47 protein-coding genes and 1 tRNA gene (1 of these 48 running past the window's edge) are annotated in these 57,671 nt (G+C 44.2%); 17 read left to right on the top strand and 31 right to left on the bottom strand.

Annotated features, from left to right (window positions below; genetic code table 11):
* The 4 genes from QUA90_RS19815 to QUA90_RS19800 all read right to left on the bottom strand — a co-directional run.
* Window positions 1-2,410, bottom strand: the 5' portion of a protein-coding gene (locus QUA90_RS19815) for a PAS domain S-box protein (protein WP_333388388.1). 197 nt of this gene lie to the left of the window's left edge; only the first 2,410 of its 2,607 coding nucleotides appear in the window; its start codon is at window positions 2,408-2,410; the stop codon falls past the left edge of the window.
* Entirely contained in the window at window positions 2,407-2,802 is a 396-nt protein-coding gene (locus tag QUA90_RS19810; RefSeq protein ID WP_333084338.1) for a response regulator, read from the bottom strand. The genes QUA90_RS19815 and QUA90_RS19810 overlap by 4 nt, the downstream gene beginning before the upstream one ends.
* Before the next feature lie 125 nt (window positions 2,803-2,927).
* Complete coding sequence (locus QUA90_RS19805; RefSeq protein WP_333388385.1) at window positions 2,928-4,364, bottom strand: response regulator; 1,437 nt, start codon at window positions 4,362-4,364, stop codon at window positions 2,928-2,930.
* The gene (locus tag QUA90_RS19800; RefSeq protein WP_333447276.1) at window positions 4,357-7,224 is read right to left on the bottom strand and encodes an ATP-binding protein; all 2,868 of its coding nucleotides are present in this window, start codon (window positions 7,222-7,224) and stop codon (window positions 4,357-4,359) included. The genes QUA90_RS19805 and QUA90_RS19800 overlap by 8 nt, the downstream gene beginning before the upstream one ends.
* 368 nt (window positions 7,225-7,592) lie before the next feature.
* Here QUA90_RS19800 and QUA90_RS19795 point away from each other — a divergent pair.
* Window positions 7,593-7,665, top strand: a tRNA-Arg gene (locus QUA90_RS19795).
* Window positions 7,666-7,731: 66 nt separating this feature from the next.
* Here the strand turns inward: QUA90_RS19795 and QUA90_RS19790 are convergent.
* The 8 genes from QUA90_RS19790 to QUA90_RS19755 all read right to left on the bottom strand — a co-directional run bounded on the left by QUA90_RS19790 (window position 7,732) and on the right by QUA90_RS19755 (window position 14,793).
* Window positions 7,732-7,896: a hypothetical protein gene (locus tag QUA90_RS19790; protein ID WP_333331518.1), complete on the bottom strand. Its 165-nt coding sequence runs from the start codon at window positions 7,894-7,896 to the stop codon at window positions 7,732-7,734.
* Between the two features lie 71 nt (window positions 7,897-7,967).
* Window positions 7,968-9,584 (bottom strand): diguanylate cyclase domain-containing protein, encoded by a 1,617-nt coding sequence (locus QUA90_RS19785; protein WP_333447274.1) that lies wholly within the window; start codon window positions 9,582-9,584, stop codon window positions 7,968-7,970.
* Between the two features lie 5 nt (window positions 9,585-9,589).
* Window positions 9,590-10,405 carry an alpha/beta hydrolase gene (locus QUA90_RS19780; RefSeq protein WP_333447273.1) on the bottom strand — a complete coding sequence of 272 codons (816 nt, stop codon included), beginning with the start codon at window positions 10,403-10,405 and terminating at the stop codon, window positions 9,590-9,592.
* A 139-nt stretch (window positions 10,406-10,544) separates the two neighbouring features.
* Window positions 10,545-10,994 (bottom strand): EAL domain-containing protein, encoded by a 450-nt coding sequence (locus QUA90_RS19775; protein WP_333388449.1) that lies wholly within the window; start codon window positions 10,992-10,994, stop codon window positions 10,545-10,547.
* Window positions 10,987-11,208 carry a hypothetical protein gene (locus QUA90_RS19770; protein WP_333331526.1) on the bottom strand — a complete coding sequence of 74 codons (222 nt, stop codon included), beginning with the start codon at window positions 11,206-11,208 and terminating at the stop codon, window positions 10,987-10,989. Before QUA90_RS19770 ends, QUA90_RS19775 begins: the two co-directional genes overlap by 8 nt.
* A 253-nt stretch (window positions 11,209-11,461) precedes the next feature.
* On the bottom strand, window positions 11,462-13,024 hold the full coding sequence (gene kaiC / locus QUA90_RS19765) for a circadian clock protein KaiC (protein WP_333056794.1): 1,563 nt from the start codon (window positions 13,022-13,024) through the stop codon (window positions 11,462-11,464).
* A gap of 333 nt (window positions 13,025-13,357) precedes the next feature.
* Window positions 13,358-13,672, bottom strand: a complete 315-nt coding sequence (gene kaiB / locus QUA90_RS19760; protein ID WP_333447271.1) for a circadian clock protein KaiB — start codon at window positions 13,670-13,672, stop codon at window positions 13,358-13,360.
* Window positions 13,673-13,860: 188 nt separating this feature from the next.
* Window positions 13,861-14,793, bottom strand: a complete 933-nt coding sequence (locus QUA90_RS19755) for a circadian clock protein KaiA (RefSeq protein WP_333447269.1) — start codon at window positions 14,791-14,793, stop codon at window positions 13,861-13,863.
* 396 nt (window positions 14,794-15,189) lie between these two features.
* Between QUA90_RS19755 and QUA90_RS19750 the strand changes: the two genes are divergently transcribed.
* From QUA90_RS19750 to QUA90_RS19740, 3 genes are all read left to right on the top strand, one after another.
* Window positions 15,190-18,447 carry an ATP-binding protein gene (locus tag QUA90_RS19750; protein ID WP_333447267.1) on the top strand — a complete coding sequence of 1,086 codons (3,258 nt, stop codon included), beginning with the start codon at window positions 15,190-15,192 and terminating at the stop codon, window positions 18,445-18,447.
* Between the two features lie 358 nt (window positions 18,448-18,805).
* A complete protein-coding gene (locus QUA90_RS19745; protein ID WP_445300126.1) occupies window positions 18,806-19,687 on the top strand; it encodes a tetratricopeptide repeat protein in 882 nt (293 codons plus the stop codon).
* A gap of 235 nt (window positions 19,688-19,922) precedes the next feature.
* Entirely contained in the window at window positions 19,923-21,116 is a 1,194-nt protein-coding gene (locus QUA90_RS19740) for a glutathione S-transferase family protein (RefSeq protein WP_333447263.1), read from the top strand.
* Window positions 21,117-21,354: 238 nt separating this feature from the next.
* On the opposite strand, the gene QUA90_RS19735 is transcribed toward QUA90_RS19740, so the two are convergent.
* Together QUA90_RS19735 and QUA90_RS19730 are read right to left on the bottom strand one after the other, a co-directional pair.
* Entirely contained in the window at window positions 21,355-22,005 is a 651-nt protein-coding gene (locus tag QUA90_RS19735) for an RNA ligase family protein (RefSeq protein ID WP_333447261.1), read from the bottom strand.
* A gap of 234 nt (window positions 22,006-22,239) precedes the next feature.
* A complete protein-coding gene (locus QUA90_RS19730; RefSeq protein WP_333447259.1) occupies window positions 22,240-23,481 on the bottom strand; it encodes an HhoA/HhoB/HtrA family serine endopeptidase in 1,242 nt (413 codons plus the stop codon).
* Between the two features lie 179 nt (window positions 23,482-23,660).
* On the opposite strand from QUA90_RS19730, the gene QUA90_RS19725 reads away from it, so the two are divergent.
* Window positions 23,661-24,017 carry a metal-sensitive transcriptional regulator gene (locus QUA90_RS19725; protein ID WP_333084317.1) on the top strand — a complete coding sequence of 119 codons (357 nt, stop codon included), beginning with the start codon at window positions 23,661-23,663 and terminating at the stop codon, window positions 24,015-24,017.
* A gap of 296 nt (window positions 24,018-24,313) precedes the next feature.
* On the opposite strand, the gene QUA90_RS19720 is transcribed toward QUA90_RS19725, so the two are convergent.
* Window positions 24,314-24,751 carry a helix-turn-helix domain-containing protein gene (locus QUA90_RS19720; protein ID WP_333084315.1) on the bottom strand — a complete coding sequence of 146 codons (438 nt, stop codon included), beginning with the start codon at window positions 24,749-24,751 and terminating at the stop codon, window positions 24,314-24,316.
* A gap of 1,082 nt (window positions 24,752-25,833) precedes the next feature.
* Here QUA90_RS19720 and QUA90_RS19715 point away from each other — a divergent pair.
* Window positions 25,834-26,478, top strand: a complete 645-nt coding sequence (locus QUA90_RS19715) for a pentapeptide repeat-containing protein (protein WP_333084313.1) — start codon at window positions 25,834-25,836, stop codon at window positions 26,476-26,478.
* A gap of 260 nt (window positions 26,479-26,738) precedes the next feature.
* Window positions 26,739-27,515 (top strand): pentapeptide repeat-containing protein, encoded by a 777-nt coding sequence (locus QUA90_RS19710; protein WP_333330886.1) that lies wholly within the window; start codon window positions 26,739-26,741, stop codon window positions 27,513-27,515.
* A gap of 7 nt (window positions 27,516-27,522) precedes the next feature.
* Here the strand turns inward: QUA90_RS19710 and QUA90_RS19705 are convergent, their stop codons facing one another.
* The 10 genes from QUA90_RS19705 to speB all read right to left on the bottom strand — a co-directional run bounded on the left by QUA90_RS19705 (window position 27,523) and on the right by speB (window position 38,411).
* Entirely contained in the window at window positions 27,523-30,528 is a 3,006-nt protein-coding gene (locus tag QUA90_RS19705) for a GAF domain-containing protein (protein ID WP_333447256.1), read from the bottom strand.
* A gap of 374 nt (window positions 30,529-30,902) precedes the next feature.
* Window positions 30,903-31,355, bottom strand: a complete 453-nt coding sequence (locus tag QUA90_RS19700; RefSeq protein ID WP_333084307.1) for an NADAR family protein — start codon at window positions 31,353-31,355, stop codon at window positions 30,903-30,905.
* 184 nt (window positions 31,356-31,539) lie between these two features.
* Window positions 31,540-31,845 carry a hypothetical protein gene (locus QUA90_RS19695; RefSeq protein WP_333447254.1) on the bottom strand — a complete coding sequence of 102 codons (306 nt, stop codon included), beginning with the start codon at window positions 31,843-31,845 and terminating at the stop codon, window positions 31,540-31,542.
* A 171-nt stretch (window positions 31,846-32,016) separates the two neighbouring features.
* On the bottom strand, window positions 32,017-32,565 hold the full coding sequence (gene frr / locus QUA90_RS19690) for a ribosome recycling factor (RefSeq protein ID WP_333161226.1): 549 nt from the start codon (window positions 32,563-32,565) through the stop codon (window positions 32,017-32,019).
* Window positions 32,552-33,280 (bottom strand): UMP kinase, encoded by a 729-nt coding sequence (gene pyrH, locus QUA90_RS19685; protein ID WP_333076369.1) that lies wholly within the window; start codon window positions 33,278-33,280, stop codon window positions 32,552-32,554. The genes frr and pyrH overlap by 14 nt, the downstream gene beginning before the upstream one ends.
* 131 nt (window positions 33,281-33,411) lie before the next feature.
* Window positions 33,412-33,810: a peptide-methionine (R)-S-oxide reductase MsrB gene (msrB, locus tag QUA90_RS19680; protein WP_333084305.1), complete on the bottom strand. Its 399-nt coding sequence runs from the start codon at window positions 33,808-33,810 to the stop codon at window positions 33,412-33,414.
* Between the two features lie 97 nt (window positions 33,811-33,907).
* On the bottom strand, window positions 33,908-35,728 hold the full coding sequence (gene modB / locus QUA90_RS19675; RefSeq protein ID WP_333447252.1) for a molybdate ABC transporter permease subunit: 1,821 nt from the start codon (window positions 35,726-35,728) through the stop codon (window positions 33,908-33,910).
* A 127-nt stretch (window positions 35,729-35,855) separates the two neighbouring features.
* Complete coding sequence (gene modA / locus QUA90_RS19670; protein WP_333388326.1) at window positions 35,856-36,656, bottom strand: molybdate ABC transporter substrate-binding protein; 801 nt, start codon at window positions 36,654-36,656, stop codon at window positions 35,856-35,858.
* A gap of 134 nt (window positions 36,657-36,790) precedes the next feature.
* Window positions 36,791-37,348: a thioredoxin family protein gene (locus tag QUA90_RS19665; RefSeq protein ID WP_333388323.1), complete on the bottom strand. Its 558-nt coding sequence runs from the start codon at window positions 37,346-37,348 to the stop codon at window positions 36,791-36,793.
* A gap of 133 nt (window positions 37,349-37,481) precedes the next feature.
* Window positions 37,482-38,411, bottom strand: coding sequence for an agmatinase (gene speB / locus QUA90_RS19660; protein WP_333388320.1), 930 nt, complete (start codon window positions 38,409-38,411; stop codon window positions 37,482-37,484).
* Window positions 38,412-38,586: 175 nt separating this feature from the next.
* On the opposite strand from speB, the gene QUA90_RS19655 reads away from it, so the two are divergent.
* From QUA90_RS19655 to QUA90_RS19640, 4 genes are all read left to right on the top strand, one after another.
* Window positions 38,587-39,501 carry an alpha/beta fold hydrolase gene (locus tag QUA90_RS19655; RefSeq protein ID WP_333447250.1) on the top strand — a complete coding sequence of 305 codons (915 nt, stop codon included), beginning with the start codon at window positions 38,587-38,589 and terminating at the stop codon, window positions 39,499-39,501.
* Window positions 39,502-39,942: 441 nt separating this feature from the next.
* Entirely contained in the window at window positions 39,943-40,278 is a 336-nt protein-coding gene (locus QUA90_RS19650; RefSeq protein WP_333447248.1) for a DUF4277 domain-containing protein, read from the top strand.
* 18 nt (window positions 40,279-40,296) lie between these two features.
* On the top strand, window positions 40,297-40,935 hold the full coding sequence (locus QUA90_RS19645) for an IS1634 family transposase (protein ID WP_333388446.1): 639 nt from the start codon (window positions 40,297-40,299) through the stop codon (window positions 40,933-40,935).
* Window positions 40,932-41,063: a hypothetical protein gene (locus QUA90_RS19640; protein WP_333330914.1), complete on the top strand. Its 132-nt coding sequence runs from the start codon at window positions 40,932-40,934 to the stop codon at window positions 41,061-41,063. Before QUA90_RS19645 ends, QUA90_RS19640 begins: the two co-directional genes overlap by 4 nt.
* Window positions 41,064-42,171: 1,108 nt before the next feature.
* On the opposite strand, the gene QUA90_RS19635 is transcribed toward QUA90_RS19640, so the two are convergent.
* A complete protein-coding gene (locus tag QUA90_RS19635) occupies window positions 42,172-43,716 on the bottom strand; it encodes a response regulator (protein WP_333330921.1) in 1,545 nt (514 codons plus the stop codon).
* Window positions 43,709-49,639: an AAA family ATPase gene (locus QUA90_RS19630; protein WP_333447246.1), complete on the bottom strand. Its 5,931-nt coding sequence runs from the start codon at window positions 49,637-49,639 to the stop codon at window positions 43,709-43,711. The genes QUA90_RS19635 and QUA90_RS19630 overlap by 8 nt, the downstream gene beginning before the upstream one ends.
* 487 nt (window positions 49,640-50,126) lie before the next feature.
* On the opposite strand from QUA90_RS19630, the gene QUA90_RS19625 reads away from it, so the two are divergent.
* A complete protein-coding gene (locus QUA90_RS19625; RefSeq protein WP_333327889.1) occupies window positions 50,127-50,711 on the top strand; it encodes a DUF1802 family protein in 585 nt (194 codons plus the stop codon).
* A gap of 37 nt (window positions 50,712-50,748) precedes the next feature.
* Here the strand turns inward: QUA90_RS19625 and QUA90_RS19620 are convergent, their stop codons facing one another.
* The 3 genes from QUA90_RS19620 to QUA90_RS19610 form a co-directional block, all read right to left on the bottom strand.
* Window positions 50,749-51,399, bottom strand: coding sequence for an ABC transporter permease (locus QUA90_RS19620; RefSeq protein WP_333447244.1), 651 nt, complete (start codon window positions 51,397-51,399; stop codon window positions 50,749-50,751).
* A gap of 153 nt (window positions 51,400-51,552) precedes the next feature.
* Complete coding sequence (locus tag QUA90_RS19615) at window positions 51,553-52,308, bottom strand: ATP-binding cassette domain-containing protein (RefSeq protein WP_333447242.1); 756 nt, start codon at window positions 52,306-52,308, stop codon at window positions 51,553-51,555.
* Between the two features lie 176 nt (window positions 52,309-52,484).
* On the bottom strand, window positions 52,485-53,042 hold the full coding sequence (locus tag QUA90_RS19610) for an NUDIX hydrolase (protein ID WP_333447240.1): 558 nt from the start codon (window positions 53,040-53,042) through the stop codon (window positions 52,485-52,487).
* 250 nt (window positions 53,043-53,292) lie between these two features.
* Between QUA90_RS19610 and QUA90_RS19605 the strand changes: the two genes are divergently transcribed.
* Window positions 53,293-53,565 carry a hypothetical protein gene (locus QUA90_RS19605; protein WP_333447238.1) on the top strand — a complete coding sequence of 91 codons (273 nt, stop codon included), beginning with the start codon at window positions 53,293-53,295 and terminating at the stop codon, window positions 53,563-53,565.
* Window positions 53,566-54,019: 454 nt separating this feature from the next.
* Here the strand turns inward: QUA90_RS19605 and QUA90_RS19600 are convergent, their stop codons facing one another.
* Window positions 54,020-54,451, bottom strand: a complete 432-nt coding sequence (locus QUA90_RS19600) for a hypothetical protein (RefSeq protein WP_333447236.1) — start codon at window positions 54,449-54,451, stop codon at window positions 54,020-54,022.
* Window positions 54,452-54,718: 267 nt separating this feature from the next.
* Between QUA90_RS19600 and QUA90_RS19595 the strand changes: the two genes are divergently transcribed.
* The 4 genes from QUA90_RS19595 (at window position 54,719) to QUA90_RS19580 (ending at window position 57,608) form a co-directional block, all read left to right on the top strand.
* Window positions 54,719-54,892, top strand: coding sequence for a hypothetical protein (locus QUA90_RS19595; protein WP_333447235.1), 174 nt, complete (start codon window positions 54,719-54,721; stop codon window positions 54,890-54,892).
* Window positions 54,893-54,960: 68 nt separating this feature from the next.
* A complete protein-coding gene (gene era / locus QUA90_RS19590) occupies window positions 54,961-55,872 on the top strand; it encodes a GTPase Era (RefSeq protein WP_333040924.1) in 912 nt (303 codons plus the stop codon).
* Window positions 55,873-56,092: 220 nt separating this feature from the next.
* The gene (locus QUA90_RS19585; RefSeq protein ID WP_333447233.1) at window positions 56,093-57,124 is read left to right on the top strand and encodes a CHAT domain-containing protein; all 1,032 of its coding nucleotides are present in this window, start codon (window positions 56,093-56,095) and stop codon (window positions 57,122-57,124) included.
* Window positions 57,084-57,608, top strand: a complete 525-nt coding sequence (locus QUA90_RS19580; RefSeq protein WP_333447231.1) for a DUF6414 family protein — start codon at window positions 57,084-57,086, stop codon at window positions 57,606-57,608. The genes QUA90_RS19585 and QUA90_RS19580 overlap by 41 nt, the downstream gene beginning before the upstream one ends.
* Window positions 57,609-57,671: the final 63 nt, after the last annotated feature.

Here is a 57,671-nt window from a genome sequence, read left to right as displayed (position 1 = left end):
CAAATACTTCATAAACTGTTACCATTCGCGATTTGCCTTTAACTGCTACGCGATCGATCAACCTAAAATCATAAATATCGTTCAACTGTATAAAAGTATGGTGAGTAATTAACATGGAAACTCCATACTCTTTTGTCAAATTTTCCACACGAGAGGCTAAGTTTACCGCATCGCTAATCACGGTGCTATCCATCCGACTTTGGCCGCCAACCGTGCCTAACATCAAAGAACCCGTATTGATTCCTATGCCAATTTTCAGCGGCGGGCGATCGGGTCGATTGCGACTAATATTATACTCATTAAGCTCTTCTAGCATAGCAATTCCAGCTTTCACAGCATCATCCGCACTGCCATCAAACAGCGCCATAATCGCATCGCCCATGTATTTATCAATAAAACCAAAATTATTAGTAATTGCCGGTTCCATTCGCGACAAATAACCATTGATAAATTGAAAATTCTCTTCGGGATTCATCCTCTCTGAAAGAGAAGTGAAATCGCGGATATCTGAAAACAGCACCGACATTTCTTTCTGTACCTGATCGCCTAATTTGACTTCCAGAATACTTTCATATCCCAGAAAGTGGAGAAATTCGTGCGGCACAAACCGCCCGTAAGCATCTGTTAAATTTTCTTCTGCTGCTAAAGCTTTTTGTAACTCGTCTGTGAATTGGCGGCGTTCGGTTTCTACCTCTAGACGTTCCGTGATGTCTTGAAAAGCGGCGATCGCGTAAACTATGTTTTTCCGTTCGTCGTAGATTGGAGTCGCCCAAACCTCGATCGGCACAATCCGATCCGACCCATGAACTTCTAGATCGTCCATACGCACAAATTCTCCCCGCAACGCCCGAACAATCGGTTGGCTATCCCTCGGATACAATTGATTAGTTGCAGCGTCGTAAAAATGATAAGCTTCAGGAAATTGGTCAGTACCCCCATCAAAAATTAAACCTTGGGCTAGTATCCTTTCCCCCCAAGAATTCATGTAAAAAGGTTTCCCCTTACCATCGACAACAAATATTCCCACTGGCATCGCTTCCAGGAATTGAGTCAATCGACTTTCGTTTTCTGACAGTGCCTCATTTAACTTTTCTTCGGCTGCCAAAGCTTTTTCTAAATCATTAGTAAACCTGATTCGTTCTACTTCTACCTGTCTTTGCAAACTAATATCCTTAGCAAAACCCTGATAGTAAAGCACTTCACCGTTAGCATCATAAACGGTGCGCGCATACTCAGAAATCCAGATGATGCTGCCATCTCGACAGTAAACCTGAGACTCAAACTCACACAGAGTACCATGCTGTTTCATCAGCGCCAGAAACTCTTGACGGCGGTTCGGTTCCACGTACAATTGCTGCTGAATATCATTAATACTTTCTATCAATTCTGATGCGGAATCGTAGCCGTAAATTTCCGCCAGAGCAGGATTCGCACTGATAAAATGTCCGTCCGGAGTCGTCTGAAAAATACCTTCTAGAGCATTTTCAAATATCCCGCGATACTTCTCTTCAGCTTGAATTAACGCCGCTTCAGCTTCCTTGCGTTCAGTTATGTCACTAAAAGCAATAATCGCATAGGAAATGTCGCCTGTAGAATCATAAATTGGAGTTGCCCAACTCTCTACAGGAGTAATCTTATTAGCTGTACGAATTTCTACACCCTCAGTCCGCACATTTTCGCCCCTAAGTGCCCGCATAATTGGCAATTCTTCCACGGGGCATCTCTGATTAGTCCCTGTTTTATAGAATTGATAAATTGCTGCTTTTTGCTCTGAATTAATATGCGGCACAGTGCCTTTGCCAAATACATCCCGCGCTTTCTGATTAGCGTAGAAAGATTGCCCGTTTGCATCAAGTACACACACGCCCAATGGCATAGCTTCTAGATATTGCGTCAAGCGACTTTCGTTTTCATGGAGTTTGGCAATCAGCATTGCCTGCTTGCGGTTTAATTTTACCAACTCCTGATTCATTTCCTGAAGTTCTCTTTGTTTTTCCGCTAATTGTTTCTCTTGAAAATATTTATATATGGCCTCAGTAACAGTTAATTTTAAGTCATCACATTGCCAAGGTTTAGGTATATACCGGTACAATTTAGCATAGTTAATAGCATTGGCTACCGCATCCAAATCTGCCTGCCCCGTCAGCATGATCTTAAGACAGTTCGGCGAGATAGCATGAACGCTCCTTAATAGTTCGTCTCCTTTCATACTAGGCATAATATGATCCGAAATAACCAAAGGAACTTCATACTGTTCTGCTAAAAGTTCTGACAGTAGCTCTAAAGCTTCTTCCCCACTTTGAGCCGTTTCAATTAAATATTTATCTTCAAAGGCTTTTAGCAGGTCTATTTCCAGACTATCGAGTATAGTCTGCTCATCATCGACACAAATAATCACTGGTTTTTTCATAAATTTGCTAGACCAGACTTAATCGCTTCAATTAATTCTTGATTTTGCCAAGGTTTTTCTATGAAAGCATGAAGATTTGCTTGAGTTTTTGTGCGCTCTATTGCTTCTTGGTCTGCTTGTCCTGTCAGCATCACTGTCACAATTTGCGGATATTTTTGATGAATTTTAATCAGCAACTCATCTCCTTTCATTCCGGGCATCAACCAATCAGAGACAATTACTAAAATGTTAACCTCAGCTTCACATAGCTCTTCAATAATTTCCAGGGCTTCGGCAGCACTTTCAGCAAATTCGCAAAGATATTTACCGTTAAATGCCTGTTGCAGTTCAATTTCCAGACTTTCCAACACTCCTACTTCATCGTCCACACACAAAATTGCTGATTTAGACATCGCTAGTTTCCTTCTTTAGTGTGGCAGGGTGAACCCCCATGGGCAGTACACCATTTTCCAAATTCTACATTCTGCGCGGGTAGACTGCAAATTTTCGCCCCCGACTTCAGTCTCCGGCGCTTTACCTACTCAGTTAAATTAATCGGCAAAGACACGGTAAATGCTGTTTTACCGGGCATCGACTCCACATCAATTTTACCCTGATGTTTTTCCATTATTTTTTTGACAATATCCAGCCCCAACCCGCTGCCTTCTCCCGCAGGTTTGGTAGTAAAAAAAGGCTCAAAAATTTTCGGAATAATCTCTGGTTGCATCCCTTTACCGCTGTCACTAATTTTTACCAAGACGCTGGTATCTTGTTGTACCGCGTCAATTGTTAAAGTTCCTTGATTGTCCATCGCTTGTAAGGCATTGTGAATTAAATTTGTCCAAACTTGATTGAGTTCGTCGGGATAACACAGTACCACAGGCAATTGATCTTGATAGTTTCTGACAACTTCCACACCCTGCTTGATTTGGTTTTGATAAAGAGTTAATACAGTTTCAAGTCCATCCGTAATATTCACTTGTATTTTTTCCCCATTTACATCGTAACGCGCATAATTTTTCAGGGCAAAGACGACTTTTGCAGCGCGTTCAGTAGCGGTAGCGATGGTTCGGGCGCTTCTGTGAATGCTAGCAAAGTCGTAGGCTGTTTTGATAATATTTTCGCTGTCAGGATCTTTGAGCAACGACAAGAATTCTTGCAGATTTCCTTGCAATCCGATATTGACTAAAATGCTAGCAAGGCTGTCATAATTGTCAATGCCTTCCGACTCTAGTTGCTGCTTCACGTCTTTTTTCAATACCCGTTTTTCTCTAGTAGATAAAGAGTAATTTTGTTGACTAGAACTGTACATCAAACGCAAGAAATCTTGCTGGCGTTCTGCTGACAGTTCTTTAAAAAAAACTGGCAACCTTTCTAGATTGTTATCCAAAAAGCTGGTAATATTTCCAATAGACGACCGAATCGCCCCCAACGGCGTATTAATTTCGTGAGCAATGCCCGCAATCAGTTGCCCTAATGCCGCCATTTTTTCCGATTGCACTAATTGATTCTGAGTAGCTTGCAGTTGGTCTAAAGTAACTGTAAGTTCATTGTTTTTCTGTTGAAGTTTTTTTCGCAATTGGCATATTGCTAAATGGGTTTCTACCCTCACTAGAACCTCTTCCACCTGAAAGGGCTTGGTAATATAATCTACCCCGCCCACAGCAAAGGCTTTGACCTTATCAAGTACGTCATTAATCGCGCTAATAAAAATCACCGGGATGTCGCAAGTTCGTTCATCAGCTTTGATTTTTTCGCACACTTCATATCCATTCATTTCGGGCATCATAATATCCAGCAAAATCAAATCGGGAGGCATACCTTTTGCCGCCGAAAGCGCTAACTCGCCGCTAGGTACTGGGCGCACTTTATAGCCCTTGCTGTTCAAAATTCCGGCTAGCAGCCGCAAATTAGCTGGGGTGTCATCAACTACTAAAATATTACCGCGATCGGTGCTAGGAATGTCGTTATTCATGTGATATTGCTTGAGATATTAACTTTAAAACTTTGTCGTACTCAAAATTTTCCATACAATTTGCGATCGCACCTGCCGTTACTGCATCCTTTAATCGAATTTGCTCTATCAAGGTATCAATTAAATCCATATCTGCATTCAGTATTGCTAGCTTTAAATCAGCTACCAGTGAATCAGGCAATTTTACGAAATCAGCCACACTCATTGCGAGATCGCCTTCTTTGATTGCCGATAAATTAGTTGGACCCGGCTCTTCATAAATATAGCGCACTCCGATATGTTTGTGCATCGCATCAAAAATATCGGCTTCCCGGAAAGGCTTCCTCATAAAAGCATCGCAGCCCGCCGACAAAATAACTGCTCGTTCTTCCTCCAAAACGCTCGCTGTCAGCGCAATAATCGCAGTAGCTTGACCTTTAATAGTACCTTTAATGTATTGCGTAGCTTCGTAGCCGTCCATCACAGGCATTCTCATGTCCATCCAAATTAGATGCGGTCCCCAACTATCCCAAATCTCAATAGCTTCTTGACCGTTAGTAGCTTCTTTTAGTTCAAAACCTAGAGGAGAGAGGATTTTAATTAACAGTTGGCGGTTGAGCTGTTTATCGTCTACTATCAAAATTCGATAGGTGTGTTGGTTGGGAACCAGGGCTATAACATTCCGGCTCGATTTTTGGCTTTCAATATCAGCCGCATCGACCGCAATAACTTGAATGTCGAACTTAAAATTAGTTCCCTTACCAACAGCAGAACAGACGCTCATTTCGCCGCCCATTAATTCCACAAATTTGCGACTGATGGGCAATCCCAATCCAGTACCTTCTTGCGAATCTTTGCCTGTCTTGGTTTGCACGAAAGGTTCAAAAAGATCGTCTAATTCATTGGTAGAAATACCGGGACCAGTATCCTCGACTTCAAAATGAAGGAAGAAGGAAAAGGTAGAAGCTGCATCGTCATTTGGGGTTGCAATGATCTGGTTGTTGGACGGACTGACTTGAGATATTTTAACACCATTAATGGCGGAACTTTCTGTATTTTTTGATACTTCAGACTGCTCAAAGTTTCCCCCTTCTGTCTGCTGATTTTTGCCGAATGACTGCTTGCCAACTCTGACCGCTACACCGCCCTCATCGGTAAACTTAAGAGAGTTATTGAGCAGATTAATTAAGATTTGCCGCAACTTTAAATCATCAGTTTCTATGTATTGTGGCACATCGGGACTGCGGTCAAAAACCAACTGCAAGTGCTTGTCATCTGCTTTGAGTTGAAACATATCTTCCAAGTCGTTTAGCAGGCGATAGAGGTCGAATTTTTGGGGATTGAGGGTGGTACGCCCCGATTCAATTTTAGATAAATCCAGCACGTTATTAATCAGGGTAAGGAGGTGTTCTCCGCTGCTGCTAATTATGCTAATATTTTCTTGATGCTCTGGGGATAGAGTTTGGCTGCGAGTCATCAGTTGGGAAAAGCCGAGAATTGCATTGAGAGGCGATCGCAATTCGTGGCTCATGTTAGCAAGAAAGGTGCTTTTAGCTTGATTTGCTACTTCCGCTTTGTCTTTAGCTACAGCCAATTCTCCCGTCCGCTCTTGCACTCGCTGTTCTAAAGTTTCAAAAGATTGTTGCAGTTGTTGAGCCATGCTGTTAAATGACTTGGCTAATTCCCCCAATTCGTCGGAGCGTTCGCTTTCTACTGTTTTGTCCCATTCACCTTTAGCAATATTTTTGGCTGCTGTATTTAAGCTCAAAATAGGATTTGTCACCCACTGAGAAGTCAGAATGCCAATCACCACAGCTACTCCTAAAGCTGCGAAACAAAGCAAAACCGCTGTGCGGGTATTGGCATCGATTTCTTTGGTGAAATCTGCTTCGGGAACAACTACGACAATCACCCAGTCTAAACCTTTGCCGTCTTGGAACGGCAAGACTTTTAAAAATTGTCGCTTGTCATCTATTTCAAAGCTCAATAACTCGGTTTTTTTAATTTCGTCTAATTTTTTAAAATTTGCAGTCAAATATTTAGCTGTCGCTTGAGTAAAAGGGTTGCTGCTTTCTTCTACTTTAAACAATTGTCTTTTATTACCTTTAGTGCGAAACGGTTTTTCTGTTGTGGAAGTTGCTAACAAAGTACCCTGGCGATCTATAATAAATGTTTGACCTGATTTGCCCACTTTGAGACTGTTGAGAAATCTTCCCAAATGGTCGAGACGCAAGGCAGTAAATAAGACTCCTTCTAGCTGATTTTCGTCGCTGTATACGGGTTGGATAGCGCTGATAAGTAATGTTGGTTCTAGTAAGGAAACAAAAACCGAACTCCAAGTTGGTTTGCCGATTTTAACGGCTTTTTGGTACGCAGGATGTTGCAGATTATCATAGTTTTTGGCAATCGTGGTAACTGTAGTGCGATCGCCTCGCTCGTTTGTATTGTAAGAATTAAAATTTAACCCAGTAGATGTTTCTATCACATTAATCATTCGGGAGCCGTTAGAAAGTTGTTGACCGGCTCTATAATCTCCCTTATTGTTGCCAACCGAGGTAAAATTGATATATGGATATAATTGTACTTGCCGCCAAAGATATTTCTCCCAAGCTGATAAATTATCCATCTTTAACAAGCCGAGCTTGACAGCATCCAGCTTGGTTTGATTGATTTGATGGGGAGTTGTCAGGTAAACTTGCAGGTTTTGCTCGACACGCAAACTGACCTCGCTCATTAACTGACTGGCAAGGTTATTAACTGCTTTTTGTCCGTTTCTAAAAGACAGATATCCTACGAGGCCCACGGTTCCCACGATTTGCAATACAAATGGAACTATGAGAACAGTTCGCAGCGGTAATTGGTCTAAAATTTTAGAAACCATAAGATTGAGGGGTTTGGTGAACTTAGTCTACAACCGTCTTTGCAGAACCTGTCTTAACAGCAGCACCATTTATTTACTGCCGCTTAGCTAGGGGGAATTGATGCGAGCTATTTTAGCTGTGGTAGATGCTCGACCCCGATCGAATGTGAACCTAATGTTTGCTCGATTAAAGTCTATTATTTTACCCATTGTCGTATTATTGTTACCATTTAGCTAAAAGTTGCAGTCTCTAGCTGCCAGAACAGCCTGATATTCGATCGCACGGGCGAGTTTAACCCGCATGGGTCAAGCGGTTTGGAGGCCGGCCAGGAAATTTGCGATCGGCACTCGCCATTTTCGGCAAGACGTGTTATGATGTAAAAAGTCGAGGGCACGTAGCTCAGTGGATAGAGCATCAGGTTCCGGTCCTGAGGGTCGGGGGTTCAAATCCCTCCGTGCTCACTTTCTATGTCTTTTGCGGAGTAAGGGTTTCAGGTTAATCATATTACCGATCGTCCTATTTTCCGCTCAAATTTCGCTCCTGTCGGTTCCTAGTATCTCCAAAACCACCTCCATATCTGCCAAGTTTGCGCCGGACTTTTTGCGTCTGGTCTTCAACTGGTTGAGCAAGTCGGCTGGCTCTGGAAATTCTGGGACGGTCGGAGCCGAGTTTTCCAATCGCTCCGTGCTCATTTAAATTTATAGAATGACTGATTTTGAGAGACCGGGGATAAATTTTTATCCTCGGTCTCAATTGTTGTGATTTAAGCGTCAGTGTCAAAAATCGAATCGCCACTGTACTCGCATATCGCGGACTGATTCCGCCCCTGTTCCTTAGCACGGTACAGTGAACGATCGGCGATCGCAATTAAGTCAACCGATGATAGTTCCGAAATCGGAATCAAGTTGGCGATACCCATACTAATAGTAACTACATCGCTCACATCAGAGGTTTTGTGAGGAATATGTAAAGCTTGAATAGCAGCGTGAATCCGTTGGGCCACCGAACTCGCTCCTTCAAGATCAGTATTAGGCAAAATGATGGCAAATTCTTCTCCGCCGTAACGCGCCACCAAATCCGCTGGACGGTACACCACCTCTTGCACAGTCTGAGCAAGTTTGAACAGACAATCATCCCCCATTTGATGACCGTAGCAATCATTATAACGTTTGAAATAATCCACATCAAACAACAAAAGAGAAATAGGTTTTTGTTCCCGGTATAGCCGCTGCCATTCATGCTCTAAGCGGTCATTAAAACAGCGGCGATTAGCAATTTGAGTCAACCCATCAATATTTACCACTTGTTCTAAGAGGTGAGTAGCGCGGGCTAGTTCTTCGTTAGAGAGTGCCAGTTGTTGATTAATTTCTCTCATGCGCGCTTGGGCCTGCTGCCTTTCTGCCAATTCCTTCTGCAACTTCTGAAAAATATCCGCTTGTTTAATGGCGATCGCTAACTGATTAGCAATCTGTTTAACAAGGTCAACTTCAAATTCTTCCCATTGCCGAGGAGCAGAACATTGATGAATACATAACAACCCCCACAAATCTTGTCCATTGAGCAACGGCGCAACTAAATTAGCCCGAACCGGAAATTGTTTCCAAAGAGCGCGGCAACAGTGTTGAAGGTCAATCTTATTGATATCTTCAACTACCTGCATTCTCCATTCTTTATATGAATCAGGACCTTGTTCACCACCACACGGGTCGTTAAATTGATTTCGGCTTACCAATTTACATCCTTCGCCTACGGATTCTGAAACAAACTCACCATATCCAAATTTACTGTCAGGATCGAACTTAAATATGCCAACACGCTCGGCATCAAGAAACAGGCGAATCTCCTGCGAAGCAATCTCAAAAATTGTAGACAAATCAAGAGATTGACGGATGTGTTGAGTAATCTCTTGAAGTAATATCGCTTTGTCGTACTGTTGCCGCAGAGCAATTTCCGCTTGCTTTTGGGCGAGAATAGCTGCCTCTGCTGCTTTTTTTGCTTTAATAATTTCACCTTCGTATAGGATACGCTGGCGAATACAGATCAAGATGCAATTGTTGACGAAGCTTCCCCCCTTCTCCCGACGCACAGCGTTGATCAGCATAGGTATATCACTACCCTGCTTTGACCTTAATGAGAAGTAAATTTCCTCTACTTTACCGTCGAGCTTCAACAGGGGGAAGAAATGGGTTTGAAAAAAAATCCGGCTGGCCATTGGCAGAATGGAGTCCATTTTCCGTTCCCGCAGTTCATCGGTTTCGTATCCGAGTAATTGCAGTAATGTGGCGTTGACCATTACGATCGTACCATCGTCAGCAAACGAGAGGAATCCACAGGGTGACGTGTTGAGTAGCTCGTCTATCTGGTAGGTCATGTTTGCCATACAAATCAGGTAGTATGAGGTGCACTCAAATACTCCTTAATCATGTCGATCGTCTCTTGTGGATGACTCAGGTGCGGGCAATGTCCCGTAGCTTTCATCAGCCGTAGCCTACTTTTAGGCAGGTGGCGCTGAAGGTAATGCCCTACCTCGGTGGGAGCAATCACGTCATCAGCGCATTGCAATATCAGTGAAGGTACTGATACCTTGGGTAAATCACTGCGATTGTCAGAGTAAAAAGTTACCTCCGCAAAGCGACTTGCAATCACCGGATCAGTGGAGCAAAAACTTGTCTCAAGTTCCTCACTTAACTCAGGACGGTCCTGATTCTGCATCACCATTGGCGCCAGAAAGCTTGCCCAACCAATGTAATTTTTCTCCATGATATCGAGAAGATCCTCAATATCTTTGCGCTCAAACCCTCCGTAATAATTTGGTAAATCATTGATGTAGCAGGGTGAAGGCCCTACGAAAATCAGGCGATTAAAGTAATTAGGAGCTTGAATTGAGGACAGAAGGCCGATCATACTGCTGACCGAATGACCGACAAAAATCACATCCGTCAACGCCAATTCTTTACAAATATCGAGGACATCCTGAACATAGCCATTGAGGTCGCTGTACCGTTCATAACTGTAGGCACTAATATCAGACTGTCCCGAACCTACATAATCAAATAGGATGATTTTGTAGTCCTTCTCGAAAGCCGGTGTTACGAAACGCCACATATTTTGATCGCACCCAAATCCATGAGCAAATATCATCGTCTGGGTGCCTTGTCCAAACACTTTTATATTATTCCGTAAGAAAATTTTTTTAGTCATTTGATCGACACGAGCATTAAATTAATTATAAGACTTTGGCGCGCTTTCATGAGGGAGGATTGATGATCCCACATAGTGGTGGACAACAATTCAGGATATCGGATTAATTGAATTGCAAACTCAGCAATAGCCGTCTTCCTCAACATATAATGCAGCCCAATTTCCTAGGCGCTAGCTTGTAACTATTCCCATTGCGCTGGGGTTTCCATTCCTTCGGCAATTGTGCTCGATTTAAGCCATCTGGGATTACAACTATGGGTTTGTGAATTCCGCGCTCGCTCGGAAGGCTGGCTAAATCGTGGACAAGTGAGGGATCAATTTTGAGCGACTTCATCAGAAAATTTTTCAGCTTGTTAAAAGCAGCATAGTCAGGCCCACCATCATCCACAAAAATCCCAATACCACGCTTTGATAATTGGCTCAAAACATTGTATGTAATGTCAAAATTAAGCATCATTGTCGTTTCGGTAATCTCTAGCCCTAGATATTTCGGCTTCATCGGGGTGCGCTCAAGGATGCGATCGCTCTTAGCGATTAAAGTCGGTTGGCTGAGTTGACGTGCCGACAGATTCACCGCGATATTAGGCAGAATTAGTCCTGCTGCTAGCCACTGCTGATATTGCCAGCAAGCTTGCTCTAAAATCCATTTGCTCTTCGGGCCAAATCAATCCTGTTTTTTCGGCGATGGCAATACATCGATGGCGATGAATCCAACCTAGTTCAGGAGAATACACTCCTACTATAACTTTAACACCAGCAAGGCTACCTGTTTGCCAATCGAGCTGAGGTTGATCATACAGCAAGTATTGGCTTTCCCAGCACAATTAAAGAGATTTGCGATCGCCAGGGTATTGGATTTTGCCCAAGGTATTGTTGCTGTGTAAAAACTATAGGTATTTGGTTCTAGAGGCAATAAAAGCTCATATTTCCGCAATTAAGAACCTGTAAAACATTGTCGCGGTTGCTATAAATATTCACAAACTCCTCAAATTAAAAAAGTTGGGTTTCCTAGCTCAACCCAACCTACTTTTAACAACGATGAATTACTGCTAACCCTCAAATATCCTCATCGTCTTGACCTTGCACACCCTGGAGAATCCGCGATAGCTCACTCTTCTCATTAATCGTAATCCGAGTCGGAGAACCGCTGATAATCCGTTCGTAACCACGGAACGAATCTTTAATTTGTGGGCCTCTTTCAGTAATTGTGTATTCCCGAATTCCTTTGTCATGCCACGAACCACGCATCTTAAACACATTAATTGCCCGCGACATTTCTCCTCGAATCTCTACATACTGCAGCATAATAATCGTGTCAGTAATTGTAGAAATATGGGAGTCCGTAATCGAATTAGAACCCATAAACTGGTCGCTTGTATTCGTAAAAAAGCCGGTTATTTCTTCCTGCTTCGCAAAACCTGTCACTCCGATCACAAATTGCCTGAAAGCATTATTGCTGACACCTCTAGCTAAGGCAGACAGCGAGTCTATAGCAATTCGAGAAGGTTTGAACTCAGCAATTTCTGATTTAATAGTCTGCAAGTGGTCTTCCAAACCGGCAGATTCCGGGTAAGTACACAGCAGCTTCAGCATTCCTTTCTGTTCCATTTCCTCAAAATCAATGCCCCAAGAATAAGCATTGCGGAACAACTGAGCCCGCGACTCTTCATAGGCAAAAAGCAGCGCCCGATTGCCGTTCATACAAGCATTCTGCAAGAACTTGCTCACTAACAGCGTTTTTCCGGTTCCCGTTGCACCCGTAGCCAAAATAATCGAGTCTTTGAAGAAGCCGCCACCGCACATCTCATCGAGAGTTTTATCGCCGGAAGAAACCCGCACGTTTGAAGACTTTTGAGTTAATCGCATCGCCCCCAATGGGAAAATATTAATTCCGTCATTAGTCATAGTAAAAGGATATTCGCCCTTCATGTGAGTTGTACCGCGCAACTTCAAAATTTCGATGGTGCGGCGGCGGCGTTCTCCTTCCAATACGTTGCGAACAATTACCACATTATCCGACACAAACTCTTCCACCCCAAACCGCGCCACTGGGCCGTATTCTTCCACCCGTTCCGTAGTCATAACTGTAGTTGCTCCGACTTGTTTGAGGCGGGCAACTAAGCGAAAAATTTCCCGGCGCACCACCGATGCAGCATCGTACTGCTGAAATACGGCGGTAACAGAATCTATTGAAACCCGCTTGGCTTTGTACTTGCGAATGGCGTACTGAATTCGCTCGATTAAGGCTGATAAATCAAAATTTCCTACGATATCTTGACCTTCTGGATCGGGGGAAGCGTCCAAAATAAATAGCTTGCCTTCCTCGATTAACTGTGCCAAATCCCAACCGAAACTGCAAGCATTTTTAATAATATCTGTCGGAGATTCTTCAAAAGTTACGAAAACTCCAGCTTCGTCAAAATGGGTAATTCCATTATAGAGAAATTGTACGGCAAATAAAGTTTTTCCCGTTCCTGATGTGCCGCTGACTAGGGTGGTTCGGCCGATGGGCATTCCGCCGTGACTGATGTCATCGAAACCCTCAATCATCGTGCGAATTTTTTCAACTCCTGCCGTTACCAATCCTTCTCGTTTAACCGTTTGACTAATTTCATTCATGTCGATTTTTGTCAACTCTCAGTATTCTTTAGTTGTCACTCATTAACCGCTGATCATGAGTCTTTGTACCCAGCTTTTAGTTTTGGCTCTTGCTCAATAACTAATGACTGGTGACTGCTAACTAATGACCCCGCCCAAAAACCGATACCGTGCGACGTATTCCTGTCGTGGAAAGATAAAAATTTTAGACTTTTGTTCAACATCCCAGATTCATCTGTAGAGTAAATCTAAAATCTAAAATCGTTCGACGCTCGCGCGACTCGAGGCTTCGACGCTCGCGCACGCCAAACCGAAGTCTCAAATCTAAAATCGACTGACTCTCACCTGATGATCTTATGAATTCAGGTCTTCTTCGCGAAGTTCTTCATAGAGCAAATCTAATCCTATCAGAACTTTCTCACGATCGGACAAATCGCCAATAATTTTTCGCACCGGTGGCGGCAGGATTTTGGCCAGCGTGGGGGTTGCCAATATTTTGTCCTCTTCTGCTAGCTGAGGATTTTTGAGAACATCTATGACTTTCAGCGCGTAGACGCCTTGAAATTCTTGTTCGAGGATGTCCTTTAGGGTTTTCAAAGCTCGCACTGAGTTGGGAGTATTCCCAGCAACGTACAGCTTCAGAACGTAGGTTTTCTTCAGAGGAGTCATGAACTTTTTTAAATGTTGAGTATTAGTTGTCAGATGTTAGTTGTAGTTGTTATTTGTCTTAAATCTGCTGTTCTTTGTTATTTTATAATAATTGCAGCCTCGCGATCGCGCGCGTGTTTGTCGGCTCGTTTCTTTTTTGTTAGATTCTACCTTCTACCTTTTATTTCTTAAATTATGCGGAATCCCTTCTACACTCTACCTTGAGAGGCATCTTTCGGAATCGATCGCCGATACATCTCGCACATATGAGCGATCGCGTCAATCAGGGTCAAACGGTAATCAAGCAATATTTCCTCGCTGCGCCCTTCTAATTTTAGCTGTTTAGCAAACTCGTCCATCAATTCCATGTGAATTTCTACAATTTGAGTCACGGGAACGTCAGCAAAAAAAGCCAAATTCACAAATTCATCTATTTGATTGTTGACCGCAGCATCTTGAGAAAAATAATTCAAAACGATGTCGCGATAACTTGACTTGAGTTGCTCCAAAAACTTTTGCTTCTCGGTTGCCGACAGATTTCTCAAAAAAATCTGGGAATTTCTTTTATAATACACACCTAAGTATCCTAATCGCTCCCGTAATTTTTCCGCCAGCCGCCGCTGCTGTCGGCTGAGCAAACTTTGAGCAGTCAATTGGGCTGTCGCATCGACCGTTACGGATTGGTAATTGACAGGAACCGGAGTTGAAAGCTTCAGAAATTGTGCGATCGCCCGATCGATACCGTCAGCTATTTCGCTTGATCGAGCGATTGCCAGTTGCACCTCAGCAGGGTGATAAAAAAAAGCACAGCTTTCGTCTTGACTCTTGTTGGCGGTACTGGCTGCGGCCTCAAAACCATTTGAATATGCTGCTTCGGGCCTGCAATCTTGCGAGTGAGGCGAAAAAATAACAGCAGGCAAAAAGATCGATCGTTCTTGCAGCTTGCCCAGAAGCGATCGCAGATCCCCATCCACCTCCAAAACCAAACAATCAAGGTGATAATTGTGCTTAAGGAACCCCAAAAGCTCCACTGCCGACTTCATGTGCGTTAAAGCATAGCGTTCGCCTCTCAAAAGCTCGATCGCAGAGGCTGTTATTTCCTCAGCTCGGACAAAAATACCGATAGAAAGTTGAGGAAGCAAAGCTGTAGGTGCACCACCTAAGTTACCTGAAAGTGCTGGATCGCTCAGAGTTGATATCTCCTTTACAAAAAACTTAACATTTTAATAATCATCTCAACATTTATTTTAACCAATCTTAACCGCAAAATAAGTCATGCGCTTCTACCAGAGGAAGAATCAAAGTGTACTTCGTGGTTTGTGTGTCAAGCACCCTGAGCGTGATTTCTGCAATTAAGCTTAAGCCTTAAAATAATTGCTAGTCGCCTCAAATCAGGCGTAGGCATCGAACTCCCCGGTCTCGGTGCAGATACCGAGCCTGATAGCGAACTGATATAAAACTAATAAGATACAGAAATTCGCAGCTACATTGAGCATCAAAAATATTACTGCTCTCGCGAGCAGACTCTCAGGTTTGTTATGCCACTCACCACCCCCAGTCTCAAAAATTTTATCGAGCCAGTGCCCCTGTGCCTCCAAACGGGTGCGCTAGAATCGCTGCAGTCAATTTTCAGCTCCTGCAACTGCGATCGAGTTGCAGTAGTCAACGAACAGCTACAGCCGCTGGGATTAGTGTACCTCCGCAGCCTTTGGGTTTGGGGAGCCGATCGCACAAACGACGGGCAACAACCTTTGTCCGAAAGCCCGATCGCGATCGAACCAGTCAGGGTATTACCCGCCGCTATGAGCGTCAGCGAATTCTGGGAGTACCTGCAAACAGAGGAACAGAACACCCCAGCCCGGCCCAACCGCCAAACCGCCGGCATTTCCTCCAAAACTCCGATCGCCGTCACAGATGCCAGTGGTCAATTTTTAGGAATGCTAGACAGCCTGAGCCTGCTGCAATTCGCCGCACTCAACAGCAGCTCGCTCTGCAGCCTCACACAGCAGGAAACAGCCGTCAAAGAAATCGGATTAAAACCAATTTCCGAAGCCATCGCCACGGTCCTAGACGCTCAAGTGCGCTTTCTAGAAGCAGGATTGAAACCTTCGGAAAACCTGAACTCCCTAGTCGAACTACTGGAAAAACTGCCCCTGCCCCTGAGATTGCAAACCCCCACCGCACAAATAGTCAGCCAAAACGCAGCGTGGCGGATTTTGCTGGGAGCAGGCCCAGAACCAATTCCAGAACCAGCAGCAAATTTGGGTAAACACTCGCCCCGTAAACCAAGCCATTTAACAAGCGAATACAAGAGCGTGCAGTTAGAGGGCATCACCACCGACTGCAGGAGCCTAGTAGGAGCAAGTAGATCGGGCGATTCCCTGCGGGATAGCTTCGCCGCGCGTGATTCAACCGCAGCCACCAGTTGTCCGCTGCCCCTGTACGCTGCCGCCTCCCCCTCAACATTAACCGCTCCAGCTTGGTGTCCTATGGCCGGCAAACCAGACACCTACATTTGCGAGTGCCCCGTACAAAAAGGTCAAGAACGGATCTGGCAATTTGTCAAACAGCCGCTCTCAGACAAGCTAATTTTAGTAATGGGACAAGATGTCACCGAAGAACATTTAGTCGCCAAAGAACTAGCAGCGAAAAACGCAGATTTAATCCACCTCAACCGACTCAAAGACGAATTTTTATCCTGCATCAGCCACGAACTAAAAACCCCGCTCACCGCCGTCCTCGGTTTGTCCAGCCTCCTCAAAGATAAATTGATCGGAGAACTAAACGATCGCCAAACACGCTACGCCAAACTAATCCATAAAAGCGGGCGACATTTGATGACAATAGTTAACGATATATTAGACTTGACCCGGATGGAAACCGGGCAGCTAGAACTAATTCCCGAAGCAGTCGAAATAGAATCAACCTGCCAAAGAGCCTTTGAACAAGCAAAACAACTGCAACAGCAAGAAGAAAAAAAACCACCCGAACCAAGCAAAACTGACGGCACAGCAAACGCAGAACCCTCCGCCCAAATAGAATTTACACTCGAAATAGAACCGGGACTGAGCCAATTAATTGCCGACGAACTGCGACTGCGGCAAATGCTCGTCAACCTCCTTTCCAACGCCCTAAAATTCACCGAGCTCGGCGGCAAAATCGGATTGAAAGTAAATGTCTGGGAAGGCTGGATCGCATTTAAAGTTTGGGACACTGGCATCGGCATCCCCGCCGACAAACAGCATCTGATCTTTCAGAAATTCCAACAGCTAGAAAGCCCCCTCACCCGCCGCTTTCAAGGAACCGGACTGGGACTGGTACTGACTCAACGCCTAGCTCGGCTCCACGGCGGGGACGTTTCGTTTATTTCCTCAGAAAACCAAGGCTCTCAATTTACCCTGCTGCTGCCACCAAATCCTCCGGGAAACAGCAGTGAAGAAGTCCCGGCATCGGGAGCCGTTGAGGAAGAATTATTACAACCCCAATATCCGACTCTGACCGCCAATTCTCGCTCTCGTTTAGTATTAATAGTCGAAGCAGTTCCCAAATATATCGAAGATTTAACCAACGTCCTTTCGGGTTTGGGCTACCAAGTAATAGTCGCCCGTTCCGGTACCGAAGCATTGGAAAAAGCCCGCAGGTTTAGTCCCGAAGCCATTTTCCTCAACCCGCTGCTGCCGCTGCTGTCGGGTTGGGACGTGCTGACGCTGCTCAAGAGTGACCCAGATACCCGATCAATTCCGGCGATCGTCACGGCCACCAGAGGCGAAAAAGAACGGGCTAGTGTCAACAGAGCCGAAGGCTTTTTGAGCTTGCCGGTGGAAGAACCCGCTTTGCGGCGGCTGCTGACCGACTTGATCGGCAAAAGTAATGCTAGTAGCGCCAAAGTGAGGAGTTCTTTAACCGTGTTGTGGCTCAGCCCGCAAAACAGTTCGTCTCAAGGTTCCACTTTACTGCTCAACCCCAACTACTGCCGGGTTTTAGAAGCAGACGACCTCGACCAAGCAGAACTCGTGGCCCGAATTTGGCGACCCGACGCGATCGTCTTGGATGGTACAAGTCAACTGCAAAAGCCCTTAGCTTTTATCGAACAGTTAAGTCGGTCTCGAAATTTGGGTTCTCTCCCCTTGGTGACTTTAGACCCCCGAACTACGCAACTGGCAAATCAAGTCAAAGGATTGTCGGTATTTCCCTGTTTAGCCACTAGCAGTCCCGACGACGGTGAAACTTCACCAACCGGGTTAATGCCAAGTGCTTTGTGGCAAGTGATTCAAGTTGCTGCGGGCATGAGTTGGAAGCCCAGCATTTTATTTGCCGACATTTCGACTTTACCCGATTTGCACTCCTCTTCTGGGGGGAACCCGACGGAAGAATTGGAAAATCGCGATCGATCGACAAATGCCGAGATTCCCCTCCCCAATTCCCAGTTTTCTACTCCCAACTTTCAAGCTTTGATCCAGTACGTCCACACCGCAGGATTTCGAGGGTCGATCGCTCCCTGCTGGACAGAAGTTTTGCAGCAGTTGCAATATCAAAGCGTTGACTTAGTTTTGCTGTGTTTGCGAGATGCCCCCTCAGAATCAACCGCTATGCTGCAGGCGCTATCGAACTTGCGCCAAATGGCAGTAAAATTGCCAATTTTAGTCTGGGATTATCGGTCGGCTGTAAATTCGGAATCCGAGGCGATCGACTTTCTACTGCAAGAAGTATCTGCCAAAATTTTGCCTTCTTCCTTATCAGCAGCACAATTGTTAGACAAAATTCAACAGAGTTTATTAACTCATTCAAGTTCTTGAAAATGAATAATTTACCAGGTTTGTAGTGACGAATTAACTCGTTTCTCAACCCGTAAAAATCAACTATTACTTATGAGGAAAAACAGAAGTTGGCAACTCTTTAACTGTCAAGCGCGAAGCGTTATTTGTTAACTCAGTCAACTTTATAATAACTCATAATTTTGCCTATTTGTAGTGAGGTGATCAGTCGCCTATAAAAGAGTGAATAAAAACGACTACCCTGAGTGTAAATATAATTTGAGAAGTATTTAAATGAAAACCCAGAAGTGTTGCGAGTCAAGAAGCAATATCAAAACTCAAAAATATGAGTTATTATAGGCGATCGAGAAACCCTTATATTTTTTTCTGGGGCTGTACAGTGCCTAATCGCATTCCTTTAATATCTCTGCTACTCGCACTCGGTTTGGGGGCAATGCCCGAGCCTGCTGCCGCACAGGCACTCCTGCCTTACACCCTGCAAATCGACTCAGCCCAACTCGAACAAACGGCCTTGAGCCTTGCAGAAGAAGCCGTCCAGCTAGCCAGACTGCAGCAGTACCAACTAGCGGTACCTAGAGCCGAACTCGCCACACAGTTAGCCCCCAAAAATGCTCAAACTTGGACTTTGTTAGGCAGCTTGTACCTTCAAGTCGAGCAGTTTGACAAAGGCATTGAAGCTTTGGGGCAAGCTCAATCTCTGTCACCAGAAAATCCATCAATTAAATTTGTCTTGGGAGAAGCTTACTTTCGGAAAGCGAACTACGAGAAAGCAGTTGAATATTTGCAAGCAGGATTAAAACTCAAACCAGACACTCCAGGTGCATTATTTGATTTAGGTAATGCTTTTTATAAGCTGAAGCGGTTTGATCAGGCGATCGCCCAATACGAAAAAGCCTTTGCTTTAGAAAAAAACCTGTGGCCTGCTGTCAACAATATCGGATTAGTCAAATACGAAATGGGAGATGTTGATAGCGCCATCAAACGCTGGCAAGAAGCGATCGTGATCGACGACAAAGCCGCCGAAGCAATGCTAGCTCTAGCAGTAGCATTCTACACCAAAGGTGACAAAGAAAAAGGCTTAGCGATGGGAGAAGCAGCTCTGAAACTCGACAAACGTTATGCTACCGTAGAATATCTCAAAGAAAACCTCTGGGGCGATCGTTTAATCGCAGATACGCAAAAGTTGCTAGCCACTCCCGAAATGAAAGCAGCACTGGCTAAAATTCAAGACGCCCCCCCCCCTCCCCAACTGTCGCCTTAATTGTAGTTAAGTTTGTAGTGAGGACTTCAGTCCTCAAAGCCTTTTTTAACTGAGAACCAACTATCTTATTCAGAACTAAGACCAAAAAATAGTTGAATACGTTATGGGTAGAGGTAAGGTGCGCGCACAGCGCACCCTACAGATAGAGTTGGTGCGTAAGTTCTATTATTCCCACGAAGCAGTTGCTGCCTTCAATTCTCCAATCTAAAATCTAAAATCTAAAATCTAAAATCGCATGACCCCCCTAAGCTGGACAGAATTAGAAGCCCTCACAGACTTTGAAGTCGATCGCACAAACGGCCCCACCAACGCCCAATCCCGGTTGCGCCTCTTCGGAAAAACCGAATCCGATGTGCGAGTCACCCTGTACCGCGATAACCATGCTTGGTGTCCCTACTGCCAAAAAATCTGGTTGTGGTTAGAAGAAAAACAAATCCCCTACCGCATTGAGAAAGTTACTATGTTCTGCTATGGGGAAAAGGAAAGTTGGTACAAACGCAAAGTGCCATCGGGAATGCTACCGGCGATCAAACTAGACGGCCGCATCATCACCGAAAGCGATGATATCTTAATCGCCCTCGAACGAGTCTATGGCCCCTTGGGTTTGGGCATGGAAAACCCCGCAGTAATACCCATGCGGCGGTTAGAACGACTGCTGTTTAGGGCCTGGTGTACCTGGCTGTGCTACCCAGCAAGTTCAGCCAAAGTAGAACAGCACAACCGCAACCAATTTATCAGCGTCGTCGCCCAAGTAGAAAAAGCTCTGGCTAGCACTCCGGGGCCTTATTTCCTCGATGAATTTGGCACTGCGGATGTCATCTTTACGCCCTACGTCGAACGGATGAATGCCAGTCTTTACTACTACAAAGGCTACTCGATGCGCGAAGAAAACCCGCGCTTTGCGGACTGGTTTGCAGCGATGGAAACCCGCCCTACCTATCGCGGCACTCAGAGCGATTTTCACACCCACGTCCACGATTTACCGCCTCAGATGGGCGGCTGTTATGAAAACGGCGAACCTCAGATGCTTCTCAATAAAGCCCGCGTGGATAATGGGCCTTGGGCTGGACTCCCGGATGTGATGTATCCAGAACCGGAAACCTCCCGCGCTGAAGCACTTCATCGCGTCATTAAGCACCAGCGCAACATCGTTCGAGTCAATCCTGCTGATGACAAGTTATTCGATGAGGCTTTGCGTTGTGCTTTAACTTTGATGATGACTGGCGAAGTTTGTACGCCGCCGAGTGGTTCTGATGCGGCTTTGCGGTATTTGCGCGATCGGGTGAATGTGCCCCGCGATATGTCGATCTACGCGGCCAAGCGATTGAGGGAAGCGTTGGAGGAAACGGCGGCTTTGGTGGGTGATGGCCAAGGTTCTCCGATTCTGCTGAAGCATCGGCGAGATCAAGATCCGGCTAATTTTGTGTAGGGGGCGGAATCAGACGGAATCGGCGTTGCTGCTGCTCTACTTCATCAGTTTGCTATCTGCTCGATCGATGCGTTACAATTGGTAGTATTAAAGTAGCATAAATACTGTCTATGAAAGTATCTATAGCGATCGCAAATCATTCATAAACCGATCGAGGATTTGATCGAGCAGCAGTTCCATTGAGTATTGGTTCAAAAATACCAAATTTGTGTAACTTGAGAAAGTCAAAGCTTTTATATTACTCCCAGTAATTTTCCCAATCATCCTGAAAAGCTTGCTGCAATCTCTGCATATACGCATCAGTCTTAATCTTCACCATCCACAGATTATTAGCATTGCGGCCTCCCTTGCACACAACGCCTTCATCCACACCGTATTTCCCCTTGCGAAGATCCTCCATAAACTTGCCCGTCAGTTTGCCACGATAAATTACTCGCGCAATATTTAATTTACCAAAATCCTGAATAAACCGATCGGGAACAACCATACCGCCCTCAGTTTCCACATCAAAAAGCACCAATTGTTTGCGATCGTCCTTTTGGTGCATTCCCGCAAACGAGTGCTCACCAAAAAACTCTGTAAACACAGTAATTTCAGCGCAGTGATACTGTTCATTCTCTCGAAATATAGACTCTAAGGGACTAGCAAAGTCTCTTTTAAATATTTCCGGTGCTGCTTCTAAACCGGGATGTGCAGCATTAAATTCTGCAATTCCCCTCTCATCCAAATCAAATCTACTGCGGCGCGTACCAAAAGCATACCAACCAAGTTCAACTTCCCAAACCCAATGCAAATTAGTGCCATCGTATTTCTCAAAAGCTATACATTGTTCATTAGGGCAATTTTTACTATCGGGAATTTTGGGATAGGCAAGTTGAACTCGTGTCATATCAATCACCAATAATAAAACTGGTTTGTAGTGAGGATTTTAGTCGCTGTTAAGCTGTTGTGCATTTAAAATCCTGGTAAAATATTTTTTACTCTTGTGAGGTAGGCAGGAGAACCCGCCCTCAAAATACAAATTAAATGCACAACCGCTTACCTAAAAATATTAAGATTTGACTAAAATTCTCACTACAAACTTTATGTGGTATTTAACAGTTTCCCCCCTTCCTCTTCACTTCTAAAAATCTTGCAATTGAGCAGTTTGAACTGGTACTTCTTTAATCTGGGCACCGCGGCGCACCTTCAGTTTCAGAATTTGACCGATTTGGCTGTTTTCCACCAAATTTTGCAACTGTTCGGGCTCAGTCACTCCCTCACCCTCAATTTGAACGATCACATCCCCTTTGCGAATCCCTGCTTTCTCAGCAGGGGTGTTTGGCACAACTCTCATCACTAACACTCCCTTAACTTCGGGGACAATCAAAGGAGCATTGGGGTCAGAATTATTCTCTCTGGCCATTTCAGGAGTCAAAGCAATCATCTGAATTCCCAAAAACGGATGGCTGACTTGTTCTCCCTTGGCTAACTGCGCGTAGATGGCCTTGGCTTTGTCGATCGGAATCGCAAACCCAATACCCATTGCATCGGCTCGAATCGCCGTGTTGATGCCAATCACTTCTCCTCTGCTGTTTAACAGCGGGCCGCCGGAATTGCCGGGATTGATGGCGGCGTCGGTTTGAATGAAATCGAGCCGCTTGTCGGGAATGCCGACGGCTGCACTGGAGCGTTTGAGGGTGCTGATAATGCCCAAGGTGACGGTGTTGTCAAATCCCAGGGGGTTGCCCACGGCGATCGCCCAATCTCCCACTTTCACCGCGTCAGAATCTCCTAGCGTTGCCACGGGCAAGTTAACTTCCTTGGTATTAATTTTGACAACAGCCAAATCTGTTACTTCGTCAGTACCTTGCACTTTTCCTGGAAATGTCCTGCCGTCGTTTAAGGTGACAGTCACTCGATCGGCTTTGTCAACTACGTGAGCATTGGTTAAAACAATCCCGCTTTTGTCAATGATGAAGCCGGAACCTTGACCGCGTAAGCGTTCTTGTCTGGGGGTCATGCTCCCTAAATCTTCTCCCAAAAATCTGCGGAAGAAGGGGTCTTCCATTAAGGGATCAATGTTGCGGCTGACAGTGCGCTCGGTATCAATGCGAACAACTGCTGGGCCGACTCGATCGACAGCGGCGGTCACAAAACTGCCGGTATCTCCTGGGAGTTCAGGACTCCGCAGCGCTAACAGTTGGGGATTCGCGGCGGTGGGTGGGAAACTCTGGAACTGTAAGTTGGGCGGATTGCTGCCATCAGCGGCAGCGGGTGCAGCATTGATTGCTAACGCACTCAGGGCGATCGTCATTCCTAAAATTAGGGCGAACCAACGAGCACCGATTCGAGGTGCGGGCCGAAAAAACTTAAATAGTCGCATAGCGTCAATCTTTGTTAGTCTGGGTTAGTCTGGTAAAGGTGTGCGATCGTGCGGACTCAATAATCTGCCATTATGAAGATCCTAAATGTATTTAGACAGTTACAATACATGAGTCACGAGCCCGCACGAACTCAACATATTCTGAATTCTAACTTTTAAAAATTTCCCTCGTAACCCCAATGATTATATCTGATACTTCTACTGACAAATCCTTGCCCTCAAATTCCCACCACCACCATCACGACGATCAATCAGTCCACCCTCACCATCACGATGAAGAATCGATGCGACGGCTGGTAAATCGCTTGTCTCGGATTGAGGGGCACGTCCGCGGCATTAAAACAATGGTTCAAGAAAACCGTCCCTGTCCCGAAGTTCTGGTGCAAGTTGCTGCGGTGCGAGGCGCGCTCGATCGCGTAGCGAGAATCATTCTTGACGAACACTTAACCGAGTGCATTGCCCGAGCCGCTAAAGAAGGTAATATCGATACGGAAATCGAAGAATTGAAAGCGGCTTTGGATCGGTTTTTGCCTTAGCCGCTGCCAATTTTTCCATCCATATAACAAAACTTGCAAATTAGACAAAACTTGCAAGTTATGCTTTCTAAGCAATTTTTTAAGCATCTTTCACAAACCCGGGAAAAGCATCAAATCTTCTCCCCTTCACCCCATTGCCACAACATACAATTTATATGCTCCGCAGTTTATGAGAGCGAGTTTTGTTAAAAAAGAATTAGTCCGGTTTGTCGTGATGACGCAACTCCTCAAACTCTTCAAAAGCTGACAACAAACAATTAGATAATCGGTGCTTAATCCGACGTGGTATGCACAGTCTAGACTTTCGTCAGCTTAGCTTTTAGCTGGTATCTGACTGTTGCGTAAACGGCTTTATAGGAAGCCTCGATGCTATATTCCTGCTGCAACCACTCTTGAATTTCTCCATAGCTTTTAAAGCCTTTATGGGGGTCGCTGAGGCGCATTGCCAAACTAGCGCGTGCCAGCGGAGGAATGGCCGGCTTGCGGCCGCCGCTGTGCTTTGTTTCGAGGAGTCCTTCTAGTCCATCAGATCGGTACTTTCTCAGCCACCGCTGCACTGTAATTCGATTTACCCCAATGGTCATTGCCAATTCTTTAACTGTCTTAACATGACAAATTTTGAACAGGTAAAGTGCTTGAATTTTTTGAAAGCCGCTTGCCGTTTTTTGTTCAGTTAACAGGTTTTTTAGCTCTTCACTTGTCTCTGTGATGCTAAGTTTACATACTCCAGCCATATCAATTACCTCACGATTCGCGTTCTACAATACCTTTGTTTGACAAGGGAGCGAAAGCTGCTCCAATCCTAAATGCTGACCTTTTGTTTGCCCTGAAGCAATACAAAAGCGATCGTTCTCATTAAACTTTTTCCTTCCTGGAGGCAGTCAGACGCTCAGAAACCGGATTATTTTAACCTGGAGCAAGGTTGCCATGATTTTTGTGGGTAAAAAACCAGGTTTCTGGATCATTTTTGTATTTGATGGACAAGCGTCATTGCTAATAGTGATAGCAGTGAACGGATCGACTGTAACATTACCGGCAATAGGTGACTCTTAAGGAATACCATTTATTCTCTTATTGTTAAACATTTATCATGGTTTTCCTGGTATTTATTGGTATTTTTTGCGAACGTATAAGCGATTTTTAGCCATTAGGTGCTAGCAAACAGGGGAATGTCTGTACACCAGCGATCGCATTTTTATACAGACATTCCCCTACTCCCAGAAGTGCATTTCTGGCTTTCGCTGTGTGAGAAATCTTGATACATCAACACTCTCATCACCCGGAGTGGGTAGCGGCGAGTGACGTTGCAACCGACTTTCACAGCAAGCGGGCAAGTATCTGTGAAACTACTGACTTTATCGCAATTTGAGTAAAACACGACTAGGGTGGTATTGTCAATTTTTCAGCATTACAGTATGAGTATCGGCTATTTTTTCCTGCCTGCTGTGATCGAAAGGGGGTGTTCTATGTGATACTACTAACATCGGTCAGTGATCTATATCACACTTATGTTCAGTGAACTCAACTATGCACAAAAAGTTATGGGTTTGATCGATCGGACTTTCCACCTAGAATCTTTGGGAAGTGCGATCAAACTTGTGGTTAAAATTTTTAAAGGTTAATGTTTAACCAAAGGGAAAAGAGAATGCAGCTTTGTCCTTCACCCTCACCAAACCCTCTAATTTATACTCAAACCTTGCAGATTCAGGGAAGTTTCACCCAGGGTGTGAATATTTCAGAATCTAAAATTGCAGAACATCCGGTGCAACCAGCTTGCTGACAGTATTCTTCATTTAAAAGGTGTAGAGAAGCCACAATGAACGTTGACGAACTGCTCAAGCTATACGCAATAGGAGAAAGAAATTTTAGCGGGGTCTACCTGCACGAGGTCTACCTCTACGAAGCAGAATTGATTGGAGCCAATCTGTATGAAGCCGACCTGATTGGAGCCAATCTCAGCAAAGCCAAACTCAACAGAGTCAACTTTGGCAAAGCCAATTTGTGCAAGATTAACTTGAGCAAAGCAGACTTAGGTGGAGCAGACCTCACAGAAGCACTTTTACTTGAAGCTAACCTGAATCGAGCTGAGTTGATGGGAGCAAATCTCAGCAAAGCAGACTTGAGCGGAGCTTCCCTGATCCAAGCAACTTTAATTGGAGCCAACATATCTCGGGCAACACTCAGCCGTGCAGACTTGCACGGAGTAAATCTTTACGGAGTAAACTTGCGTAGGGCGGTGCTCACAGAATGCGATTTAATTGGCGCAAACTTGAGCAAAGTAGACCTTAGCGGAGCTGACTTAATGGGGGCGAGTCTAATTAGGGCAGACTTGACTGAAGCGATTTTAAGTGCGTCAGACTTAAGCGGAGCAAACCTGTTAGGAGCAAACCTTACAAAAGTTAACCTGAGCGGAGTATATCTTAAGGGTACAACGATGCCCGACGGCACGATTCACGACTAATTTATTTGTTAATTTTTATGGTTGCCGAGAACAGCGGCTAAAGGGTAATGAGGTTTTCATTACCCTAATTTATTGGCAGCGAAATCTTTATTTGACACTAAGGTAAGGCGGATAACTTCAATTTAGGGTGCTGATGGCGCCCAGAACTCCTACATACGGCAAGTCAAAAGATTTGTTAGCTGAACTTGTGTTATGGTGATTTTCAATTGCTTCGAGAAAAGCTATTTTAGATTTAATATTTTGGATTTTGGACGGTTAAAATGAAACTCAGAATCCTCGCTGCTGTAACGCTGCTGAGCGCGATCGCCCCGATCGCTCCTGCACCCGCCGAGAACATCCAACACACGCAACAATTACTAGCCACCCGACAGTGCCCCAACTGCGACCTCAGCAGTGCAGGCTTGGTTTTAGCCAACTTAACCGGAGCCAATCTCAAAGGTGCTGACTTGAGGTTGGCGAACCTCAGTCGAGCCAACCTCACCGGGGCTGACCTCAGCGGTGCCAACCTCAGCGGCACCAGCCTGTTTGGCGTCAACCTGACAGGGGCTAACCTCAGCGGTGCCAACCTCAGCGGTGCTGACTTGAGAAGTGCCTACCTCAGCGACGCCAATTTGCAAGGCGCCAATTTAACTAACGCGCAACTGCTCGGAGTTAGAGGAATGCCAACCAATATCGGCACCGCTGAAGACTTCTACCGGTTGGGAGTGCTGGAAGCTCAAGCAGGAAACTACAGAAACGCCATTGATTATTACAATCAAGCGCTGAATCTGAAATCGGATTTAGCCGCCGTTTATTTTGCGCGCAGTATGTCTCGCGCTGACTTGGGAGACTTCGCCGGCGCGACTCAAGACGCTGCAATAGCAAACAAACTCTTTGCAGCTCAAGGAAATCCCCAAGGTCAGGAGTTGTCAAAGCAGTTAGGCGAAGCCATTGTTGCACGTCAAAAGCCTACGGAACCCCGCACTTCCAGCCGCGGCGACTTTATGAGTCTCCTCGGTTCGATCGGTTCTGTGCTGGTGAAGCTAATCTTGCCTTGACGGTTGCCTAATTCAGGGGAATCTCGATCCAGAACTCGGTACCAGTACCAGGTACAGAAACACATTTAAGTACGCCTTGGTGTTTCTCAACTACAATTTGGTAACTGATAGACAGTCCTAAACCCGTGCCCCGACCTACGGGTTTAGTAGTAAAAAACGGATTAAATATATGAGAGATTAACTCTTTGGGGATGCCGTGACCATTGTCTGCAATGCAAATTCCTACCGTTTTTTCATTGATTAATTCCGTGCGAATCCGAATGCAAGGGGATGGGAAATCAGGAATCAAACACTCGGTGGTTGCCTTTATATCTCCTGACTCGATAGGCAGTATTTGGGAGCTTAAATGCGTTGCCGCTGCACTTGCCGCTTTAAAGGGAAGATCCACAACTCGCTCTTTTTTTCCCATTTCTAGGGCGTCAAGGGAATTACCGATCAGATTCATAAATACCTGATTGAGCGAGCTGGCATAGCATTCTACTAAGGGCAACTTGCCATATTCTTTAATAATTTCTACGGTGTTGTGATCAGAATTGGCTTTGATCCGGTGCTGCAAAATCAACAGGGTACTGTCGATTCCCTCGTGAATGTCAACGGCTTTTTTCTCGGCTTGATCGCTCCTGGAAAAATTACGCAAAGATACAACTAACTGGCGGATGCGCTCAACTCCGACTGTCATGGAACCCAAAATTTTGGGCAAATCTTCGGCAAGAAATTCGATGTCGATTGCTTCGGAGCACTCGCTAATTTCTGGGTTGGGATTGGGGTAGTGCTGGCGGTAGAGTTCTACCAAGCAGAGTAAATCTTTGGTGTATTCGCTGGCGTGGGACAGATTGCCGTAGATAAAGTTAACGGGGTTATTGATTTCGTGGGCGACTCCGGCCAGAAGTTGTCCGAGACTGGACATTTTTTCGGTTTGAATCAGTTGGGCTTGGGTATTGTGCAATTCTGTGACTGTTTTAGCTAGCTGTTCGGCTTTTAATCGATCGGCAGTTGCTGCATTGAGACTTTCTTGATAAAGTTCTGCTTGGTGAATGGCGATCGCAGCTTGAGCCGCTAAATGTTGCACCAATTCCTGTTCTGCAGTTTGCCAAACTCTCGGCCCGGAACACTCATGGGCAATCAGCAACCCCCACAATTGGGAATCTTTGCCTCTCATGGGTACAATTAAACTTGCTCTCACCTGCAACTCTTCCAAAAATTCGCGGTGACAGGGTGTTAAATCCTCAGTATAAATATCATTAATTGCTCGCACCCGTCCGGCTCGATAAAAGCAGTCTGAGCCTTCGGGAAAGCATTCTTGTGGAGATGTGATACCTAAAATGGATCGCCACTCGCCGCAAACAGCTTCGACAACTACCTCGCCCTGTTTGTCGGCCGCAAATTGGTAGATTACCGTGCGATCGGTATCCAACAAAACTCTGACTTCTCGCACAATAGTTTGCAGTATTATTTTTAAATCTAAGGTGCTGCGAATCTGGTCTCTAACTCGCGTCAATACTTTGGCAAAGTCCAAGGATTTTTGCAATTGGGCGGTGCGTTCTTGAACTTGGCGCTCCAAGTTGGCATTCAGGGTTTGCACTTCTTTATAAAGAACGTACTGCCCAATTGCCGAACAAAATTGGCTGCCTATAGCTAAAGCTTGCTCAATTTCCTCGTACTTCCACTCGGGCGACTGACCTTTTTTTATTTCTCGCCAGAGTTCAAAGGATTGTCTAGGAAGGGTTTGTGCAGCGCTGGTGTCAAAGCGCCCCGCCCACATTTTTTCGGTATCAATTGCATTGCGAAAAATGGTCAAACAGCCAACTACTTGTTGTTTGTAGTGGAGGGGAATTACCAGCAAACCCCTAATTTTAGTAGATTGGAAAGCGGGAACTAAAACTCTAAATAGAGGTTCTTTGTATAAGTCGGTAATTATCAAAACTGGGAATTGACAGTTAGTAAAAATTGAAATTTTGGGAATCTCTTCAGTATTTTTAAATCCTTTGGTTAGCCATTCCTGCCAGAGGGGATGAGCTTCCAGCGCCTTAACTTTTTCCCAGTTGGGAAGTGTCGGTTGTTCTCCTGTGGTGAACAGTTCAAAGGTAGCATCACTGTGGGCCGGGGCAGTTGGCAATCCTCCTTCAATCTTGGGAGGGGATAAATTTTCACCGTTGATTTTCGGCGGGTTGAGATAGAGTCGGCCACCGCTGCCACCCAAAGCGGTGACGGTGGCTTCTAAACCCTGTTGCAGTTGAATGTTGACGTGACCATACAACAGGGCTGCTATGCGGCTCACGGTAGCTTCGCGGGCGGCTTGAGAGCGGGTTTGATCGAGGAGAAGTGCGTGGGCTATAGCGCTAGACAATTGATCTGATACGAGCTGAACTACTTCTAAATCTGCTGGTGAAATATTGAGAGGCGCGGAGTGGTGAGACACTAAAAGTCCCCACAGTTCGATGTGAATTTTTTGATTATTTCCTGGCTCATATCGAGTCAGACAGGTGGCCGCCTCGCAGATATCTGTTTTGCTGTTTTCCGACGCGATCCTGCGGTGCAAAATCGGCACGACTAAGGAAGATTGCACTCCCATTGCCATCAGGTAAGCGGTGTGGCAAGGATCGAGCGATCTGTAGTGCATCTCTTCCTTTACTAAAGGTTGACCGGTGTCTGCAGCATCGAGGGGACTCAGGACGATCGTCCCTGAGTTAACATCTATTATTGTCCGCTGGCGCAAAGTGACATACATCTCCCTGGCGCTGGCGGGAATGTCGTCTGCTGGAAAGTGCAGTCCTTTCAAGGAAGGGAGACAGTTGTTATTAATTGACTCCGCAACAACTTCTCCACTGCCATCGGCACTAAACCTGTAAATCATAATGCGATCTGTTTTCAAAAAAGACCGCACTTCTGCTACCGTACTGGTTAAAATATCTTCTAATTCTAGAGATTGGCGAATGCGTTCTGTTATCCGCCGTATCAAAACTTCTCTGTCTAGTTTATAATGTAATTCTTGCGTATTTTCTCTGAGTTGCATAAATCTCCTTTTGTACTCAATACAATGATAATAAGAAGTTTTGAGGTGCTGTGGTCGCGAGCCAACTCAAATGCCTGACTCTGAGTTTTTGACTCAACCGATCTGTACAATTAATGGCTAGCGCAACGTAGACAGACGACGGTGTATCGCCTCTGGCGCACTGGCGTAAGGAAAATAATCTGCGCTCGCGCCAGTTTAATCCTTGCCTTCAACAGGCAGAGCGAGTTAAGCAAATAATTATTATTATTTTAATGCTCTTATAAATTTCTCGCAATCTTAAACTTTCACTAGGAAAATTCTTCATTGTTAGGATAACTTGACATTTGTTGTAGAACTTCATATAATGATAATTAACGAAAGAATTTGAGTTTCTCTCAGCGCCCCTGGCCCTGACTAATTTCTTGGCGCACGCTCATCAGAATTTTACCCAAATGATTTTGACCGGTTCTGTCGCAGCCACACCCCCAGTAGTAATCCGTTGGCGAATCCTCGACAATCACTCGATCCCCTGTGGCAAGAAGAATAGCTTGAATGTCTGTATGAGTGAGAAACTTAGTTAAAACTGCTTCGCGCATAATGGGAATTTTCACTGCTTCCCAATCAGCACGAATCCGGTGCTTGGGATCGCGACCTAATTTAGCGGCTTCTTGAGGAGTTGCTACGGCTTGAATCGCCGCCACTAATCTTTTATCTGTGCTGACAAATTTTTGGGCTTGATAGTAATGTTCCACAGTCAACCAATATTGACCGTGCAGAGAAATGTCGTGTAGTGAAAAATTAGAAAAGCAGCCGTAAGGCTCCTCTACTTTATAAAAATAAATTATCATTTGATTTTAGATTTTAAATTTTACAGGATTTAGGCAAAATCCAATTATCTAGGGTGCTTAGGGGCGCACCTTACCGCTATTGGGAATGAGGAATTGAGAATAAGGAATTGGGATTTAAGAAGATTCTCTCTTCTTTCTTCCCTCAAAATCCATGCGTTAAATCCGTTGCCGAACTTCCTTCGTTCTAAAACGGCATCAGCTTTTTAAGAGCGCGGTTAGCGATATCGGCATAACGCAGTTCGCCACACAAAATTTTGCTCATCAACTGAGTAGTCATCGGCAATTTGACGCCCGCTCTGTAAGCAGCTCCTGTAAACTGATAGAATGCTCTAGCCAAGCGACTGGCCCAAATCATATGAGTGTTCCATTCTTGGGCGATCGATTGAGTGTACGGCTCCTTAGCGTCGTCGGCACCTCCAAGAACTCGATCGATCGCCTCAGCAACCTTAAATCCGCTAACAATGGCAGGACGAATTCCTTCAGCGGACAACTGGTAATGGGTGATTGGTCATGGGGCAGGAGGAATTGGTAAGTTAATGAGTGTTAAATCTTGAGTTTTTAACTCACAACTCACAAATCATTAAGCGTCTGCTCGTTGTTGGCGGCCGTATCTCGGCAATCTCAAAACTCTTCCTATTCCCCCTGCCCAATTTCCCATTCCCTAAACAGTCGTGATATCTTTCTCTTTGGCTGCCAAAACTTCTTCTATTTTGGCAATGTACTTGTCCGTCAGCTTTTGAATTTTATCTTGCAAGTCGCGGGATTCATCTTTAGAGATATCGCTGCTTTTTTCCTGCTTGCGAATCGAGTCAACGGCATCGCGGCGGATATTGCGAATTGCAACTTTACCTTCTTCAGCAAACTTACTGGCCATTTTGACAAATTCTTGGCGTCTGTCGCTCGTCAGCGGCGGAATGTTCAAGCGAATAACTGAACCGTCGTTGTTGGGCACGAGTCCTACATCGGACAGGGAAATTGCTTTTTCGATCGAGGTAAGCGCTGTACGATCGAACGGTTGAATGGTGATCGTAGTCGCATCCGGGGTGCCGATGTTGGCAAGGGATTTGATCGGAGTTGGAGAGCCGTAGTAGTCTACCATGACTCGATCGAGGAGGGAGGCGTTGGCGCGTCCCGTCCGAATAGTATTAAAAGACCGTTGAGTAGCCTCAACTGCCTTTTGCATATGATCTTCTGCTTCAGCTAACTTCACAAAAACCTCCGACAAGAGTTCCAATAGATTCTCCCATTACAGCTCGGTAGATGTTGCCCGACACCGAGAGGTCAAATACCATAATAGGAATATTATTTTCTTTGCAAAGGGCGATCGCCGTACTGTCCATCACCCGCAAATCTTGATTCAAGACGTGGGCATAGGTGAGGGTTTGATACCTGCGCGCGTTGGGGTTGAGGTGGGGGTCGGAATCGTACACCCCATCTACCTTAGTAGCTTTAAAAATCACCTCTGCATCAATTTCAGCCGCCCGCAAAGCGGCTGTAGTATCAGTAGTAAAAAAAGGGTTGCCAGAACCGGCACCAAAAATCACTACTCGTTTTTTTTCTAGGTGGCGAATTGCCCGCCGCCGGATGTAGGGTTCAGCTACTTCTTGCATGGCGATCGCCGATTGCACCCGCGTTGGCACTCCTGCTTGTTCCAGGGCATCCTGCAAAGTGATAGCATTCATCACCGTAGCAATCATGCCCACATAATCAGCCGTTGCCCGATCCATCCCTGCCGAAGCAGCTTTCACCCCGCGAAAAATGTTGCCACCACCGACAACAATCGCGATTTGAATGCCTTGGGACACGACTTTGGCCACTTCCTGGGCGATCGACTGAACGACTATCGGATCGATGCCGTAGCCCAAGCTGCCCATCAGCGCTTCACCGCTGAGCTTCAGCAAAACTCGCTGATATACCATCCCCATGCCGCCACTATTTTTTTACTCTTTTTGCCTCCACCATAAGATAGCAGTACGGGTGCATTTTGAACATCAATTGCCCGGAACAGACCCAAAAGTCTGTTCCAGAACACTTGACTGAGAACGGTTGACTAAATTTAATCCTTGGGGACGAAATTAAGAGCAGCAGAATTCATGCAGTAACGCTGACCGGTAGGTTTCGGGCCGTCGTTAAATACGTGACCGAGATGAGCGTCGCAAACAGCGCACAGTACCTCTGTTCGGCGCATGAACAAGGTATTATCCGACTCGCACTTGACATTTTCTTCGCTAACTGGAGCGTAGAAACTCGGCCAACCGGTACCGGAATCGTACTTGGTTTCTGATTTAAATAGCTCAGTGCCGCAGCAAATACACTTATAAGTTCCTGGTTTTTTGTTGTCGTGATATTCGCCACTAAAAGCTCTTTCCGTTCCTTTTTTGCGGGTGACTTTAAACTGTTCTGGCGTGAGTTGTTGTTGCCATTCTGCGTCGGTTTTTTTAACTTTTTCAGGCATGATTTGATGTTTGGTTAAGATGTATTTAGCTGTTGAGTGTTGACGGTTAACTGTTAACTGTTGAGTGTTGACGGTTAACGGTATATTGCTAGTTAACTCAGGCTTCCATTAATATTAACCTAATTGGCTCGATATGAACATACCAGGGAAAAGGATTGTCCTTAATAGCCCTCCACTTTTCCTTAAAAACTTCGGCTTGCAAGTGATAATCTTGGGAATCATTGGGAGGCGAGTGCAATTTGAGATATAATGTCACCCGGTGCGGAGTTTCCACAGTCGAGGCGATCCAACAAGCAAAAGTATTTTCACGATCGCACCCGCTAACAAAAATCAGTTGATGAGCCCGAATTCCCACAGAAACTAGAGATTTGGGAATTGGTTCGACTACAGTCAGAGTACAGCCCCAGTCGATCGCCTCCACGAGAGTTACGGAGATCGGTTTAGCTGCTGAGAAATTCTTACAGCCCGTCAACTGGGCGACAGTGAAGTTGCGGGGGCGATCGAAAATGTTCTGTTTTGTATCAAAGGCGATCGGCCTTCCCTCAGCCAATACCAACAGATTTTTGCACACCCGGTAAACTTCCTCTAAATTGTGGCTGACAAACAAAGTAATTCCCCGATAATTAGCCAGAGTCTGCATTAACTCGCGTTCCAGTTGACTGCGTAAGTGAGTATCCAAAGCAGAAAACGGTTCGTCTAACAGCAGCAAATCGGGAGAAGGGGCGATCGCCCTCGCCAAAGCCACCCGCTGCTGTTGGCCCCCCGAAAGTTCGTGCGGGTAGCGGTTTTCCAGTCCCGACATTTGCACCGAAATTAGCTGTTCTTTTACCCGAAGTTTTTGCTCGCTTTCAGATAAATGCTGCAAGCCAAACGCAATATTTTGAGCCACAGTCAAGTGAGGAAATAAAGCATAGTTTTGAAACAAAAAACCGATGCGGCGGTCTTTAGAAGGTACATTAATGCCCTGTGCTGAGTCAAATAAAACCCTGCCATTGACTGCAATTTTACCGCTCCTGGGAGTTTCCAAACCAGCAATGCAGCGCAGAGTCATGCTTTTACCAGAACCCGACGCGCCCAAAATTCCCAGCACTTCCGGGCCGATATCGAAACCGACATCCAAGGCAAAGCTGGAAAGAGGTTTGAAGATGTTTAAAAAAAGTCCCCTTTCTGGTTGTTTTTTTTTGGATTTTGTGGTAAAAGTAGACGCGAATTTAGGAAGATTTGATTGCAGTCTTTGGCTCGAATTTGGTTTGGGCGATCTCCTTTGTAAATCAGTCCAAAAATTAACAGCAGTTAGCACGCTCAAAGAAATACTCAGAATAATCAAAACCCAAATAGCAGCTTGCCTCATATCCCCTGCTTCCACAGCAAAATAAATTGCCATCGGAATAGTTTGAGTTTGTCCGGGAATGTTCCCCGCTAACATCAACGTCGCGCCGAATTCACCCAAAGCGCGAGCAAATGCGAGAATAGTTCCTGCTAAAATTCCCGGCCATGCTAGCGGCAACATAATCCGCCAAAAGACTTGCCACTCCGATGCTCCCAAAGTGCGAGCAGCATTGAGAAGATTGGCATCAATTTGCTCAAAAGCTCCCAAAGCAGTTTTGTACATGAGGGGAAATGATACAACTGTGGCAGTAATGGCGGCGGCTTGCCAAGTGAAAATTATAGTTAAGTCGAATTGTAGCAAAAATTCACCGATCGCCCCATTTCTCCCAAACAGCAGCAGCAGCAAAAATCCCACTACTGTCGGCGGCAAAACTAAGGGAGAAATTAAAATGCCTTCAATCAAAGCTTTACCTCTGATGCGAGTTGAAAGCATCCACCGGGCGGTGGCTATTCCCAGAAAGAAAGTAAAAAATGTGGCAATTGCAGATGATTTAAGAGAAATCCAGAGCGGAGATAAGTCAAATTCCATATTTGGGATTAACTATCGCAGTCTTAAATGATTTGTGAAGGAGTTTTTTTTTAAAGAACCGCGAAGACGCGAAGAACACGAAGGAAGTGAAGAATGGTTTCTGAAGATTTATAGTTTTTACGCCTAATTATTGAACTATCCCAAATCCGTATTTCTGAAATACTATTTTAGCTCGATCGCCCGCCAAAAAGTCAACAAACGCTTTTGCGGCAGCGGGATTGCGGCTGTTTTTAATAACTGCCAGCGGATACACAATGGGCGAATGCAAATTTTCGGCAGCCGTTAGCCGTAGGGCTACTTTGTCGGAGGCTGTGGCGTCAGTCGTGTAAACTATGCCAGCATCAACGTTACCGCTTTCGACGAATGTCAGCACTTGGCGGACGTTATTTCCTAGCACTAACTTTGGCTGAAGTTGCTGCCACAATCCCAGCTTAGTTAGCATTTCCTGAGCGTATTGTCCCACAGGTACGCTCTTGGGTTCGCCGATCGCAATTTTCTTGATTCTGGCATCTGTCAACTGTTTAAAATCGCTCAAAGCAACACCGTTTTTGGGAGTAATCAAAACTAGGCGATTTGTCAGCAAATTGTGGCGCGTGTCGTTAATTAGCAGGTTGGATTGCTGCAAAGCATCCATTGGGTTGGTGGCGGCGCTGAAAAATACATCTACCGGGGCGCCTTGCTGAATTTGCTGTTCTAGAGCACCGGAACCACCAAAATTATAAGTAATAGTAAAATTCGGATTACTGCTTTGATAAACAGTTTTGATTTCCCCTAAAGCTTTCGATAGACTGATAGCAGCGGATACGTTTAAAGACGTTTGCTTCTGTGCTGTTGTTGGGGAAACGCTTTTAAGCAAGTTCCAAGCAATCAGCAGTGTCAGCGCTACAGCGGCTGCGACGATCGAGTTGAAAATACGTTTTCTTTCCACAAGGCTGTATTATAATTTGCCCTAGGGCGATCTACACTATCTGCAGTAGTAAGGTGCGCCCCGCACACCTTACAAGTAGATGCTGTTTGTCCAGGATTATCATCTTCTAATGACTGATGACTGCTGACTAATGACTACGATCGCCATTTGACGGAACAGCCTATCGCCTCTGTAGTTGAAGGCTCAACGGGTTGACTGTTGAGCAATTGGTCGATCGCACTCCGCAGATAAGAAACCTGCACCGCCCCCGGATCGTCAGCGTTGTCGTCAATTAAACCTTTATAGCGCAGTTTGCCGTCTTGGTCTAACAAAAAAACCTCCGGGGTTTTAGAAGCCCCAAAACTTTCAGCCACATCTTGAGCAACATCTCGGATGTACGGGAAGTTGAGTTGATTGTTGGCGGCAAAAATTTTCATGTTCTCAAAACTGTCGTCGGGATATTGATTTGCATCATTAGCATTAATCCCGATTAAAGTAACATCTCGATCTTGAAAATCTGCTTGAAGTTCTTTCATGCGATTGAGATACAACTGCACGTAAGGGCAATGATTGCACATAAATATCACCGCGATCGCCCGAAATTTTTCTAAATATCGAGCTAAATGGTGAACTTCTTCGTCCACTCCCGGCAGTTCAAAATCGGGAGCATAGCCGTTAATGGGAGTACCCGTTGTATCCATTAGTAAACTCATGTTTTCAGGAGGTGAAGAGCAGTATTTGCCAGCATGAAAGATGAAACTGTCAGCACGAGTAAAATTGGCTGTTGTTTGGCTTTAACTTAATTCTAGCCTTGCCAACAGCCTATTGTGATTCGTACTTCGCGATTTATTCCTCGTCTGGCTTTAGCCAACCTTGAGCCAGGGCTTGGTATCCAATAAGTTTGTATGCTAATTTGGCGGCGGTAAATTCTGAGACTACAGAATCTACAATAGGTGCTAATTCCATAATGTCACACCCGATTACTTCGTAGGACTCGAAGATGCGGCGCAAAAACGCGGTGAGGGAATACCAATTTAACCCGCCCGGTTCCGGTGTTCCCACCCCTGGAATTAAAGTCGGATCGATGCCGTCTAAGTCGATCGTCAAAAATACTCGCTTAGTTGTTATGCTGGCAATTGCCCGATCGGCCCAATCTGGTTGAGTAGCGATTTCGCGAGCTCGAATCACGTTTAGCTGTTTTGCTTTAATCAAGTCGGCTTCTTCCTTGCAGATAGCCCGAATCCCGATTTGCAGTGTCGGTAAGCCCATATCGACAATACGCCGCATCACGCAGGCGTGGTTGTGAATCGAGCCTTCGTACTCGTGCCGCAAGTCTCCGTGGGCATCGATTTGCACGACTGTGAAAGGTTCGTTTGGGTATGCTTGGCGATAACCTTCGACAACGCCAGCAGTGATGCTGTGTTCGCCTCCGAGGGAGATGACAAATTTATTTTCGGTAACTAGCTGGTAGACTGCTGCTTGGGTGACTCGCAGCATTTCTGAGGATGAAACTGGTTGCCTGTTGCGGGTATCGGCGATCGGCTCTTGTGTATAAATTCCGACATCGTAGCAAACTTCGGAGTCCAATTCTTCGTCGTAGCACTCGAGTTGATGAGAAGCTTCTAGAAGTTTAGCGGGCCCGTTTTCGCACCCCCGGCGGTAAGTGGTGGTAGCTTCGTAGGGAATTGGCAAGATTACTACTTTGGCGGTGTCGTAGTCGGGTACAATTTCTGACCCCAGAAACGGTACGACGGCAGTGGAAACGATCGTTGGCATAAGGGAAATTTTAATACAGCAAAGAAGTCAGCAGGTTTAATCGTGACATAATATCGGCTCTAACTGCAAAGTAGTCAGTTGGCAGTTGGCAGTTGGCAGTTGGCACTGTTGACAATGCCCTATGCCCTATGCCCTATGCCCCATGCCCAATCTAAAATCTAAAATCTAAAATCGTATGACATCTTCTACTCCCACTTCGTCAACTGCTGTTGTCCCTCAAACTTGGCTGTGGAAAGGCTTTCCCATTTGCTACCAGGCTGCGGGTTCCCAGGGGCCTGCGGTGGTGTTTGTTCACGGTTTTGGTGCGTCTTGGGGCCACTGGCGCAAGAATTTGCCGGCGCTGGCGGCTGATTGTCGCTGTTTTGCGATCGACCTCATCGGTTTTGGCGGTTCTGCTAAACCCGCGCCCAAGCTTGAAATTGACTATACTTTTGAAACTTGGGGACAGCTAATTGCTGATTTTTGTCGGGAAGTTGCGGGCGGGCCGGCTTTTTTGGTGGGAAATTCGATCGGCTGTGTGGCAATTATGCAAGCGGCTGTGGATTTTCCCGATATTGCTTCTGGCGTAATTTTACTCAATTGTTCCCTGCGGTTGCTGCACGATCGCAAACGCGCCGAATTGCCTTGGTATCGCAGTTTTGGAGCGCCAATTGCACAAAAAGTGTTAAATGTCAAGTGGATAAGTCAACTATTTTTTAAACAATTAGCAACGCCAAAAACAGTAAAAAAAGTGCTTTTGCAAGCATATCGCCGTCCTGAAGCTGTCAGCGACGAACTGGTAAATATGCTGCTGGAACCTGCTAAAGACAGCGGCGCAGTCGAAGTATTCGTAGCATTTATCAGTTATTCTCAAGGCCCGCTACCGGAGGATTTGTTGCCGCTTTTAAGCTGTCCGGCTTTGATTTTGTGGGGTACGGATGACCCTTGGGAGCCGATCGCATTGGGCCGAGAATTGGCAAAGTTTCCGGCTGTTGAAAAGTTTATTCCTTTGGAGGGAGTGGGACACTGCCCGCAAGATGAAGCGCCGGAATTGGTCAATCCTATTTTACTCGATTGGATTAAAGAGCGATCGGTAATTGCAGAAAATTAGTGCATTTGCTCCTTTGGTGCCAGAAGAATTGGTTTGATTGAACCGCCCAGACGCGAAGAACACGAAGGAAGAAGTAGGAAGAAGAAATTAGGACACGGCAGTGCCGTGTCCTCAGTATAAGGAGTGCAGCCGGAAGTGATATTACACCCCACATTCCGCACCCCCAACTGGCACATACGCGGATTGAGGGGGTAAAAGTGAATCATCCCAGACAATAGTGAGTAAAAATACTCAATTATTTCGGTCACGCTCGCATCACCTAGTTAAGCATTCCTGATAATAGACGTGAGGGCGTGAGTTAAATCTGATGTAGGTTAAAATTGCGATCGTCACAAACCAAGTTTATTACCTCACTGTTACCTGATTGATGACGAAAATGCGTTAATTGCAATGGCAACCATAGTCAATCATCACCAAGAATAGCGTAAACTTGCGATCGCGATGAACGCTCAAATCAGAATTCAGCAGCCCATGCAGAAAGCATCTGACATGACAGTAGAAAACTTAGACCATCTAGGCTTAGTAGCAGGTCTAATTAATGACCTAGGAATTGTCCAAAAAATCAATGAATTAGTAGGCGAACAACCGGGCGAGATAGTCAGTCCCGGCCTGGTAGTCAAAGCCATGATTATCAAGGGATTAGGGTTGGTTTCCGCCCGACTATACTTATTCTATAAATTTTTTGAAGGGAAAGCAATAGAACATTTACTTGGGCCAGGAATTCAAGCATCACATCTGAATGATGACCGTTTAGGAAGAGTACTAGATAAATTATAAAGAACCGAACTTACCGAAATATTCACAACCATTGCCCTGTCAGCGGCTCAAAAATTCCCGATAAATATCGACACATCTCACTTAGACTCAAGCTCATTTGATCTACATAGAAAATATGAACAAGAGTTGCCATCAGTATCTTTTTATCACACAGAAATCGAAGGCAATCGCTCAGATAATTCATCAATCAACCATCAAACACCCCCAATACCAATTAAGATCACCTACGGCTACTCTCAATGGCCAAATCCCGACTTAAAACAATTCATTTTAGACCTAATTTGTAGTCGAGACAAAGATGTACCACTATTTTTGCGAGTAGCTTCAGGGAACGAATCAGATAATTCCATATTTGCCTCAATTTGTCAAGACTTTAAACTACCATTAAATCTCGACAGTTTAATGGTAGCTGACAGTGCATTATATACCGCTCCAAATTTAGAAATCTTAACCAATTTAAGATGGTTAACTCGTGTACTACTAAGCCTGAAAAAAGGGCAGCCAATGGTATCTCAATTAAATGAATCAGAATTGCAGGATATTTCTCAGACGGGATATACTTGGTCAAAACACAAAACTAATTCTGGTGAACTTACACAAAAATGGTTAATAATAGAGAGTAGTTTGCGTCGTGATGCTGACCGAGTTAAGGAATGAAAAAAATCAAAAAACCTGAAATTGAGGGTCAAAAAAAGGGGCAAGGTTTATCAATTATTGAATTTGCTTGTATGGTCGATGCTGGAGTCAGCAGCAAATCGTTTATCCCAACAACTAAAATGTCATAATTTAACTCAAAGCAGCACTCTAGAAGCGACAGGAAGACCAATTACTGATTTGACCATTTTTCATGAAAATTCTAGCTCTAGCTTGATATTTAAAGTTTAAGCCAAACTGGAATTAGATGCTAGTGCTATCGCCCGCATAACCAAAGCTAGTGGCCGATTTATCTTAGCTACTAATGTGCTGGATGTATCAAAATTAAATCCTGATGAAATGATGGTGAAATATAAGGAACAGCAGGCAGCAGAGAGAGGGCTTGGATTTTTGAAAGACCCCCTATTTTTTACGAATAGCGTGTTCCTCAAGTCGCCGGAAAGAATAGAGGCATTAACTTTGATAATGGGTTTGTGTTTGTTGGTTTATACTTGAGATCAAAGGTTACTACGTCAAAACTTGCAACTCACAAATTCTCAACTCAAAAATTAGTTACCCAAAGGAAAAAAACAACTTGCTCTACGCTGGAAATTCCCAACTTTTCAATTTATTCATACCGTTTGTATTCAAGGAATTCAATAAGTTTTTAATTTGATATCTGAACGGTTGGCGATAGAAATTTTATTGAGATTCACCTGTAGGCTTGATTATTTCTTGTTGTGAATTAAGTCTAATATTGATTGGAAAAACTGATTTACATTTAAGTAATTGTAGATGCAGAAGTGATGCCTCATGGTCATAATGCTAGCGATATATGCTGGGAAGTAATAGTTAGTAATGGTCAGATTTTTGACTTTTTATGGCTGAATAAATTTAATTCATGCGCTCATGGCAATTTTTAGGAATTCCTAACTGGGTGATGCGAGCGTTGCACAGATTTTCGGGTGTTTTTACTCACTATTATCTCGGATGATTCACTTTTACCCCCTCAATCCGCGTATGTGCCAGTTGGGGGTGCCGAATGTGGGTTATAAAAACACTTCTTCTCGTTCCTTCCTTCTGCCTCATGCCTCAAAACTCCAATTTCTAGCTTCGCTGCTTTCATTGAGATGCTCCCGAAGGCTTCTATCCGTCTCTTACTTCATTACCTAAAGTAGGGGAATATCCCCCTGCCTGATCGATTTTGATATAGTCGTGCAACCCTTAAAATTTATTGAACTCGCCTTCAGTTAAAATTAACTAAGAAATACCCAAAGCTGTTTTAGACATCGTAATTAAATTAGTAGCCAAAATTTTCTGGTGAACTGGAATATCAATAATAAAGATTGCCCCCTGATTAGGAGCTGAAATACAATTGAGCTTGCCCCCGTGTTTATCCACTACAATCTGATGGGAAATCGACAGCCCAATACCAGTACCCTTCCCGATAGGCTTAGTAGTAAAAAATGGCTCAAATAGGTGTTGGCTAATTTCTTCTGTCATCCCCGGCCCGTTATCCGTAAAATGAATTAACACTCGATTAGATTCCGTGACCTCAGTGCGAATGAAAATCTGAGAAGGATTAGCTTTCATTTCACTTAAGGATCGCGTCGTATTATAATCATCTATGGCATCAATAGCATTAGCAACAAGATTCATAAACACCTGGTTAAGCTGACCCGCATAACACTCTACCAGAGGCAGATTGCCGAATTCTTTGACCACCTCAATTGCAGGTCGATCCCCCCTTCCTTTAACACGGTTATGCAAAATTAACAGAGTGCTATCAATACCCTGGTGAATATCCACCGGTTTCATTTCAGATTCATCCAATCGCGAGAAGATTCGCAGCGACTGAACAATTTCGCGAATCCGGTCAACACCTACCTTCATTGAACTCAGCAATTTAGGTAAGTCTTCAACCAAGAAACCTAGTTCTATTTCCTCTATTTTCTGTTCAACTTTTGGCCCTGCATCCGGAAATTCTTGGTGATAAAGATTGACGAGATCAATCAAATTTTGGGTATAATCATCGGCATAAGAAAGATTCCCAAAAATAAAATTAACCGGATTATTTATTTCATGGGCTACACCTGCAACAAGCTGACCTAGACAAGACATTTTTTCGCTCTGCACAAGTTTAGTCTGCGTGATTTGCAATTCTAGAAAAGCCTTTTCTAAACATTGAGTTTGGGTTCGCAATTGAGCTTCCGATTGTTGCAATCCCGCCTCTGCTTGCAGACGCTCTTGAATCTCCTGTTTGAGCAATTGATTGGATTGAAAAAGTTCAGCCGTCCTTTCCTCAACTCGCCTTTCCAACTCCGATGCCAGCTTCAAGAGCGAAGATTCCGCTTTGACACGCTGTTCGATTTCTGCTTGCAAGCACACATTTTGCTCTAAGAGTTTCTTCGACAAATTGCGGAGCTTCATGTGGACATTAACACGAGCTAAAACCTCTTCATGCTGAAGAGGCTTAGTGATATAATCGACCGCACCCAGACTCAAACCTTTAACCTTATCCACCGTATCAGCAAGAGCCGTCATAAAAATCACGGGAATGTCTCTCGTTAAGTCATTAGCTTTCAAACGGCGACAAGTTTCAAACCCATCTATTCCTGGCATAAGCACATCCAACAGGATCAGATCGGGCGCAGCATATGCGACCTTCTGGAGAGCACTTTGACCATCCCTAGCTACCAATACTTTAAATCCAAAATCAGCCAAAAAATCGAACAGGACACCTAAATTAGTCGGGGTGTCATCTACGATTAAAATGGTGCTTTGTTCGGCAAGTTCACTACTCATTGGTTGTCCTCCTATATTGTTTAATAAACTCTAGGATTTGTTGTTCTTCAAATCCTTTCGCTAACTGGCGCAGATGGCTAGCAAAGGGAACCCATTGCTCATTGAGTTGTTCTAGTTTTGCAGCTCGCTCCGAAATCCCTCGGAGATCGCCCATCATCGCTAGATCGAATAGAACGGCGATTTCCTCATCGGGGGGAGCTACAATTTCAGAACTTAGAGATTTTTTTTCTCCTTCTGCTTTCCTAATCTCTTCCAGATTTTCTTCATAAATCCATTCTAACCCTAAATGAGTACGTAATTTTTCTAAAAGCTCCTCGATTCGTATGGGTTTCGGAATAAAATCATTGCAACCTACCTCGGCACTTTGTTGTCGATCGAAATCAAAAACGCTGGCAGAAGTAGCAATCACCACTAAATTAGTTTGATCTGATGATTTGCGAATCCGGCGCGTTGCTTCTAAGCCGCTCATTACTGGCATCATCAAGTCCATTAAAATACAGTCGGGCTTATACTCCACCGCCTTGTTTAAACAGTCCTGACCCTCCGTTGCTTCCAGAATTTTAAATCCTAACGGCTGAAGCATTCCCGCCAGGATCGAACGATTCTGCCACTTGTCGTCAGCTATGAGAATTTTTAGCTTTCGGCCTTTGAAACCAACGATTGTGTGGGCATTGGCTTTGGCTGCATTAGTCGCCCATTCGGATACCTCTGGCAAATCTAAATCGAACCAGAAAATGCTCCCTTCTCCTAATGTACTCTTCACCTTTATTTCACCGCCCATCATCTGGACTAATTGGCGACTAATTGCGAGTCCCAACCCGGTTCCTTCAACCTTCAGGTTGGCTTCTCCTACTTGGTGAAAAGGCAAAAATATGTCTTGCAATTGCTCTGATGCCATACCCACTCCGGTATCTTCCACTTGAAACCGAATCTTGCCATCTTGATATCCTACTTTGAATGCCACTCCGCCTTTTTCGGTAAACTTAATCGCATTGCCAAGTAAGTTGATTAAAACTTGACGCAACCGTTTTTCATCACCCTGGACGGCAATAGGTAGTTGGGTAATGGGCTCGTAAATAAGGGAGATTCCCTTTTGTTCTGCCCGAATATTGCAAATTTCAGCCAGACCTTCCAAAAATTGTGAGAAATGGAAATTACTCAAGTGGATTTCCATTTTTCGGGCTTCGATTTTGGAGAGATCTAAAATATCGTTAATTAGGGTTAAGAGGTGTTCGCCACACTGACTAATCACGTTCAGACCATCTTTTTGCTGGTCAGCCAAGTTTTTTTGTCGTTTGAGGATTTGGGTGTAACCCAAAATGCCATTAAGTGGCGTTCGGAGCTCGTGGCTCATATTAGCAAGAAACTCACTCTTGGCAGAGTTGGCTGCTTTCGCTAATTCTTCTGCTTTTTGTAAATCGATATTTTTTTCTTGTAACTGTTGCGTTCTTTCTGCCACCTTCGCTTCTAAAGTAGCATTTGCTGCTTCCAAATCGTTATAAAGACGGGCATTTTCAATTGAAATAGCTGCTTGAGAAGATAAAAGTTGTAAAACTTCTAAACGATCGGGAGTAAAAGCACCAGTTGTGAGATTATTTTCTAAGTAAAGAATCCCAGTCAGTTTTCCTTGATGGACTATGGGGGTACATAATACTGACTTGGGTTTTTGGTTGACGATATAAGTATCCGCCGTGAAGGTTCCTTCACAACTCGCATCGTTTAATACCACATTTTCCTGAGTTCGGGCAACATAGTTAATCAAAGATATGGGTAGTTGCTTAGTGTTTTCCACTGGTATTCTTTGCAGCACTTCTACATCGCCATCTACAGTGCCATAAGCTTCAATGAGTAGATTTCCAGCTTGGTCTAAAATGAAAATGCCACTTTGAGCACCCGCATTCTCGATCGCTATTTTCATCAATTTCGCTAACAAATTAGTCAACACAATTTCGCCAGAGAGAGCTTGAGAGGCTTTGATGACAGTCGCTAAATTTAGTGCGCCACTCGCTGCACTCGTCGAGCTAGTGATCATCGTGACCGGGCTACCTTGACTTTCTGGCTTGGCTATCCGGGAAAGTATTTGAGGATATCTGGCTTCTAAATCTTTGACTATAGCTTTCGCTCCCCAGCGACTATATCCGTAGCGAGCATCGGTTAAATAAATCCGAGCAATTTTATCTTTAGAACGGGAAAAATAAAAGTCTCCTGCTAATTCGTTGGCTAATGCTTCTTCTTGGATATATCCCTGTTCTTTGGCTCCTGCTATGGCGCGATCGTAATAATCGCTCGCTTCTAAAGGTTGTCCCAAAACCCGCGCTTTTTCTGCTTCTACTAACTCATACTTGTGCTGAAAATTGCACGGCGCATGGAACGCCCAAGTCTTCATTCTTTCTTGGTTAGCTGCTACTACACTTAGATATTTTTCTTTCTCTTTTGGCGAGGCTTTTGGATACAGTGCTAGGAGGGAAAGAGAATGGTAAAAGTTGTCGATACTCATGTGAATTAATCCTGCACCCATGCTGGCGTATTTTAATGCTAAATGAGCAAGAATTAATGTTTGATTAAACTCTTTAAATAAATAAGATAGCATCATTTTGCCGGCATAATAGGCATAGAGCAAAGTCCCATTGTTAGAAGCTATAATTCCTGGCAGTAGTTCTTCTTCATTAAAGCTTGCACCTAGTAAATGGTATGTGTCTGAGTTTTTCTCCAGTAAATTGTCAACTATTTGCTGGTGAACTTTCACAAATAAAGTATCATATTCTTGTTTGAGCTGAATGGTCATAGCAACATATTTTGCCTGTTCTTGCTCAAGTTTTTGTAGCTCTCCCCCGCTAAAAAGTAAGTGATTACAATAATTTGCTATACTGTGACAAGCATATTCTATATCTCCAGTTTCTATACCACTTTGAATTGCATCAACCAAAGATTCTAGGGTGGCCTTAAGCGGATCTTTCCAAAACCTTGCCAGACAATTAAATATACAAACTATTTTTGATTTAAGGGTAATAGCGTTAAATTTTTCTAGTAAAAAAATAGCTAAGTTACCAAATCGATATCCAGAATCTATGTCTCCTAATCCTCCACAGAGTAACACTCCATACCAAACATAAGCAAAAGCAGATTCAGGCGAATTTCCATACTTAATAGACAAGGCTATTTTTGTATAAAGAATTTGCGGAAACATCGCAGGATTTACAATAAAAGCTGGTGTTATAATAAGATTTAATATTCGCATAGCCGCGAGTTTATCGGGAGCTGTCATTGTCGGCAAGTTTGCTAAATCATCAACTCTCATTTCTTGAGGTGGTTCTGGCTCTAAGCTAATTCCGAACATTTCCAGAACGACGAGTCCATTATCTATAGCTGATATTCTCCGATTTTGAGACATCTCTAATTGAATTATAAGTTCGTAGACCTTGCCTTTTTCCAGAAGGGTTTTCGATTGTTTCAGGGTCGTCTCAGATAAGTGTTGCGCTCGCTCATAATTAGTGTTTATATATTCAGTTTCTGCTGCTTCAAGATGGAGGTTAAACGTCAGATTATATTGACTCTCCCAGCTATTCTCCGGGAGTAGTCCTAAACCCACATTCAAATATTTGACAGCCGACTCATAAGCTGTGGCAGCTTTGGCTTTCTGTCCCGCGATCAGATTCAGTTCTGCCAGCTCATATCTTTCCACATCTAAAGTGATTAACTCCGTTCCATAATTTAGTTGGTTAACCAGTGCAAAGATATTTTCTTTTCGTTCTTCAGGGGTTGTGGAATTCAGTAGTAATTGACCAATCTTTCGGTGAGTTTCTTTTTTCTGATCCTCTGGTATCAGAGAATAACACGCCTGTTGCACTCGGTCATGCAAAAACTTGTAGGTGACATTAAACTGCTCGGTTGACGTTTCTGTAGATATGGCCGAGTCAAATAGCAGGGGGATTTTGTAGGAATTATTTAGTGGTATAACGAAACCAGCTTGGAGCGCTTCCCATAAATCCGTTGCGGTATCTGACTGAGATTTTTTATTAGCAATTGCCAAAACCTCTAAACTAAATTTATCTCCTATACAGGCAGCTAATTTTAAGACATTTTGCGTCGGGGACGATAGCTTTTGAATTTGGCTGACCATCAATTCGACAACATTATCGCTGATATCAATGCCTTGAAGCAGTTGGATATCCCACTGCCAACAAACTTGAATGAAATCAAAGGAGAGGAGTTGGTCTTGATAAAGGGATTTGAGCAGTTGAGTCAAGAAGAAGGGATTTCCCTGGGTTTTCTTAAAAACCAACTCAGCCAGGGGCAAAACTTCGGAAATGTGAGTGCGAAGGGTTTCGCTTACTAATTGGTTGACATGAGATATATCCAAAGGTTGGAGGATAATATTATTTACTATCGCCCTGGTATTTTGAATTTGCTCTAAAGTATAAATTAAGGGATGAGTGGCACTGACTTCATTATCCCGATAAGCCCCAATTAATAGCAGATATTTACTATCTGGATGGGTCATAATTAGCTGGATAAGCTTAAGGGAAGCCGAATCTGCCCACTGCAAGTCATCCAAAAATATCACTAGGGGGTGTTCGGGTTTACTAAACACCTGTATAAATTTTTGAAACACTCGATTAAATCGGTTTTGAGATTCAGTGGGTCCCAAAGTCGGAACCGCAGGCTGTGGATCAATAATCTTTTCTACTTCGGGAATAACCTCAATAATAATTGACCCATTGGCACCAAGTGCTTTGATAATTTTAGCTTTCCAAATAGCTATTTGAGCAGAATTTTCAGTGAGCAGTTGCCGCATCAATCCTTGAAATGCTTGAATTAAAGAAGCATAAGGAATATTCCGCTTAAATTGATCAAATTTACCCGAAATAAAATACCCTCTTGCTCCGACTATAGGTTTATCAACTTCGTTAACTAAGGAAGATTTCCCGATACCTGAATAACCGGAAACTAGCATCATTTCCGTTGTCCCACCACTGACGCGAGCGAAAGCTTCTAGCAAACTAGCAACTTCTTTTTCCCGTCCATAGAGTTTTTGCGGAATCAGAAATTGGCTGTAGGAATCTAGTTGACCTATAATAAATTGGCAAATCTCTCCTGAAGCAAGCATCTGCTGGCAGGTTTCTAAGTCAACTTTTATTCCTAAAGCACTTTGATATCTATCTTCAGCGGTTTTAGATAATAATTTCATTACAATTTCAGAAACTGCATCCGGGATTTCGGGACTCAGCTTTTGAGGTGGTATTGGTGATTTAGCTATATGGCAATGAACGAATTCTAGGGGGTCTTTTGCGGAAAAAGGTAGCTTACCCGTCAGCATTTCATAAAATGTAATGCCGAGGGAGTAAAAGTCCGTGCGGTAGTCCACTGAGCGGTTCATTCTGCCGGTTTGTTCCGGCGACATATAAGCAAGAGTTCCTTCTAATAAGTTGGGATTGGTGACGGTTTGATTTTCTCGCTCTAAGAGAGAAGCAATGCTAAAATCAATGATTTTTACTTCGTTTGTATCTGGGTTAATTAGGATATTTTGGGGCTTAATGTCTTTATGGATTACATTACTATGATGGATCTCTCCCAGAGTGTTTGCTAACTGAATGCCGATTTTGAGAAAGGCGTCTATCGCCAAGGATTGATTGTTAAGATAATCTTTTAAGGATTGACCGCTAAAATTTTCTACTATCAGCGCTAAGCCGTTATGAGAGTTTTCTAAAGCTATGGGTTTAACTATTCCTTGACTGTCTAAATGTCGAAGTATTTTATATTCGTGTCTTAATCGGGAAATTTCTTCGATTGTCGGATGCTCAGCTTTGAAGGTTTTGATAATTGCTGAGGTTCCATCAATATCTTTGATGCCGCGATAAATAATAGTATTGACACTTTCGTAAATAGCTGCGCTTAGGTTGTAACCCAAAATAGTAATGCTCATGTACGTAATTTCCCTAGTGATCAATTAAAGAGCAGGTGGTATTTCAGTAGCTATACTGATATTTATGACAGAATCGAATTAAAAAACTATTTTCTATGCACTCTAAAAAAGTATAATCTAAGCTTTTTGAATAATATTTAGATTTTAACAAATCTCAATGTGCTTGTTTGGTACTTAATCTGCAAGAATCTTTAAACTTTATTAAGTATTTAAGTAAACTCCTGAAAAAATTAACGACAAAAGTGCTGAATCTACGCGGTGTGATAGTAGAGGATAGCTTGGACAGAGAAGAGACGATTATTTTTGCGGTTAGAGTAATAAAGAAAACAGCACTTGCCCCACGATTTAGCTCAAGCAATTATTATCTTTATGACAATAAGATAGTGCTGCATACTCAGGACTACGCCAATTTTTACAGGACACAATGGCTGTACTTGCTTGAAAGTACCGATTTTTGTTAATATTGTTAAAACTTAACTAAATTCCTATGAAATCAACTACTAGGGCGCTGAAAGAATGGAATGTAGCAGTTAATGCTTTGGAACAAGGTCAAACGATTGTGCTGTTGCGGAAGGGAGGAATTCGCGAGCAAGCAGGACAGTTCAATGTCACTGACAAACAGGTTTTGCTGTATCCAACTTTTGAACACCAACAGCCGGGTTTATTAAAGCCGGAGTTTGCACATCAAGTCAAGACTGTCAAATCTGGTTGGCATCCTGAAGTGATTAGAATTGGTAGTTGGGCGGAGATTACTGATGTTTTTTTGGTAGCTTGGGAACCGGCAATTACTGCGCTATTTCCCTACCATATTTGGAATGAAAATTTTGTCAGCGATCGCCTAAAATGGAAACAAGCTCAGCCAATTTATATTTTATTGCTGCGGGCTTATCGCCTTGCAGAAAGCCGCGAAATTCCCTACATTCCTGAATACGGCGGTTGCCGTTCTTGGATCGATTTGGCTGATGCTATTTCGCTGGAGGGAAGCCAAGCTGTTTTGAGCGATCGCGAATACGTTGAACGCTCAAATGAAATCCGCAATCTGATAGCAAATCCTGCGAATGCTTCTGGTTAGCAGATAGTGACAACGCTGACAGATGGCACTCAGGATTTTAGTCCTCATTAATAGTTTTTAATGTACTTTTCGAGAGGCGGGCTTCTACAAAACCCAGCCCAAAATCCGCAGCTAAGGCCATGAAAGCGGCCGGAATTGCCCCAGCCAAAAGTAACTGATTGTTGACGGTAGCAACGCCACGAAAAATAAACACCCCCAAGCCACCCGCGCCAATTGCAGCGGCAATTGTAGCAAGTCCGATCGCAATTACCGCAGCAACTCGCACCCCCGCCAGAATCACGCCCAGTGCCAGGGGAATTTCCACTTGCCATAACAGTTGCATATCAGTCATCCCCATGCCTCTTCCTGCTTCCGTAATAGCTGGATCGACGCCGACAATACCAGTATAAGTATTGCGGATAATGGGCAGTAAAGAATACAGAGTGAGGGCGATAATTGCCGTGCGATCGCCTATTCCACCCACTACCGGCACCGGGATTAGCAAGCCAAACAAAGCTAAACTGGGAATTGTTTGCATAATATTAGCAAAACCCAAAATTGGCTTTTTTAATTTGGGTTTTCTCGTGGCTAAAATTCCCAGGGGCATCCCCACAATAATAGCGATAAAAATTGCCACAGTTACTAAATATAAGTGTTCAGTTGCGCGCTGAATTATCTCAGTGCCATAGCGGTTGATAAATTGCATCATGTGGAAATTAGTAATTAGGAATGCAGAATTGTAAATTTTCCTATAATCGAATATCTCGTACGAGTCGGTTCACCAATATCTTTAATTGGCCACCATCAGCTTCAAAAACCGACCGATAGCCATAAATGAATGATGCGATCGCACATCATATTATTACCCAGTCCCGGGTAATTGCAAACATTCAATAAATGCGCGAGCTTCTGGATGCTGAGATTTGAGAAAATCATCAGGTGTTGCCAATTCAATCAACCGCCCATCTTGCATCAAACCAATTCTAGAAGCTAACAAAAAAGCTTCTTGAATTCCGTGAGTCACAAAAATCACAGTTTTGCCCAGTTGCTGTTGCAATTGACCGAATTCTCGCTGCAATTCCAGACGAGTAATGGGGTCTAAAGCACCAAACGGTTCATCCATTAACAATATCGGAGGGTCAGCCGCCAGTGCTCTAGCGACGCCTACCCGCTGCCGCTGTCCGCCGGATAACTGATGGGGATAGCGTTTGGCGAAGTGCTGGGGGTCGAGGTTGACTAATTCTAACAGTTGGCGGACGCGAGATTGAATACGATCGCCCTCCCAACCTTCTAATTTTGGCACTAAACCGACGTTTTGCTCGACGGTAAAATGAGGAAACAAACCAATTTCTTGAATCACATAGCCAATTTTTCGACGCAGTTGAATTGGGTTCCACTGAGTTGTCGGTTTTCCCATGACAAGAACTTCGCCACTGCTTGGCGTTAGTAAATTGTTAATCAATTTCATGGTAGTAGTTTTGCCACTCCCGCTGCGTCCCAGCAATACTAAAACTTCTCCTTGCAGCACTTTGAAATTGAGTTGGTCTACTAAATGCCTGCGGTTGAGGCGATATGTCACGTCGAGGCATTCGACAGCAACTTCATGATTGAGAGGCATGATTAGTTCCGGTGATTTCGGTTTTCAGGAATTTTAGAACTTACATACAAGGGGCTAGAAACCAGGTTTTTTTCTTAGATAATTTGCTGCTTAACCCAAGATTTATCAGAGAAACCGGGTTTATGAGCGTAAGTCCTAAAATTCAAATCAGCGAGAATGGGGGGCAATTCCCAATTCTAAAATCTAAAATCGACTTGATTTTGCCATTCTAGCAGCAAGGCTCGACATTGGAGGCAAGTTAATTTTTTGAGCAAATCGCGAATTCCGTCTGGGGTAGCAGGATATGCAGCACCGATATGTTCGGGGCTTACTGTTGCTGTAGGGTGCAATTCTGCAACAAAACCGTAGAGTTTTTGATTGGAGAAGGAACTGTTTATTGCCCAGCCAATGGTGTTGATCGGTTCGATGCGGGCGATCGCACTTTCTGTCACGCCTAATTCTTTCTTGAGTATAGCTGGAACTGCCGCTGCTGGCGTGGCTTCGGCTGGTACGCGACCGCCGGGAAAATCGAGGGTTGCTTCTGCCACGCCGGGGCGATACATCGGTGGAGGAAACAGCAATTTGTCAGCTTGAATTGTCAAGATTACAACTGAATCTGCTCTTTCTACTCGCCAATATTCTACTGTTTTTCCTTCGGTTGTTTCGAGATGTTCGGCGATTAGTTTTACCCAATGAGAGTTGATTTCTACAAAGCGGTCTAGAGTTTTCCACTGGGATTGTGCAGTTTGGTTCATGTGGGAATTTTTGAAATAAATCAGATGCTGTTTGCTATGGTAGGCGATTTTTGCCGAGCTGAACAATAGCCGATCGACCTTTTCAGCTTTGAGCCAGTTTTTTCCTCTCGATTGTAAATTTTTGCTACAAGGCTACACATTTGCCTGGGAAATTCCGTAGCATAGACTACATAATGAATTTTTCTGCGCCTTCGCTCTGGGTTGTTGAAACCCCGACCTGGTTCAGAACCTTAGCTCAAAAGGAGTTGTTATGAAACTGCAAACAGATATTCGTACTTGGCAATCCCAACCAACGCCCGGAAGCTTCGCCAGTGTCCGCGACTGGGAAAAATTTGGCTGTGCCGTACCTGCACCAAAATTGACTCCTTCTATGTGGGTTAAATTGTTCAATCCGCCAACCGCATTCAGCTTTGACGAAGCGTGGTTGTTGTGTGAATGTTCCGAAGAACAGTGGCTAGCTTGGATTCCTGATTATGGCGAAATTTTACTGAGTACACATGAATTTTGCGCTACTAAATCGTGAATTACGCAGACAAACTTTCATAAACCAGGTGTTAAAATCCATATCCCTCCGGTTCCACGGGATTTTTTGGAAACAGGCTGGTTTCTGCGTAATTGTTCTGCGTAATTATCTCGTTTGCAGTGAGGAATGCAAGTCCTTAAACTTTGATAAGGACTTGCATTCCTCACTACAAACCTCTTCTATGATGTCGTTGCCGCCGATATCATAGAAGTCCTCATAGATATTAATTGAAATTTCGCCAACAAAAAGAGCAATAGGTTTTCTATTGCTCTTTTTGTTCAAAAACACTCTCTAGTTTTTATCTTTAAGATAGCGGAAGTTATATCAACTGGCCTTGATTGACCCCAATATCGCTGCGGTGACGGGTTTACTGTATCGATGCTTGCATGGGAGATATTGGTGAACCCGCCCTTACAGCACTTACGGTCAATTTAGCCCCTGTGATATTGCTGGCTTATTTGCAAACTGCACGGTTATTTGCGTTTCTGACAATCGTGCCTACTCTACCATTAATCTGAATCGGGTTCTTGGTGCTGGCTCGAATCAACAGCGGTTGTTTCGCCAGACATTCTCTGATTGATGCTGCCCAGGTGGTGAGAGCTCCGGTGTATTCTGTACGACCCGCTGGGGCGCGAAACTGATCGGTAATTAGGAAATCCGAGGTGATGCTAGTGTCAGTACCAACATTGGTAATAATTGGAAAGTCAAAGGCTCTGGGCAAGGTTCTGTCTTGGATTCTGCCCGGTACCAACTGGTAATTCTTCGAGCCACCCTTGTAGTCAATACCTGCTTGAGGGCTGGTGGGAGGGCTTGTTTGAGCCAATGCGGGAACAGGCAAGCTTGCTACCAAAACGGTGCAGGCACTCCAAAATAATTTCGATTTCATTCGATTCATCTCCTCAACTTTAGGACGATTAGCACTAATTTAGGTATGCTCAAAAGACACTAGCTTTTATTGAGAAAGCGCCTGATGATATTCAGCTTTTGAGTTTGAGTTCAACTTACCTAATTTATTACCAAACATCTTCAAAAATGTTAAAACTGGCTTGCCTGACACACTGTAGAAAAGTTTCAGTTGAGTTAGATATTTACACATCTGAAGTTGTTACAGCATTGGGGAGTCGGTTTTACCAGAATGATTCATTTTTGAGCGATGTCATTGGAACTTTATCAAATTTTGTCTCAGATATCAAGTTTTGCCGATCGCATATCCTGTTTTAACACTGGTTTGCGGCTCGATCGAGCTTTGAGTGTGGCGCGCTATACCAGGGCGAGAAAGATGCTACAGTGCATCGATGGGCGTTTGAGTATTTTCAGGCGACAATAGACAGAGAAGGGGCTTGAAAATAGGTGATTTTAGTGGAAGATAGTAAATTTATCGACGTATCGGACATTATGGGTGTTCCCGTGGCTCCGGCGGGTTACAAATCGGGCTTTGTGGGTATTGTCGGACGCCCGAATGTCGGAAAATCAACGCTGATGAATCAGTTGGTGGGGCAGAAAATTGCGATTACTTCGCCGGTGTCTCAAACGACACGTAACAGGCTGCGGGGCATCCTAACGACACCGGAAGCACAAATTATTTTTGTAGATACTCCCGGAATTCACAAGCCGCATCACCAATTGGGCAAGGTTTTGGTGCAGAATGCCCGCACCGCGATTCAGTCGGTGGATGTGGTGCTGTTTGTGGTGGATGGTTCGGTGGAATCGGGAGGGGGCGATCGATATATTGTCGAAATTCTCAGCAATTGCAAAGTTCCGGTGATTTTGGGGATGAATAAGTTGGACGAACAACCGGAGGATTCCGTGTTGATCGATCGCACTTACGAGCAAATTGTCAATCCTGAGTGGCCTGTAGTGAAATTTTCCGCTCTCACGGGCGAGGGTGTCGAGCCGCTGCAACAATTGTTAATCGAACATTTGGAGGTTGGGCCTTATTATTATCCGCCCGATTTGGTGACTGACCAGCCGGAACGCTTTATTATGGGCGAATTGATTCGGGAACAGATTTTGCTGCTGACGCGGGAAGAAGTGCCGCATTCTGTAGCAATTGCGATCGACATCGTTCAAGAAGAAGCGAAAATTACTAGGATTCTAGCGACAATTCACGTCGAACGGGATTCCCAAAAAGGTATTTTAATTGGTAAAAGCGGCAGTATGCTCAAGTCGATCGGCAGTGCGGCCCGGGAACAGATTCAAAAGTTAATTGAAGGCAAAGTGTATTTGGAGTTATTTGTCAAGGTGCAGCCGAAGTGGCGGCAGTCGCGCACTCGTTTAGCCGAATTGGGATATCGGGTGGAAGAATAAAACTTTATCTGTTGGCAGTTTCCCTATGTTAATCCTGATGTGCTCAGAAGCAGATTAAAAACAAGATTGACAATTTTGCCAGATCCGCAGCCATAGGCTAAGATTTTGCAAATAGATCGTCAGTGGAAGTATAGTTTAGAGAGAGTCTGTTGAGGCAACCAATTTGAGAGCTTTTGTTGAACGATAGTCTGAATTTAGCTAGGCTACTTGGTTAATTGTTATGAATGAAGTCAAAGTACAGAAATCCATCTTGTTCCTAGCTGCTAATCCAATAGGAACAACAAGCTTACGTTTGCAGCAGGAGGAACGGGAAATCAAAGACCGTTTGCGTCAAGCAGGATATGGTAAGGTTCCTATCAATTCAAGAGGTGCGACCCGTACAAGAGATATTCAACAAGCAATGTTGGATTTCAAGCCTCAAATTGTGCATTTCAGTGGACATGGTGCAGGAGAAGAAGGGTTGGTTTTTGAAGATCTAACTGGAAAAGCAAAACTAGTTGATTCAGAAGCCTTAGCAGATTTATTTAGACTTTTCTCTAGTCATGTAGAGTGTGTCGTTTTAAACGCTTGTTACTCAAAGTTTCAGGCTGAGGCGATTGCACGGCATATAAATTACGTTGTAGGCCTGGAACAGGCGATCGGAGATCGTGCAGCAGTTGAATTTGCGGTTGGATTCTACACAGCAGTTGGTGCTGGTGAATCTTTTGAGTTTGGTTATCAGTTAGGGTGTAATGCTATTCGTATAGAGGGAATTCCAGAGCATTTGACACCTACTCTGTTCAATAAGAAAGCATTGGGCAAGAGTATTTCAATTGGAAATGTTCAAGGTGTACCCACGATAGTGTTTTTCGTAGTTTACACAGAAGTAGGTGCAGAGTATCAAGTAACTGCGCCTCGGAATATGAGAACGCAAACGCTAATAGAAAACATTCTGGCTGTTCTTAAGGAAGAAGTTGCAGAAAGTCTCTTTATCAAAAATGCAGAGATGTATAATTGGAGTCTCTTCCTTAGAGAAAATCTCTTAACAGCGATTCCCTCAAATTTTCCTCTTCAAGCCGCATGTATCAAAGATGGTACTATTTGCGAAATTCATGCTGAGATTAAAGAATCTTTTTCTACAATTCGTGCGTCTTCTCCTTCATCGACTGTACATAATGTTCCTTCCTTGAATGGAAGTGATGTTGATCAAGTGGAGCTTCGCCAGCAATTTTATGAAGAATACATCCAAAGGAAACAGCAAAAAGAGGATTAAGTCATTTATTTATCTAGATGAGTACAAAATGTACTCAATCTCCTCACAGATATTTGAAGGACTAACGGAATACGTAACAAATTACTCTGGTAATAAAAGGAATGAGCTAGAGGCTCAGGAAGGACCTGTAGGAAGTGGACGAGTCTTAGCTGATATCCTTAATAAGGAAGCTTCTACTGAGGAGAGGAAATTTCTGCATGATTACTCTTACAGTCTTTTTGAAGAGAAGCTCTTTGATGATAAAAGAGTTTTGCAGGTTGACTCAAGTAACATTGGAAGGAAAATCAAGAATCTTGACGACTACGACTTTATCAAGATAAGAGGAAGGCTTCTATTTAATGATGTAAAAATAGTCAATGAAACCATTAAAAATATTAACCAACTTGGAATGGCTTGTGCTTACCTTGCTACCTATTCAAATCTAGAGGAGTTGCGAAATCAATTCAGTGATGCCTTAGTTCAATCGAAAAACCTGGGGGGGTAACAACCAGCCTGAAACCCATACCTTTGTAAGGATTGAGCCAATGTGTGCTAAAAAAAAATAGGC

Origin of the sequence: Microcoleus sp. D3_18_C4, assembly GCF_036702355.1 — a bacterium.
GTDB lineage: Bacteria > Cyanobacteriota > Cyanobacteriia > Cyanobacteriales > Microcoleaceae > Microcoleus.
The sequence above is the reverse complement of the archived record's forward strand: the minus strand, read 5'-3'. Positions and strand labels throughout refer to the sequence as shown.

What these genes read in the sequence shown, in the direction of transcription:
- QUA90_RS19750 (WP_333447267.1), top strand. Translation starts at nt 15,190, where the DNA reads ATGCCACTCACCACCCCCAGTCTCAAAAATTTTATCGAGCCAGTGCCC.
- QUA90_RS19665 (WP_333388323.1), bottom strand. Translation starts at nt 37,348, where the DNA reads ATGAGTTTACTAATGGATACAACGGGTACTCCCATTAACGGCTATGCT.
- QUA90_RS19785 (WP_333447274.1), bottom strand. Translation starts at nt 9,584, where the DNA reads ATGGCAAACATGACCTACCAGATAGACGAGCTACTCAACACGTCACCC.
- QUA90_RS19600 (WP_333447236.1), bottom strand. Translation starts at nt 54,451, where the DNA reads ATGAAATCGAAATTATTTTGGAGTGCCTGCACCGTTTTGGTAGCAAGC.
- QUA90_RS19700 (WP_333084307.1), bottom strand. Translation starts at nt 31,355, where the DNA reads ATGATAATTTATTTTTATAAAGTAGAGGAGCCTTACGGCTGCTTTTCT.
- QUA90_RS19740 (WP_333447263.1), top strand. Translation starts at nt 19,923, where the DNA reads ATGACCCCCCTAAGCTGGACAGAATTAGAAGCCCTCACAGACTTTGAA.
- QUA90_RS19710 (WP_333330886.1), top strand. Translation starts at nt 26,739, where the DNA reads ATGAAACTCAGAATCCTCGCTGCTGTAACGCTGCTGAGCGCGATCGCC.
- kaiB (WP_333447271.1), bottom strand. Translation starts at nt 13,672, where the DNA reads ATGACTCCTCTGAAGAAAACCTACGTTCTGAAGCTGTACGTTGCTGGG.
- msrB (WP_333084305.1), bottom strand. Translation starts at nt 33,810, where the DNA reads ATGCCTGAAAAAGTTAAAAAAACCGACGCAGAATGGCAACAACAACTC.
- QUA90_RS19585 (WP_333447233.1), top strand. Translation starts at nt 56,093, where the DNA reads ATGAATGAAGTCAAAGTACAGAAATCCATCTTGTTCCTAGCTGCTAAT.
- QUA90_RS19655 (WP_333447250.1), top strand. Translation starts at nt 38,587, where the DNA reads ATGACATCTTCTACTCCCACTTCGTCAACTGCTGTTGTCCCTCAAACT.
- QUA90_RS19620 (WP_333447244.1), bottom strand. Translation starts at nt 51,399, where the DNA reads ATGATGCAATTTATCAACCGCTATGGCACTGAGATAATTCAGCGCGCA.
- QUA90_RS19790 (WP_333331518.1), bottom strand. Translation starts at nt 7,896, where the DNA reads ATGAGCACGGAGCGATTGGAAAACTCGGCTCCGACCGTCCCAGAATTT.
- QUA90_RS19615 (WP_333447242.1), bottom strand. Translation starts at nt 52,308, where the DNA reads ATGCCTCTCAATCATGAAGTTGCTGTCGAATGCCTCGACGTGACATAT.
- pyrH (WP_333076369.1), bottom strand. Translation starts at nt 33,280, where the DNA reads ATGGGGATGGTATATCAGCGAGTTTTGCTGAAGCTCAGCGGTGAAGCG.
- QUA90_RS19805 (WP_333388385.1), bottom strand. Translation starts at nt 4,364, where the DNA reads ATGAATAACGACATTCCTAGCACCGATCGCGGTAATATTTTAGTAGTT.
- kaiC (WP_333056794.1), bottom strand. Translation starts at nt 13,024, where the DNA reads ATGAATGAAATTAGTCAAACGGTTAAACGAGAAGGATTGGTAACGGCA.
- QUA90_RS19605 (WP_333447238.1), top strand. Translation starts at nt 53,293, where the DNA reads ATGAAACTGCAAACAGATATTCGTACTTGGCAATCCCAACCAACGCCC.
- QUA90_RS19725 (WP_333084317.1), top strand. Translation starts at nt 23,661, where the DNA reads ATGATTATATCTGATACTTCTACTGACAAATCCTTGCCCTCAAATTCC.
- QUA90_RS19810 (WP_333084338.1), bottom strand. Translation starts at nt 2,802, where the DNA reads ATGTCTAAATCAGCAATTTTGTGTGTGGACGATGAAGTAGGAGTGTTG.
- QUA90_RS19580 (WP_333447231.1), top strand. Translation starts at nt 57,084, where the DNA reads ATGAAGAATACATCCAAAGGAAACAGCAAAAAGAGGATTAAGTCATTT.
- QUA90_RS19650 (WP_333447248.1), top strand. Translation starts at nt 39,943, where the DNA reads ATGAACGCTCAAATCAGAATTCAGCAGCCCATGCAGAAAGCATCTGAC.
- QUA90_RS19715 (WP_333084313.1), top strand. Translation starts at nt 25,834, where the DNA reads ATGAACGTTGACGAACTGCTCAAGCTATACGCAATAGGAGAAAGAAAT.
- QUA90_RS19640 (WP_333330914.1), top strand. Translation starts at nt 40,932, where the DNA reads ATGAAAAAAATCAAAAAACCTGAAATTGAGGGTCAAAAAAAGGGGCAA.
- QUA90_RS19630 (WP_333447246.1), bottom strand. Translation starts at nt 49,639, where the DNA reads ATGAGCATTACTATTTTGGGTTACAACCTAAGCGCAGCTATTTACGAA.
- QUA90_RS19610 (WP_333447240.1), bottom strand. Translation starts at nt 53,042, where the DNA reads ATGAACCAAACTGCACAATCCCAGTGGAAAACTCTAGACCGCTTTGTA.
- QUA90_RS19625 (WP_333327889.1), top strand. Translation starts at nt 50,127, where the DNA reads ATGAAATCAACTACTAGGGCGCTGAAAGAATGGAATGTAGCAGTTAAT.
- QUA90_RS19705 (WP_333447256.1), bottom strand. Translation starts at nt 30,528, where the DNA reads ATGCAACTCAGAGAAAATACGCAAGAATTACATTATAAACTAGACAGA.
- QUA90_RS19720 (WP_333084315.1), bottom strand. Translation starts at nt 24,751, where the DNA reads ATGGCTGGAGTATGTAAACTTAGCATCACAGAGACAAGTGAAGAGCTA.
- QUA90_RS19780 (WP_333447273.1), bottom strand. Translation starts at nt 10,405, where the DNA reads ATGACTAAAAAAATTTTCTTACGGAATAATATAAAAGTGTTTGGACAA.
- modB (WP_333447252.1), bottom strand. Translation starts at nt 35,728, where the DNA reads ATGGAATTTGACTTATCTCCGCTCTGGATTTCTCTTAAATCATCTGCA.
- QUA90_RS19595 (WP_333447235.1), top strand. Translation starts at nt 54,719, where the DNA reads ATGTCATTGGAACTTTATCAAATTTTGTCTCAGATATCAAGTTTTGCC.
- QUA90_RS19635 (WP_333330921.1), bottom strand. Translation starts at nt 43,716, where the DNA reads ATGAGTAGTGAACTTGCCGAACAAAGCACCATTTTAATCGTAGATGAC.
- era (WP_333040924.1), top strand. Translation starts at nt 54,961, where the DNA reads ATGGGTGTTCCCGTGGCTCCGGCGGGTTACAAATCGGGCTTTGTGGGT.
- speB (WP_333388320.1), bottom strand. Translation starts at nt 38,411, where the DNA reads ATGCCAACGATCGTTTCCACTGCCGTCGTACCGTTTCTGGGGTCAGAA.
- QUA90_RS19800 (WP_333447276.1), bottom strand. Translation starts at nt 7,224, where the DNA reads ATGGTTTCTAAAATTTTAGACCAATTACCGCTGCGAACTGTTCTCATA.
- QUA90_RS19730 (WP_333447259.1), bottom strand. Translation starts at nt 23,481, where the DNA reads ATGCGACTATTTAAGTTTTTTCGGCCCGCACCTCGAATCGGTGCTCGT.
- QUA90_RS19735 (WP_333447261.1), bottom strand. Translation starts at nt 22,005, where the DNA reads ATGACACGAGTTCAACTTGCCTATCCCAAAATTCCCGATAGTAAAAAT.